At 50.2% G+C, this 55,995-nt stretch carries 63 protein-coding genes and 1 other RNA gene (2 of these 64 running past the window's edge); 15 read left to right on the forward strand and 49 right to left on the reverse strand.

Features of this window, described 5'->3' with window-relative positions; all coding sequences use genetic code 11:
• The 11 genes from treR to arcA form a co-directional block, all read right to left on the reverse strand.
• On the reverse strand, window positions 1-273 hold the start of the coding sequence (gene treR / locus EFER_RS21575) for a trehalose operon repressor TreR (RefSeq protein WP_001181293.1). It extends 675 nt beyond the left edge of the window; the window shows 273 of its 948 coding nt (coding positions 1-273); its start codon is at window positions 271-273; its stop codon lies off the left edge, out of view.
• 122 nt (window positions 274-395) lie between these two features.
• A complete protein-coding gene (locus EFER_RS21580) occupies window positions 396-851 on the reverse strand; it encodes a transposase (protein ID WP_001118335.1) in 456 nt (151 codons plus the stop codon).
• Window positions 852-916: 65 nt separating this feature from the next.
• Complete coding sequence (locus tag EFER_RS21585; protein WP_000047542.1) at window positions 917-1,303, reverse strand: enamine/imine deaminase; 387 nt, start codon at window positions 1,301-1,303, stop codon at window positions 917-919.
• Between the two features lie 71 nt (window positions 1,304-1,374).
• Complete coding sequence (gene pyrI, locus EFER_RS21590) at window positions 1,375-1,836, reverse strand: aspartate carbamoyltransferase regulatory subunit (RefSeq protein ID WP_000148581.1); 462 nt, start codon at window positions 1,834-1,836, stop codon at window positions 1,375-1,377.
• A gap of 12 nt (window positions 1,837-1,848) precedes the next feature.
• Window positions 1,849-2,784, reverse strand: coding sequence for an aspartate carbamoyltransferase (gene pyrB / locus EFER_RS21595; protein ID WP_000013065.1), 936 nt, complete (start codon window positions 2,782-2,784; stop codon window positions 1,849-1,851).
• A 35-nt stretch (window positions 2,785-2,819) separates the two neighbouring features.
• Complete coding sequence (gene pyrL / locus EFER_RS21600) at window positions 2,820-2,921, reverse strand: pyr operon leader peptide (protein WP_032243432.1); 102 nt, start codon at window positions 2,919-2,921, stop codon at window positions 2,820-2,822.
• 89 nt (window positions 2,922-3,010) lie between these two features.
• A complete protein-coding gene (locus EFER_RS21605; protein ID WP_000666045.1) occupies window positions 3,011-3,499 on the reverse strand; it encodes an arginine repressor in 489 nt (162 codons plus the stop codon).
• 125 nt (window positions 3,500-3,624) lie between these two features.
• Entirely contained in the window at window positions 3,625-5,028 is a 1,404-nt protein-coding gene (locus tag EFER_RS21610; protein ID WP_000514446.1) for a YfcC family protein, read from the reverse strand.
• Between the two features lie 56 nt (window positions 5,029-5,084).
• Entirely contained in the window at window positions 5,085-6,089 is a 1,005-nt protein-coding gene (gene argF, locus EFER_RS21615) for an ornithine carbamoyltransferase (RefSeq protein WP_000235833.1), read from the reverse strand.
• 23 nt (window positions 6,090-6,112) lie between these two features.
• Window positions 6,113-7,045 carry a carbamate kinase gene (gene arcC, locus EFER_RS21620; protein ID WP_000428633.1) on the reverse strand — a complete coding sequence of 311 codons (933 nt, stop codon included), beginning with the start codon at window positions 7,043-7,045 and terminating at the stop codon, window positions 6,113-6,115.
• 10 nt (window positions 7,046-7,055) lie between these two features.
• Window positions 7,056-8,276 (reverse strand): arginine deiminase, encoded by a 1,221-nt coding sequence (gene arcA, locus EFER_RS21625; RefSeq protein ID WP_002431717.1) that lies wholly within the window; start codon window positions 8,274-8,276, stop codon window positions 7,056-7,058.
• Window positions 8,277-8,952: 676 nt separating this feature from the next.
• Here arcA and EFER_RS21630 point away from each other — a divergent pair.
• Window positions 8,953-9,405, forward strand: coding sequence for a YhcH/YjgK/YiaL family protein (locus EFER_RS21630; RefSeq protein ID WP_000635213.1), 453 nt, complete (start codon window positions 8,953-8,955; stop codon window positions 9,403-9,405).
• 44 nt (window positions 9,406-9,449) lie between these two features.
• On the opposite strand, the gene argF (EFER_RS21635) is transcribed toward EFER_RS21630, so the two are convergent.
• Complete coding sequence (gene argF, locus EFER_RS21635) at window positions 9,450-10,454, reverse strand: ornithine carbamoyltransferase (protein WP_000094241.1); 1,005 nt, start codon at window positions 10,452-10,454, stop codon at window positions 9,450-9,452.
• A 162-nt stretch (window positions 10,455-10,616) separates the two neighbouring features.
• Between argF (EFER_RS21635) and rraB the strand changes: the two genes are divergently transcribed.
• Complete coding sequence (gene rraB / locus EFER_RS21640; RefSeq protein WP_000002942.1) at window positions 10,617-11,033, forward strand: ribonuclease E inhibitor RraB; 417 nt, start codon at window positions 10,617-10,619, stop codon at window positions 11,031-11,033.
• Between the two features lie 46 nt (window positions 11,034-11,079).
• On the opposite strand, the gene EFER_RS21645 is transcribed toward rraB, so the two are convergent.
• The gene (locus EFER_RS21645) at window positions 11,080-11,583 is read right to left on the reverse strand and encodes a GNAT family N-acetyltransferase (protein WP_000096222.1); all 504 of its coding nucleotides are present in this window, start codon (window positions 11,581-11,583) and stop codon (window positions 11,080-11,082) included.
• 172 nt (window positions 11,584-11,755) lie between these two features.
• Here EFER_RS21645 and EFER_RS21650 point away from each other — a divergent pair, with 172 nt between their 5' ends.
• Entirely contained in the window at window positions 11,756-12,931 is a 1,176-nt protein-coding gene (locus EFER_RS21650) for a YjgN family protein (protein ID WP_001286080.1), read from the forward strand.
• A gap of 58 nt (window positions 12,932-12,989) precedes the next feature.
• On the opposite strand, the gene valS is transcribed toward EFER_RS21650, so the two are convergent.
• From valS to pepA, 4 genes are all read right to left on the reverse strand, one after another.
• Window positions 12,990-15,845 carry a valine--tRNA ligase gene (gene valS, locus EFER_RS21655; protein WP_000416369.1) on the reverse strand — a complete coding sequence of 952 codons (2,856 nt, stop codon included), beginning with the start codon at window positions 15,843-15,845 and terminating at the stop codon, window positions 12,990-12,992.
• Entirely contained in the window at window positions 15,845-16,288 is a 444-nt protein-coding gene (holC, locus tag EFER_RS21660) for a DNA polymerase III subunit chi (protein ID WP_000786399.1), read from the reverse strand. Before holC ends, valS begins: the two co-directional genes overlap by 1 nt.
• Window positions 16,289-16,353: 65 nt before the next feature.
• Window positions 16,354-16,740 carry a hypothetical protein gene (locus tag EFER_RS21665; RefSeq protein ID WP_134895601.1) on the reverse strand — a complete coding sequence of 129 codons (387 nt, stop codon included), beginning with the start codon at window positions 16,738-16,740 and terminating at the stop codon, window positions 16,354-16,356.
• 50 nt (window positions 16,741-16,790) lie between these two features.
• Window positions 16,791-18,302, reverse strand: coding sequence for a leucyl aminopeptidase (gene pepA, locus EFER_RS21670; protein WP_000397164.1), 1,512 nt, complete (start codon window positions 18,300-18,302; stop codon window positions 16,791-16,793).
• A gap of 153 nt (window positions 18,303-18,455) precedes the next feature.
• On the opposite strand from pepA, the gene EFER_RS24685 reads away from it, so the two are divergent.
• From EFER_RS24685 to lptG, 3 genes are all read left to right on the forward strand, one after another.
• Window positions 18,456-18,506, forward strand: coding sequence for a hypothetical protein (locus EFER_RS24685; protein ID WP_212734113.1), 51 nt, complete (start codon window positions 18,456-18,458; stop codon window positions 18,504-18,506).
• 62 nt (window positions 18,507-18,568) lie between these two features.
• Window positions 18,569-19,669 carry an LPS export ABC transporter permease LptF gene (gene lptF, locus EFER_RS21675; RefSeq protein WP_000584139.1) on the forward strand — a complete coding sequence of 367 codons (1,101 nt, stop codon included), beginning with the start codon at window positions 18,569-18,571 and terminating at the stop codon, window positions 19,667-19,669.
• Entirely contained in the window at window positions 19,669-20,751 is a 1,083-nt protein-coding gene (lptG, locus tag EFER_RS21680) for an LPS export ABC transporter permease LptG (RefSeq protein WP_002431714.1), read from the forward strand. Before lptF ends, lptG begins: the two co-directional genes overlap by 1 nt.
• A gap of 143 nt (window positions 20,752-20,894) precedes the next feature.
• Here the strand turns inward: lptG and dolP are convergent, their stop codons facing one another.
• Genes dolP through lpoA form a run of 4 tightly spaced genes read right to left on the reverse strand, consistent with a single transcriptional unit; the run spans window position 20,895 to window position 24,479 of the window.
• Window positions 20,895-21,470, reverse strand: a complete 576-nt coding sequence (gene dolP / locus EFER_RS21685; RefSeq protein WP_000646051.1) for a division/outer membrane stress-associated lipid-binding lipoprotein — start codon at window positions 21,468-21,470, stop codon at window positions 20,895-20,897.
• A 9-nt stretch (window positions 21,471-21,479) separates the two neighbouring features.
• Window positions 21,480-22,070 carry a DnaA initiator-associating protein DiaA gene (diaA, locus tag EFER_RS21690; RefSeq protein ID WP_001158035.1) on the reverse strand — a complete coding sequence of 197 codons (591 nt, stop codon included), beginning with the start codon at window positions 22,068-22,070 and terminating at the stop codon, window positions 21,480-21,482.
• A 19-nt stretch (window positions 22,071-22,089) separates the two neighbouring features.
• Complete coding sequence (locus tag EFER_RS21695) at window positions 22,090-22,485, reverse strand: YraN family protein (protein WP_000246848.1); 396 nt, start codon at window positions 22,483-22,485, stop codon at window positions 22,090-22,092.
• Window positions 22,443-24,479, reverse strand: a complete 2,037-nt coding sequence (lpoA, locus tag EFER_RS21700; RefSeq protein ID WP_000249252.1) for a penicillin-binding protein activator LpoA — start codon at window positions 24,477-24,479, stop codon at window positions 22,443-22,445. Before lpoA ends, EFER_RS21695 begins: the two co-directional genes overlap by 43 nt.
• A gap of 64 nt (window positions 24,480-24,543) precedes the next feature.
• Between lpoA and rsmI the strand changes: the two genes are divergently transcribed.
• Window positions 24,544-25,407 (forward strand): 16S rRNA (cytidine(1402)-2'-O)-methyltransferase, encoded by an 864-nt coding sequence (gene rsmI, locus EFER_RS21705; RefSeq protein ID WP_000809247.1) that lies wholly within the window; start codon window positions 24,544-24,546, stop codon window positions 25,405-25,407.
• A gap of 49 nt (window positions 25,408-25,456) precedes the next feature.
• Here the strand turns inward: rsmI and EFER_RS21710 are convergent, their stop codons facing one another.
• The 12 genes from EFER_RS21710 to kbaZ all read right to left on the reverse strand — a co-directional run bounded on the left by EFER_RS21710 (window position 25,457) and on the right by kbaZ (window position 35,884).
• Window positions 25,457-26,224, reverse strand: a complete 768-nt coding sequence (locus EFER_RS21710; protein ID WP_002433060.1) for a galactosamine-6-phosphate isomerase — start codon at window positions 26,222-26,224, stop codon at window positions 25,457-25,459.
• The gene (agaD, locus tag EFER_RS21715) at window positions 26,225-27,016 is read right to left on the reverse strand and encodes a PTS galactosamine transporter subunit IID (RefSeq protein WP_000534360.1); all 792 of its coding nucleotides are present in this window, start codon (window positions 27,014-27,016) and stop codon (window positions 26,225-26,227) included.
• Window positions 27,006-27,809, reverse strand: a complete 804-nt coding sequence (gene agaC / locus EFER_RS21720; RefSeq protein ID WP_000544466.1) for a PTS galactosamine transporter subunit IIC — start codon at window positions 27,807-27,809, stop codon at window positions 27,006-27,008. The genes agaD and agaC overlap by 11 nt, the downstream gene beginning before the upstream one ends.
• A gap of 38 nt (window positions 27,810-27,847) precedes the next feature.
• A complete protein-coding gene (gene agaB, locus EFER_RS21725) occupies window positions 27,848-28,324 on the reverse strand; it encodes a PTS galactosamine transporter subunit IIB (protein ID WP_000098010.1) in 477 nt (158 codons plus the stop codon).
• A gap of 165 nt (window positions 28,325-28,489) precedes the next feature.
• Window positions 28,490-29,350, reverse strand: a complete 861-nt coding sequence (gene kbaY / locus EFER_RS21730; protein ID WP_000022770.1) for a tagatose-bisphosphate aldolase subunit KbaY — start codon at window positions 29,348-29,350, stop codon at window positions 28,490-28,492.
• Between the two features lie 12 nt (window positions 29,351-29,362).
• Complete coding sequence (locus EFER_RS21735; protein ID WP_001114870.1) at window positions 29,363-30,517, reverse strand: AgaS family sugar isomerase; 1,155 nt, start codon at window positions 30,515-30,517, stop codon at window positions 29,363-29,365.
• A gap of 350 nt (window positions 30,518-30,867) precedes the next feature.
• Window positions 30,868-32,001, reverse strand: coding sequence for an N-acetylglucosamine-6-phosphate deacetylase (gene nagA / locus EFER_RS21740; protein ID WP_002433061.1), 1,134 nt, complete (start codon window positions 31,999-32,001; stop codon window positions 30,868-30,870).
• The gene (gene agaF / locus EFER_RS21745; protein ID WP_000948832.1) at window positions 31,998-32,432 is read right to left on the reverse strand and encodes a PTS galactosamine/N-acetylgalactosamine transporter subunit IIA; all 435 of its coding nucleotides are present in this window, start codon (window positions 32,430-32,432) and stop codon (window positions 31,998-32,000) included. The genes nagA and agaF overlap by 4 nt, the downstream gene beginning before the upstream one ends.
• 17 nt (window positions 32,433-32,449) lie before the next feature.
• On the reverse strand, window positions 32,450-33,328 hold the full coding sequence (agaE, locus tag EFER_RS21750) for a PTS N-acetylgalactosamine transporter subunit IID (protein WP_001295548.1): 879 nt from the start codon (window positions 33,326-33,328) through the stop codon (window positions 32,450-32,452).
• The gene (gene agaW / locus EFER_RS21755) at window positions 33,318-34,097 is read right to left on the reverse strand and encodes a PTS N-acetylgalactosamine transporter subunit IIC (protein WP_000406214.1); all 780 of its coding nucleotides are present in this window, start codon (window positions 34,095-34,097) and stop codon (window positions 33,318-33,320) included. Before agaW ends, agaE begins: the two co-directional genes overlap by 11 nt.
• 10 nt (window positions 34,098-34,107) lie before the next feature.
• Window positions 34,108-34,581 carry a PTS N-acetylgalactosamine transporter subunit IIB gene (gene agaV, locus EFER_RS21760; RefSeq protein WP_001295547.1) on the reverse strand — a complete coding sequence of 158 codons (474 nt, stop codon included), beginning with the start codon at window positions 34,579-34,581 and terminating at the stop codon, window positions 34,108-34,110.
• A 22-nt stretch (window positions 34,582-34,603) separates the two neighbouring features.
• Window positions 34,604-35,884 carry a tagatose-bisphosphate aldolase subunit KbaZ gene (kbaZ, locus tag EFER_RS21765; RefSeq protein ID WP_000681964.1) on the reverse strand — a complete coding sequence of 427 codons (1,281 nt, stop codon included), beginning with the start codon at window positions 35,882-35,884 and terminating at the stop codon, window positions 34,604-34,606.
• 247 nt (window positions 35,885-36,131) lie between these two features.
• On the opposite strand from kbaZ, the gene agaR reads away from it, so the two are divergent.
• Window positions 36,132-36,941: an aga operon transcriptional regulator AgaR gene (gene agaR, locus EFER_RS21770; RefSeq protein ID WP_000072187.1), complete on the forward strand. Its 810-nt coding sequence runs from the start codon at window positions 36,132-36,134 to the stop codon at window positions 36,939-36,941.
• 54 nt (window positions 36,942-36,995) lie between these two features.
• On the opposite strand, the gene yhaV is transcribed toward agaR, so the two are convergent.
• From yhaV to garD, 3 genes are all read right to left on the reverse strand, one after another.
• Window positions 36,996-37,460 (reverse strand): type II toxin-antitoxin system ribonuclease toxin YhaV, encoded by a 465-nt coding sequence (yhaV, locus tag EFER_RS21775; protein WP_000347277.1) that lies wholly within the window; start codon window positions 37,458-37,460, stop codon window positions 36,996-36,998.
• Entirely contained in the window at window positions 37,460-37,795 is a 336-nt protein-coding gene (prlF, locus tag EFER_RS21780; protein WP_015953962.1) for a type II toxin-antitoxin system antitoxin PrlF, read from the reverse strand. The genes yhaV and prlF overlap by 1 nt, the downstream gene beginning before the upstream one ends.
• Window positions 37,796-37,943: 148 nt before the next feature.
• Entirely contained in the window at window positions 37,944-39,515 is a 1,572-nt protein-coding gene (gene garD / locus EFER_RS21785; protein WP_000247251.1) for a galactarate dehydratase, read from the reverse strand.
• 470 nt (window positions 39,516-39,985) lie between these two features.
• Between garD and garL the strand changes: the two genes are divergently transcribed.
• From garL to rnpB, 3 genes are all read left to right on the forward strand, one after another.
• Window positions 39,986-40,756, forward strand: coding sequence for a 2-dehydro-3-deoxyglucarate aldolase (gene garL / locus EFER_RS21790; RefSeq protein ID WP_001058567.1), 771 nt, complete (start codon window positions 39,986-39,988; stop codon window positions 40,754-40,756).
• Window positions 40,757-40,780: 24 nt separating this feature from the next.
• Window positions 40,781-41,671, forward strand: a complete 891-nt coding sequence (garR, locus tag EFER_RS21795) for a 2-hydroxy-3-oxopropionate reductase (RefSeq protein WP_000178101.1) — start codon at window positions 40,781-40,783, stop codon at window positions 41,669-41,671.
• A gap of 161 nt (window positions 41,672-41,832) precedes the next feature.
• Window positions 41,833-42,209: RNase P RNA component class A (gene rnpB / locus EFER_RS22550), an RNA gene on the forward strand.
• Window positions 42,210-42,386: 177 nt separating this feature from the next.
• Here rnpB and EFER_RS21800 read toward each other — a convergent pair.
• On the reverse strand, window positions 42,387-43,088 hold the full coding sequence (locus EFER_RS21800) for a pirin family protein (protein ID WP_000587607.1): 702 nt from the start codon (window positions 43,086-43,088) through the stop codon (window positions 42,387-42,389).
• Between the two features lie 104 nt (window positions 43,089-43,192).
• Between EFER_RS21800 and yhaJ the strand changes: the two genes are divergently transcribed.
• Entirely contained in the window at window positions 43,193-44,089 is an 897-nt protein-coding gene (gene yhaJ / locus EFER_RS21805; protein ID WP_001041001.1) for a DNA-binding transcriptional regulator YhaJ, read from the forward strand.
• Window positions 44,090-44,122: 33 nt separating this feature from the next.
• On the opposite strand, the gene EFER_RS21810 is transcribed toward yhaJ, so the two are convergent.
• The 11 genes from EFER_RS21810 to exuT all read right to left on the reverse strand — a co-directional run bounded on the left by EFER_RS21810 (window position 44,123) and on the right by exuT (window position 51,399).
• On the reverse strand, window positions 44,123-44,491 hold the full coding sequence (locus EFER_RS21810) for a DUF805 domain-containing protein (RefSeq protein ID WP_002431712.1): 369 nt from the start codon (window positions 44,489-44,491) through the stop codon (window positions 44,123-44,125).
• Window positions 44,492-44,614: 123 nt separating this feature from the next.
• Window positions 44,615-45,601 (reverse strand): glutathione S-transferase family protein, encoded by a 987-nt coding sequence (locus EFER_RS21815; protein ID WP_000531227.1) that lies wholly within the window; start codon window positions 45,599-45,601, stop codon window positions 44,615-44,617.
• 69 nt (window positions 45,602-45,670) lie between these two features.
• Entirely contained in the window at window positions 45,671-46,063 is a 393-nt protein-coding gene (locus EFER_RS21820) for a DoxX family protein (RefSeq protein ID WP_000732228.1), read from the reverse strand.
• Between the two features lie 186 nt (window positions 46,064-46,249).
• Window positions 46,250-46,549, reverse strand: coding sequence for a YqjK-like family protein (locus EFER_RS21825; RefSeq protein ID WP_000014522.1), 300 nt, complete (start codon window positions 46,547-46,549; stop codon window positions 46,250-46,252).
• Window positions 46,539-46,943 (reverse strand): phage holin family protein, encoded by a 405-nt coding sequence (locus EFER_RS21830; RefSeq protein ID WP_000785897.1) that lies wholly within the window; start codon window positions 46,941-46,943, stop codon window positions 46,539-46,541. The genes EFER_RS21825 and EFER_RS21830 overlap by 11 nt, the downstream gene beginning before the upstream one ends.
• A 2-nt stretch (window positions 46,944-46,945) precedes the next feature.
• Complete coding sequence (locus EFER_RS21835) at window positions 46,946-47,251, reverse strand: ElaB/YgaM/YqjD family protein (RefSeq protein ID WP_000031408.1); 306 nt, start codon at window positions 47,249-47,251, stop codon at window positions 46,946-46,948.
• Between the two features lie 37 nt (window positions 47,252-47,288).
• Entirely contained in the window at window positions 47,289-47,657 is a 369-nt protein-coding gene (locus EFER_RS21840; protein WP_000877304.1) for a DUF1090 domain-containing protein, read from the reverse strand.
• A 147-nt stretch (window positions 47,658-47,804) separates the two neighbouring features.
• A complete protein-coding gene (gene mzrA / locus EFER_RS21845) occupies window positions 47,805-48,188 on the reverse strand; it encodes an EnvZ/OmpR regulon moderator MzrA (RefSeq protein WP_001176809.1) in 384 nt (127 codons plus the stop codon).
• Between the two features lie 3 nt (window positions 48,189-48,191).
• Entirely contained in the window at window positions 48,192-48,854 is a 663-nt protein-coding gene (gene yqjA / locus EFER_RS21850; RefSeq protein ID WP_000422144.1) for a DedA family general envelope maintenance protein YqjA, read from the reverse strand.
• Window positions 48,855-49,199: 345 nt separating this feature from the next.
• Complete coding sequence (gene exuR, locus EFER_RS21855) at window positions 49,200-49,976, reverse strand: transcriptional regulator ExuR (RefSeq protein ID WP_000406500.1); 777 nt, start codon at window positions 49,974-49,976, stop codon at window positions 49,200-49,202.
• A 124-nt stretch (window positions 49,977-50,100) separates the two neighbouring features.
• A complete protein-coding gene (exuT, locus tag EFER_RS21860; protein ID WP_001226464.1) occupies window positions 50,101-51,399 on the reverse strand; it encodes a hexuronate transporter ExuT in 1,299 nt (432 codons plus the stop codon).
• Between the two features lie 471 nt (window positions 51,400-51,870).
• Between exuT and uxaC the strand changes: the two genes are divergently transcribed.
• The 3 genes from uxaC to EFER_RS21875 all read left to right on the forward strand — a co-directional run bounded on the left by uxaC (window position 51,871) and on the right by EFER_RS21875 (window position 55,428).
• On the forward strand, window positions 51,871-53,283 hold the full coding sequence (gene uxaC / locus EFER_RS21865) for a glucuronate isomerase (RefSeq protein WP_000187461.1): 1,413 nt from the start codon (window positions 51,871-51,873) through the stop codon (window positions 53,281-53,283).
• A gap of 14 nt (window positions 53,284-53,297) precedes the next feature.
• On the forward strand, window positions 53,298-54,785 hold the full coding sequence (gene uxaA / locus EFER_RS21870) for an altronate dehydratase (RefSeq protein WP_001199380.1): 1,488 nt from the start codon (window positions 53,298-53,300) through the stop codon (window positions 54,783-54,785).
• A gap of 76 nt (window positions 54,786-54,861) precedes the next feature.
• On the forward strand, window positions 54,862-55,428 hold the full coding sequence (locus tag EFER_RS21875; RefSeq protein WP_000219551.1) for a YgjV family protein: 567 nt from the start codon (window positions 54,862-54,864) through the stop codon (window positions 55,426-55,428).
• Between the two features lie 3 nt (window positions 55,429-55,431).
• Here the strand turns inward: EFER_RS21875 and sstT are convergent, their stop codons facing one another.
• Window positions 55,432-55,995: the 3' end of a serine/threonine transporter SstT gene (gene sstT / locus EFER_RS21880; RefSeq protein WP_000211670.1), read on the reverse strand. The gene runs 681 nt beyond the window's last position; only the last 564 of its 1,245 coding nucleotides appear in the window; the start codon falls outside the window, past its right edge — the gene reads right to left on this strand; the stop codon is at window positions 55,432-55,434.

The following is a 55,995-nucleotide window of genomic DNA, read 5'->3' on the forward strand; positions in this document are numbered from 1 at the left end:
TTGTTCATAGAACGCTGGCAGCATGGTTTGGACGGCGAGATTTTCTGACAACGAATCCAGACGGGTCACGATGATGGCGACGACTTTATCGCTTTGCCCACGCATCGCGCGTGCGGAGCGGGAAGGGGAAAATCCATGCTGATTCATCACTGCTTCCACGCGCTCGCGCGTGCGCTGACTCACGCCGCTTTCGTTATTCAGCACCCGGGAAACCGTAGATTTCCCCACGCCGCTTAAGCGCGCGATGTCTATGATAGTCAGCCGATTTTGCATCCTGTTATCCCGTAACGTGTTGTTTAATTATTTGAGCCTAACTTTACCCGCGCATTCAGCAATGGGCAAAGTCTGGTTTATCGTTGGTTTAGTTGCCACAGGGTATTATATCGGTATGACTGCTACGAAAATATCTGAACAAAAAAATAAATTACTGCAAAAATAAAAAAACAAATAAACGTCCAACTTAAATTATAAAGGGCGCTATGGCTTTTATTAATAGAACGAGAGAGATAGATGTCTTCTTTTTTAATGTGTCTGCCAGAGATGTTGCGATACTCGCGGATATAATAAACACAATAGATTAATAAAGGCGGAATTACCCATCCACCTGTAGGTTTGTCAAATATAAGAGTCAGTAGAATAGCGATAGCAAAGAAAACCAGAAAGACGATTTGCGCTTTGGATTCTGTTTTTTTTAATTCGCTTCTGATGCCTTCAGTGTGCTGTTCTTGCCAGCGCCGCAGCGTGCTAACGCTAAATTGATAGTGTTCACATAGCTCCTTATTAGACGCCCCCTCTTTTGACTGCTGTAAAATTTCAGCGATTTGTTCGTCAGTGAAACGGGGTTTAGCCATCTTCAACCCTCCCTGGTTGAATCAGATAACCCAGGCGCAATACCTGGATTATCTTTCAGTAGAGATTAGCGACGAACAGCGATCGCTTCGATCTCAATCTTCACGTCTTTCGGCAGACGGGCAACTTCAACGCAAGAACGTGCCGGGAAGGTGGCGTTGTGTTCGGTGAAGAAGGCTTCGTAAGTAGCGTTTACGGTTGCGAAGTCGTTCAGATCTTTCACAAACACGGTAGTTTTAACGATGTCGCCCACTTTCAGGCCAGCCGCTTCAACGATCGCTTTTACGTTATCCAGCGACTGACGTGCCTGTGCTGCGACGTCTGCCGGTACTTCGCCCGTTTTCGGGTTTACCGGGATCTGCCCGGAAGTGATGATCATGCTGCCCAGATCAACGCCCTGAACGTAAGGACCGATAGCTGCCGGTGCATTTTCCGTCGCGATAGTTTTGCTCATGATTTCTCCTGAATTCAGTGGTAAAAAGTCCCGGTTATTATAGGGAGCCAGACTTTTATTACCAACCGCAATTAATTGGCCAGTACCACATTATGGGAAAACTCTTTTTCACAGTATTTGCATTTGAGCGCGATGTCATTGGCGCGTTTTCGTACTGCAAAGCTGGAAGAAACTGGTTCTGCATGGCTGATACAGTTGCTGTTCGGGCAGACCAGCACATTGTCGATGCGCTCCGGCAGGCTGGGGCGCGATTTACCCACCACTTCATAGTTGTCGATACGGTTAACCGTGGCTTGTGGCGCATACAAAGCCAGTTGGTCTACCTGATCTTCACTCAAAAAGGTATTTTCGATTTTGATCAGATCCTTACGCCCCATCTCACCAGAAGGCAGATTGAGGCCGATGGTAATACGCTGATCAGTCTCGGTAAGTTTGAACAAGGACAATAATTTGAAACCGATCTGCGCAGGGATATGGTCAATTACCGTGCCGCGTTTAATAGCTTCAACCTGCAATTTATTATCGTGTGTCATCTCTATTTCCCCTTACAGTACCAGATCGCGATTCAGAACCAGTGCCAGTAACGCCTGGCGAGCGAAAATCCCGTTGCCTGCTTGCTGGAAGTACCAGGCGTGCGGCGTTTTATCAACATCGGTGGCAATCTCATCGACACGCGGTAGCGGATGCAGCACTTTCATATTGGTTTTGGCGTTGTGGAGATCGCTGGCGCGAAGAACAAACTGCGCTTTCACGTTGGCGTACTCGGACGGGTCCAGGCGCTCTTTTTGCACTCGGGTCATGTACAGAATGTCCACTTCCGCCATCACTTCTTCAATGGAGCTGTGCAGACTCCAGGCGATCCCTTTTTCATCGAGCATATCCAGAATGTATTGCGGCATTGCCAGCGCGTCCGGCGCGATGAAGTAAAAACGGTTGCCGTCGAACTTCGCTAACGCCTGGGTCAGGGAGTGAACGGTGCGGCCATATTTGAGGTCACCGACCATCGCAATGTGCAGATTGTCCAGACGCCCCTGGGTTTCCTGAATGGTGAACAAGTCCAGCAAGGTTTGCGTCGGGTGTTGGTTGGAGCCATCACCGGCATTCAGCACCGGTACATTGCCGGAAAACTCAGTCGCAAGGCGTGCAGCCCCTTCCTGCGGATGGCGCATAACAATCGCATCAACGTAGGTACTAATTACCGAAATGGTATCTGCCAGCGTTTCGCCCTTTTTGCCAAGCGAGGTATTCGCGCTGTCAGAGAAGCCCACCACGCTGGCACCCAGGCGGTGCATTGAGGTTTCAAAAGAGAGACGGGTACGGGTTGAGGCTTCGAAGAAGCAGCTGGCAATCACCTTATGCTTCAACAACTCTGGTTGTGGATTTGCTTTTAATTTCGCCGCTGTCGCCAGTACCAGATTAAGTTCATCTCGACTAAGGTCGTTTATGGAAATGATATGTTTTTGATATAGCGGATTAGCCATTTTTATCTCCTGACGCCTGGGCAAAAAAAAGCCCCTCAATTGAGGGGCTTTGTTTGGATGATCAACGGAAAGAAAAACGGCAGGCCTGCGCCCTTTTTCAGACGCGGTAAGACAAATTGTCGAACACACTGAGCCATATTTCCTCCCGGCAAATTGCCCGGCATTATACTCAGCTCTCAGAGAGGATCAAGAAGATGATGCAGTTATAAAGCAAGGCAAACGGTTATCATGAATAAATATTCAATTTTAATAAATAATTAATCTGCTTGTGCACCAGGGCTGTGCGCTTCACCACACGTGGTGCGACCCATACAATATTGCTGCCAGCAATCACGCCAAGAATTTCTGGCAAAGCATGGAAATCAAGGATTCGCGCTACTGCCCGACCATATCCGGCGACGGTATGGATAAGGATAAATTCACCATTATGCTCAACACTCAGGACCATTTCAGCGACGGATCGACCTGCGTCAGGTGTGGGAAGTAATTGAGGATTCACCGAATAAATTTTTTGTCCTTTTGTATTTCTAATTTTTATGACTCCCAGCAATTTCAGTAGTCGTGAAACGGTTGACTGACTGATACTGTCAAAGCCATGGTTTTGCAAATCGCGGCGGATTTCCTCCTGCGAAAGATAACTTTTTTCGGTAATCAGGCGCTGACAGACCGCCAGTTGCTTCTTTTCTTTGGCGGAGTAATCATCGTATTCCTTCATAGTGCACCTTTTATTTATTATTAATATCAATGTCCTGATGATATTTTTCACATTTTAAAATGTGAGAGTGGCTCATTTATCACTACACCAGATTTGAAGGCCGCTTTGATAAGCGGCCTGTCGCGTTAAATCATCGCGGCGATACTCAGCACAATCATATTCAACATCGTGAGAATCAGCAGTAGCGGTGCGACCCATTTCAGATAACGGACCCAGGGAACACGGGCAATCGCCAGACCGCCCATCACTACCGCAGAGGTTGGCGTAATTAAATTAACCACCCCGGAAGCGGACTGATAAGCGGTTACCACCAGATCGCGTTGTACATGAGCAAAATCAGCGAGTGGAGCCATTATTGGCATCGTTAACACTGCAAGGCCGGAAGATGAGGGAACCAGAAAAGAGAGCAATACTTCCAGCCAATAGGTCACGTTGATGAAAACAGTGGTGGAAAGCCCTGAGACCAGATTCTCCGCACTGTGCAGAATTGTGTGCGTAATCATGCCGTTATCCATCACGACCACAATACCGCGGGCGATGCCGATAATCAGTGCCACACCAAGGAGATCCCGCGCGCCGTCAATAAAGGTGCTGGTGAAGGTTTCTTCGCCCATGCGGGCAATGACACCCACGATAACCGCAGCTGCCAGAAAGACAGCAGAGATTTCCGCCATCCACCAACCCAGTACCGCTACGCCGTAAATCATAAAGGCAAAGGATGCAGCAAAAAGTATCAGGATTGCTTTGCGCGTGGAGGTAAATTCCAGCATCGTTTCTGAACGATTTCCCAGAAAATGCGCCTGGTTTTCAGCCATCTTATCCGCCACGATAGAGCTTTCCGGGCTATTGCGAACTTTGCGGGCATAACGCATAACCCAGTAAACACAAATCACGTAGCCTACTAACAGCAAAATAACACGCAGCAAAATGCCCTGAGTAAAGGGGATCCCGGCGGCGTTGGCAGCAATGACGGTAGCAAATGGGTTAATGGTTGAGCCCAGCGTGCCAATGCCCGATCCCAATAACACGGTGGCGGCAGCGACCAGAGGATCAAAGCGGGCAGCCATCATGACGGGTACCAGCAACGTGTAGAAGGGGAGTGATTCTTCCGCCATCCCATAAATTGTACCGCCAGCAGCGAAGAGCGCCATCAGGATCGGAATCATCCACTCTTCCCGACCATTAAGGTGAGTTGTCACTCGTTCGATACCGGCATCTATTGCCCCGGTTTTATTTACTACTCCCAAAAATCCACCGATGATCAGGACAAACAGCGCGACATCAATCGCTCCCGCAGTGTAGGTTTGATGGTTGTACAAGCCGTCGATGGGCGCTAACAGGACAGCAGTAATACCCTGTGGTTGTGCCTCAACAGGTGCGTAAGTGCCTGCAACAGGAACTTCCTTTCCCAGTGCGGCATTTGTCACCATCTGATATTTTCCCGCAGGTACAACCCAGGTCATTGCCGCAACTAACGCAATCAGCACGAACAAGATGGTATAAGCGGTGGGAAATTTGAATTTACCCATAATGTGATCTCCATAATCACGGGCATACGCCACTCGTCGACGTATGCCCGTCAGGGTTAGTCGCCGAGAGTTGCTACCATCACCGCTTTAATGGTGTGCATCCGGTTTTCTGCTTCATCGAAAACAATGGAGTGGGCAGATTCAAAAACCTCTTCAGTAACTTCCAGTCCTTTGAGGCCGTAGGCCATCTCGATCTCGCGCCCTACTGTGGTGTGCTCATTATGGAAGGCGGGCAGGCAGTGCATAAATTTAACTTCAGGGTTACGCGTGGCAGTAATCACCTGTTGATTGATCTGATAAGGTGTCATCAGACTCACTCGTTCTGCCCAGGCTTCTTTTGGCTCTCCCATAGAAACCCAAACATCCGTATAGAGAAAATCAACGTCGTATACGCCTTCTTCCACATCCTCTGTCAGGGTGATTCTCGCCCCAGTCACGCTGGCGATCTCACGGCATTGTGTTACCAGCGCTTCATCTGGCCAGAAAGATTTTTGTGCCACCAGACGGATATCCATCCCCATTTTTGCAGCACCAACCATCAGCGAGTTCCCCATGTTATTTCGGGCATCACCAAGATAGGCAAAGCTCAGCTCTGGCAGCGTTTTGCCTGGCGCATGCTCCAGCATGGTCATTAAATCTGCGAGGATCTGTGTCGGGTGAAATTCATTGGTCAGTCCGTTCCATACCGGAACACCAGCGAACTCACCTAATTCTTCAACGATATTCTGACCATAACCGCGATACTCAATACCGTCATACATGCGTCCGAGTACGCGAGCGGTATCTTTCATTGATTCTTTATGGCCGATTTGTGAGCCGCTGGGGCCGATGTAAGTCACCTGCGCACCTTGATCAAAGGCCGCGACTTCAAAGGCACAGCGGGTACGGGTAGAGGATTTTTCAAAAATCAACGCAATGTTTTTACCGACCAGCGTTTGTTTTTCGTTTCCAGATTTCTTGGCGGCTTTAAGATTGATAGCCAAATCAATCAGGTATTGAATCTCTGCAGGGGTGTAATCAAGCAGCTTAAGAAAATTACGGTTTTTCAGTGAAGTAGCCATGGGTATGTCCTTATAAAAATAGATCAAGCGTGGTTATGGGTGGTATCAAGGCGAATAAGAGTGCCTTTGTCTCCGGCGAGAATTTCCGGACCATCTGCAAGAGAGCCGATCCCCGCAATGCCCCGGCACTGACTAACAAACTTTGCGCAGGCGGTGACTTTGGGCCCCATAGACCCGGCATCAAATTGCATTTCGTTGAGTAATTCCGGCGTGACCTGGGCCAGCGGGCGTTGGGTTGGCTTGCCCCAGTCGAGATATACTGCTTCCGCATCAGTGAGGATCAACAAGGCGTCAGCATGGATCTGACTTGCCAGTAGCGCGGCTGAAAGGTCTTTGTCGATCACCGCTTCAATCCCATGGTATCCATCGGCTTTTTCAACCACTGGAACACCACCGCCACCATTACAGATCACCAGATGATCGTGGGCGATCAGTGTCTGGATGGCATCCTGCTCGACGATGCGTTTAGGCTGTGGAGAAGGTACGACCCGGCGGAAAGAGTGGCCATCTGCTTTGAAAATCCAGCCTTTTTCTGCCTGTAGTACCTGAGATTGAGCATGGTCATAAATTGGGCCGATGTACTTAGTTGGGTTACTGAAGGCAGGATCGTTGGCATCCACTTCAACCTGTGTCAGCAACACGCTGATCTCACGTTGTGGTAGTTGATTTTTCAGCGCCTGTTGTAGCATGTAGCCGATCATCCCCTGGCTTTCGGCCCCCAGAATGTCGAGTGGATAGGGAGCGACATGGGCATAGGCGCTGTTTTGAAGTGCCAGAAGTCCAACTTGTGGGCCATTCCCGTGAACCAGTACAACCCGCCAGTGTTGAGTCAGTTGGGCGATAGTTTTAACCGCTAGATCGATATTTTTACGTTGGATTTCTGCTTCGAGTGGTTCGCCTCGTTTAAGCAGGGCATTACCGCCGAGAGCGATAACCAGTGTTGGTTTGTTTTCCATGATGTCTTCCTTAGATACCGTCACGATGCAAAGGGCAGCTCATGCAACGTGCGCCGCCACGTCCGCGGCCTAATTCATCACCGGGGATGGGTAAAACCGTGATGCCTGCTTTGTCATATTTTTCGTTAGTCCAGATGTTGCGCTCGTAGCCCACTACCACTCCCGGCCGAAGCGTGAGCACATTGTTAGCGTCATTCCACTGTTCGCGTTCTGCCTCAAAGGCATCACCACCCGTGGTGATTAAACGTACCTGGTCAATACCGAGGGCTTTTTCGATAGCATGGAGGAGTGTGCTTTCTTGAGTACGTTTCAGGCCGCCGTGACCGTCAGGCGTTAGCGTCCAGCAATTAACATCCGGGCGCACAACTTCGGGATAAACCGAGAAGGTGTCGATATCGATATGAGTCATAACGGTGTCAAGATGCATACAGGAGCGGTGTTTAGGCAGTTCAACAGCGATCACCCTTTCAGCCTGACGATGTTTAAACAATGCCTGAGCAAGAAACTCGATTCCTTGTGGCGTGGTGCGTTCAGACATGCCGATCAACACGGCCCCCCGACCAATCACCAGCACATCACCACCTTCTAACGTGGCGTGGTCATAATTAATATTCTCGTCGCCGAAATATTTAATAAATTCGCCGCCAGCAAATTGTGGATGCCAGCGATAAATAGCGCGTAGATTATTGGTTTCACGTTGGCGAGCAGGTTTTGCCATTGGATTAATAGATACACCGTTATAAATCCAACATGAGGTATCACGCGTAAATAAATGATTCGGTAACGGCTTCATAATGAAATCATTAATATCGTGGGTATCAACCACCATATTTTTAATTGAGGCGGGAATTTCACCATAAGTCAGCCCACCACTTAAATGACGAGCAAGGTCCCGGTGTGACATCTCTGCAAGCCAGGCGCGAACGTCAGTAGCAAACGTAGGGCCGAGTCGGTAATCTGAGATTTGCGTTTCCAGTAACCAGTTTTTGGCTTCCGTGATATCTAATGTTTGTGTTAGTAAATCAGTGAGTAAAAGAACTTCTATCCCTTGCTGGCGCAGCGTGTTGGCGAAAATATCATGCTCTTCACCTGCCCGCTCAACGGACAATACATCGTCAAATAACAACTCCTGGCAATTGGATGGTGTTAGACGTTTCAGACTGAGATTTGGGCGATGCAACATAACGCTGCGTAGTTGTCCAATTTCAGAACCAACATAATGCTTTTCCATCATTATTCCTTTAACACTTTTTCAAAAATAAAGAGGAGATGGCTGCAAACAAATTAAATGCTTGTAGTCAGGTCTGTTCAGTAATTTTCAGATGCAATGATTCAGTTTATTTCTTCCAGGAAATGTGACGACTTTCACACCAGTGGTGATATTAATAATCGAAGTTAATAATATTTGATGCGGTTCGGATAAATGATAAAAAGACAAAATACGATAATGCATTAATACGCAAATATACGCAGAGTTATTCTTCGTTGTTAATTGATTGTTTTATTTTGAGGAAATGTGTTTGAGTATAACGCATTGATATTTATGTATATTTTAATATTTATTGCATATCTATGCGAAAGGATAAGGTGATTATTTTTCACAGCAAGATTTTCACGGGATAACTATGACAGCACGGACATTAAAAGCTAAGAAAATGAACTGTGATCTGACTGAGAGTTTTCTTTTAACGTATGCAATAACAAGGTATTAGGACCAAAACACATAGCTAAGTTATAAGATTTATGCAGCAAAATTGCATACAAAATTACTCATGCTTAACATCAGTACAACATCTCCAGCAATAAACATGCGCAAGGGCAAAACCTGATGATTTTGCTGTGGTGAGAGGTGGCTTTTTTTCGTATAAGGAAAGAAGTGAAACACTGTTTTAATAAAGGAAGATATTATGATTGTTGGCAACATCCATCACTTACAATCCTGGCTGCCGGAAGAACTTCGCGAAGCAATTGAGTACATCAAATCACATGTCAGCGATGAGACAGCAAAAGGTAAGCACGCTATTGACGGCGACCGTCTGTTTTATCTGATTTCTGAGGATACGACTGAACCAGGTGAACTGCGTCGTGCTGAGTATCATGCTCGTTATCTCGATATCCAGATTGTGTTGAAAGGTCAGGAAGGGATGACATTTAGCACGCAACCAGCAGGCGCACCAGAGACTGACTGGCTGGCAGATAAAGATATTGCTTTTATCGCGCAGGGAATCGATGAAAAAACAGTGATTCTTAATGAAGGGGATTTTGTCGTTTTCTATCCTGGCGAAGTTCACAAACCGCTTTGTGCGGTGGGAGCTCCCGCTCAGGTACGGAAAGCAGTAGTTAAGCTATTAAAAGCGTAAGCGATCACTGCCGGGGGCGACCAATGCCGCCGCCCGGCAAAACGTCATTTTGCTAAAGTAGCGACCATAATAGCTTTTATGGTGTGCATCCGGTTTTCTGCCTGGTCAAAGACAATACTTGCCGGAGATTCAAAGACTTCATCGGTGACTTCCATTCCACCATACAGACCAAATTCTGCGGCCATTTTTTTACCCAGCGTGGTTTGATCATCATGAAATGCAGGCAGACAGTGGAGGAACTTAACCTGCGAATTACCGGTCAGGGCCATCATTTTGCTATTCACCTGGTAGTCACGCAGCAGGGCAATACGCTCCGCCCATTTCTCTTTGGGCTCACCCATAGATACCCAGACATCGGTATAGATAAAGTCTGCGCCTTTAACCCCAGAGGCGATATCTTCCGTCAAGGTGATTTTACCCCCGTGTTTTTGTGCCAAAGCACTGCATTCGGCGACCAGCGATGCTTCCGGCCAGCAGGCTTTTGGCGCGACTAAACGCAGATCCAGCCCGGTCAACGCCGCAGCTTCCAGCATTGAGTTCCCCATGTTGTTACGAGCATCTCCGGCGTATACCAGCGTCATTTCATTGAACGCTTTACCTGGCAGATGTTCCTGCATCGTGAGGAGATCTGCCAGCAGCTGTGTCGGGTGAAACTCATCCGTCAGGCCATTCCACACAGGTACTCCCGCATATTCAGCCAGTGTTTCGACAATTTCCTGACCGTAGCCGCGATACTGAATCCCGTCGTACATCCGACCAAGAACACGAGCCGTATCTTTAATCGATTCTTTATGACCGATCTGGCTACCGCTTGAACCGAGATAAGTGACACGTGCCCCTTGATCATATGCGGCAACTTCGAAAGAGCATCGTGTACGAGTCGAGTCTTTTTCGAAGATGAGCGCGATATTTTTACCCGTTAATTTGGCTTCTTCAGTGCCGTTTTTCTTCGCGGATTTTAGTGTTGCGGCAAGTTGCAGCAGGGTAGTGAGTTCTGAAGAGGTAAAATCGAGTAACTTCAAAAAATGCTTCTGATAAAAACTGGACATACTTCCCTCCCATGGCATACGCCTTTGATGAATTAAAATTCAATCTATATGAATGATTATTCATTTGCAAGCTTGATAAATAAAACTTTGTGACAAAGGTGGAGGCATTGTCAGGGGTGTGTGACAATAAGAGTATCGGCAGGACATTAAGAGGAAAGAGCCATGGCAAACCCGGAACTACTGGAAGAGCAGCGTGAAGAGACGCGTCTGATTATTGAAGAATTACTGGAAGATGGCAGCGATCCAGATGCGCTGTACACCATTGAGCACCATCTTTCCGCAGACGACCTTGAAACGCTGGAGAAAGCAGCGGTAGAGGCGTTTAAACTCGGATATGAAGTCACCGATCCGGAAGAACTGGAAGTAGAAGATGGTGATGTGGTGATTTGCTGCGACATCCTCAGCGAATGCGCCCTGAATGCCGACCTGATTGATGCTCAGGTGGAACAACTGATGACGCTGGCGGAGAAATTTGACGTCGAGTACGACGGTTGGGGCACTTACTTTGAAGATCCAAATGGTGAAGATGGCGACGATGAAGAGTACATCGACGATGACGATGACGGTGTTCGCCACTAATTAATGGATTGAAATGCCCGATAGCTCACACTGTCGGGCATTTTTTTTAGAGATCACGTAGCATCCGTACTTCACAGTCGACATGCCCCGTGCAGCCAAGTGCGTAGTCGATATGTTGAAAGCCTAAATGCTCATACAGAGCAATTGCTTCTGTCAGAAAAGCCGTTGTCTCCAGGTAACAGCGTTTGAAGCCCATCTCCCGCGCGTGATCCATCGCCATTAAAGCAAGTTTTTTTGCCAGACCTTTGCCGCGAATAGCAGGTAGAAAATACATCTTTTGTAATTCGCAAATGTCCGCTTCACTACCTGTCAATGGCGCAATCCCGCCACCGCCGACTACTTCGCCATTGTAATCCACCACCCAGTAAGCATGGCCTGGCTGGCTGTAAACCTGATATAGCTCATCGAGATTAGGATCTGCCACGGTATAGCCTTTGTCCGCTGTCAGACCATATTCTGCAGATACCTGTCGGATAACGTGGGCGATGGCTGCGTTATCCTCAGCGGATATCCGTCGCAGGTTAATGGATTGCACAACTTTTGAACTCATGATAATTCTCAATATAAAATGCTAAACCATAATATTGATTAATATCACTCTTTTTTCCCTATCGCAATTGATTTAATTGGATTGTGATAATCGCTATTTCTGGGGTATTGTGTTCGGGCAAGGAATTGTTTTTTTATTCAGATTGTCAATTAATTTAAAGGATACAAATATAATGAGTGATGTTATTCATCACAAGGATAAATTACGCCATCCATTTACCTTTCATGGCGAGGGCGCTAGTTATTTTATTATTTGCCTGGTGAATTTATTCTTGTCAGTTATTACGTTGGGGATTTACGCACCATGGGCAATGGTTCGTTGTCGCCGTTATATTTATGAAAATACAGAGTTGCATGGGGTCAGGTTTAATTATCACGCAACGGGTGGTGCGTTAATTATTAGCTGGATATTAATGACATTGTTATATTTATTGGTGGCATTTATCGCGAGTGTTTCTTCTGAAATTGTCTCAGTGGTAATATTCATCATGTTATTAATGGTAATCCCATTTTTTATTGTAAAAAGTCTGCAATATCAAGCCATAATGACGTCACTGAATAATGTTCGATTTGCATTCCGTGGTTCCATGGGTGAGGGGTGGCGAGTAATTGCTGGATTGCCAATAGTGTTAATCATTGCACAATTTATAGTGTTGATGATTTTCGCATTTTTACCAGCAAATTCACTTGAGGGATTGATTTTCAAATTAGGTACAATAATTGTCCTTTCAATGTTAATGGGGGCGGTTATGAATGGCGTCCTGTACTCCCGTTGGATGCAGTTTATCGGAAATAATGCCAGCTTTGGTATTCATCGTTTCAATAGCGAAGCGAACAGAATGTTTTGTGTGAAGGCATTTTTGATCGCGATATGCATCATGATTCCATTCGCTGCGGTGATGTTTTATATCATGTCCTCCTCAATGTTTGGTCTTATCTTTAGCCGTTCTTTATCGAGCGGAATCTCGTCTGATGCTGTGATGGGTATTCTGACAGGGTATTTTGTTTATCTGCTGGGGGCTTTGGTTGCTGCAGCTTATATCTGGATGTCCATGCGTAACCATTTCATGAATACACTTAGCCTGGCTGATGGGAAAATTCGCTTCCAGTCGACAATCAGTTTTCATGCCATGGTGTTGCAGTTCATGGCAGTATTTTTCGTATCGTTGATAACCCTGGGGCTGGCTTATCCATGGATGAAAATGCGTTATCTGCGCTTTATGGCGAATAACTCGTTCGTGATTGGCGATCTTGATGAGATTACCCTGGCTGATCATGATGATCAGGTTGATACCGGTGCTTTTGCTGTTATCGCACGCGGTGCTTTACCTGTCACACCATTTATCTAAGTGCGTAAAAAAGCCGAAGCGTGTGCTTCGGCTTTTGTCTTTCTGACTGGCTGAGAAATTACAGCGCAGCGATCACAGCCTGCTGTTCAATCAGTTTCGCTTTCGCTTCCGCATAACCTTCAAGCTTCTCACGCTCTTTCGCGATGACCGCTTCCGGTGCACGGGCGACAAAGCCTTCATTCGCCAGTTTGTTCTCGATACGGCTAATTTCGCCTTCGATCTTCGCCACTTCTTTTGCCAGACGCGCCAGCTCATCTTCTTTGTTAATGAGGCCTGCCATCGGGATCAGCAGTTCTGCACCATCGACGATCTTAGTAACAGAAACCGGACCTTTGTCATCGGCAGGCAGCACGGTGATGCTTTCCAGACGCGCCAGCGTTTGCAGGAAGCCACGGTTTTCATTTACGCGACGTTCTGCATCCGCGCTGCAACCACGCAGCAGCAGCTCCAGCGGTTTACCCGGTGCGATGTTCATTTCTGCACGGATGTTACGTACCGCAACGATCGCCTGCTTCAGCCACTCGGTGTCGGCCAGTGCGGCTTCATCGACCTGAGACGCATCGTACTGCGGGAACGGCTGCAGCATGATGGTGTCGGCAGTGATTCCGCAAAGTACTTTCACACGCTGCCAGATGGTTTCGGTGATGAACGGAATGATCGGATGCGCGAGGCGCAGCAGACCTTCCAGTACAGTCACCAGCGTATGGCGAGTACCGCGCAGTTCGGCTTCTGTTCCACCGTTCATTACCGGCTTGGTCAGCTCCAGATACCAGTCACAGAACTGGTTCCAGGTGAATTCATACAGAATGCCGGCGGCGATATCGAAGCGGAAGCTGTCCAGCGCTTCGCGGTACGCTTTGATAGTCTGGTTGAACTCCGCCAGAATCCAGCGGTCCGCCAGCGACAGCGTCATTTCACCGCCGTTGAAGCCGCAATCCTGACCTTCTGTGTTCATCAGCACAAAGCGGCTGGCGTTCCACAGCTTGTTACAGAAGTTACGGTAACCTTCCAGACGCTTCATATCCCAGTTGATGTCACGACCGGTAGAAGCCAGCGCCGCCAGGGTGAAGCGCAGCGCATCGGTGCCGTGCGGCTCAATACCGTTCGGGAACTGCTTCTCGGTACGCTTACGGATTTTGTCCGCCAGCTGCGGTTGCATCATATTGCCGGTACGTTTTTCCAGCAGTTCTGGCAGCGAAATTCCGTCAACCATATCCAGCGGGTCGATAACGTTACCCTTGGATTTAGACATCTTCTGGCCTTCGTCATCACGAATCAGGCCGGTCATGTAAACGGTGTGGAACGGCACCTGCGGTTTGCCATTTTCATCTTTGATGAAGTGCATGGTCATCATGATCATGCGGGCAATCCAGAAGAAGATGATGTCGAAACCAGACACCATTACGCTGGTTGGGTGGAACTGACGCAGGGCGTCGGTGTTTTCCGGCCAGCCAAGGGTAGAGAAGGTCCACAGTGCGGAGGAAAACCAGGTGTCGAGAACGTCTTCGTCCTGACGCAGAGCAACGTCGGCGCCGAGGTTATTTTCCTTGCGCACTTCGTCTTCGTTACGGCCAACATAAACGTTACCCGCGTCGTCGTACCATGCCGGAATGCGGTGACCCCACCACAGCTGACGAGAGATACACCAGTCCTGAATATCGCGCATCCAGGAGAAGTACATGTTTTCGTACTGCTTCGGTACGAACTGAATGTCGCCATTCTCAACCGCTTCAACTGCCGGTTTCGCCAGTACATCGGCACGCACGTACCACTGGTCGGTCAGCATCGGTTCGATAACCACGCCGCCACGGTCGCCGTAAGGAACGGTCAGATCGTGCGGTTTAATTTCTTCCAGCAGGCCGAGTGCGTCAACCGCAGCAACGACGGCTTTACGTGCCGCAAAACGCTCGAGTTTCTGGAATTCTGCCGGGATATCGCTGGAATAAACGTCAGATTCGTTACCTTTGGTATCGAACACCTGGGCGCTTTCACGGATATCACCGTCAAAGGTCAGGATGTTGATCATCGGCAGGGCGTGACGTTTACCGACTTCATAGTCGTTAAAGTCGTGCGCCGGGGTGATCTTCACGCAGCCGGTGCCTTTTTCCATGTCGGCGTGTTCGTCGCCAACGATTGGAATACGACGGTTAACCAGCGGCAGAATGACATATTTGCCAATCAGATCTTTGTAACGCGGATCTTCCGGGTTAACGGCCACGCCGGTATCGCCCAGCAGGGTTTCCGGACGGGTAGTCGCAACCACCAGATAATCTTTACCGTCTGCGGTTTTCGCGCCATCAGCCAGCGGATAGCGGATGTGCCACATCGAACCTTTCGATTCGCGGTTTTCCACTTCCAGGTCAGAGATTGCGGTACGCAGTTTCGGGTCCCAGTTTACCAGGCGTTTACCACGGTAAATCAGGTCTTCTTTATACAGACGAACGAAAACTTCTTTCACTGCATTGGACAGGCCTTCGTCCATCGTGAAGCGTTCACGCTCCCAGTCCACGGAGTTGCCGAGACGACGCATCTGACGGGTAATGGTGCCGCCGGATTCCGCTTTCCATTCCCAGATTTTGTCGATGAAAGCTTCGCGGCCGTAGTCGTGACGGGTTTTACCTTCTTCTGCGGCAATCTTGCGCTCAACGACCATCTGGGTAGCGATCCCGGCGTGGTCAGTACCGACCTGCCACAGGGTGTTTTTGCCCTGCATGCGCTGATAGCGGATCATGGTATCCATGATGGTTTGCTGGAAGGCGTGACCCATATGCAAACTGCCGGTGACGTTCGGCGGCGGGATCATGATGCAGAAACTTTCCTGGCTTTCATCGCCATTAGGCTTAAAGTAGCCCTGCTTTTCCCAGTGCTCGTAAAGCGGCTGTTCGATATCTTGTGGGTTGTATGTCTTTTCCATTATTTCCAGGTTGCCGTATTCAGGTTGAAACCAGCCACGCGGTAGGCTTTATAGCGTTCGCGCGCCAGTTGTTTCAGAGAATCTTCATAAGGAACGAAGTCTACCACTTCTGTGAAAGCGGTGGCAAAATCTGCAAAGCTTGTTCGCAGACTAATCAATATATCGCGCGGGCTGCTGCTACGCTTTTGTGGCCAGGCGATCTCCACCGGCGCACCGCCGCGCGGTCCTTCTCCCGCTAAATTATGCGGAACAAAGCTTTCTGCCGGACGCGCCCACAGGGCTTCATCCAGCCGGTAAGCCTGCTTTTCATCTTCACAGGCGATGAGCACGCGCTTACCGCTGCGCCAACGTTCTGCGGCAATTTCACACACCAGCTGCTCAACGGCGCTTAAGCCATCGACGGTGGTGTCATTGTCCAGAAGGTAGAACGTTGCGTTTTTCATAAATTCGCTTATTTGCAGAAAAGTTGTTGGTGCAATCACGGCTGTGAAAAGCACACGTTGGTTAGTCAGATGGCTTCAATAGAGACTGATTCGGCGATGATGTTAAAAATATCATCATAGGTTGCCAGAAAATAGTGATGGCAACTCGCTGGATCAACATCACTTCGCGGTAGAAATGATGACATCAATCGGGAATCAAATAATTCACCAAAATTTCCGGTGATGCAATTCCAGTCAAACAAATAGCCATTACCTGCCGTGCGCTCAAAACTATCAAGCTCCGCACAACAAGAAAAAAGCATTCCTTTGAATATTAGACAGAATTTTGTGTCGTCATTTCGTTCCACGATGATTTCAAGACGTGATCCACGCTGTTTTGCTTCAACGAGAAATAAACTGTCCCGCGCAAATCCAGCCTGAAGACACTCATCATGCGCAACAAATCTAGCCATCGGATCCCTGATTTGCAGCCGGATGAACATAGCGCCATCCGGCTATACGATTACTCTTCGCCGTTAAACCCGGCGCGGTTGAGCAGGAACTGTGCCAGCAACGCCACCGGGCGACCGGTTGCGCCTTTCGCCTTACCAGAACGCCAGGCGGTACCGGCGATATCCAGGTGCGCCCAGTTATACTTACGGGTAAAGCGCGACAGGAAGCAACCAGCGGTAATCGCCCCGCCAGGACGACCGCCAATGTTCGCCATATCGGCAAAATTGGACTCCAGTTGTTCCTGATACTCGTCACCCAGCGGTAAACGCCATGCGCGGTCACCGGATTGTTCAGACGCGGCAATCAGCTCATGGGCCAGCGGATTGTGGTTCGCCATCAGACCGGTAATGTGATGACCCAGCGCGATCACGCAGGCACCAGTCAACGTCGCCACGTCAATAACCGCTTCCGGCTCAAAACGCTCAACGTAAGTTAACACGTCGCACAGTACCAGACGGCCTTCGGCGTCGGTGTTCAGCACTTCAACGGTTTGACCGGACATGGTGGTTAACACATCGCCCGGACGATAGGCACGTCCGCCAGGCATGTTTTCGCAGCCTGCCAGCACGCCAATAACGTTAATCGGCAGTTGCAGCTCTGCGACCATACGCATCACGCCGTAAACCGCCGCCGCACCGCACATATCGTACTTCATCTCATCCATGCCTTCTGAAGGCTTGATGGAGATACCGCCGGAGTCGAAGGTCAAACCTTTACCCACCAGCACGATTGGGCGTGCATCTTCCGACGCGTTGCCTTTGTACTCAATCACCGACATCAGCGATTCGTTTTGCGAACCCTGACCAACCGCCAGATAGGAATGCATCCCCAGCTCTTTCATCTGCTGTTCGCCGATAACGCGGGTAATGACATTCTTGCTGTAGCTGTCAGCCAACTGGCGCGCCTGAGAGGCGAGGTAAGCGGCATTACAAATATTCGGCGGCATATTGCCGAGATCTTTCGCTGCTTTAATCCCGGCGGCAATCGCCAGACCGTGCTGGATCGCGCGCTCGCCGCTGGTCAGTTCACGGCGGGTCGGCACGTTGAAGACCATCTTACGCAGCGGACGACGCGGCTCGCTCTTGTTCGTTTTCAGCTGATCGGAACTGTAGAGCGTCTCTTTTGCCGTCTCGACAGCCTGACGCACTTTCCAGTAGTTGTTGCGGCCTTTAACGTGCAGTTCGGTCAGGAAACAGACCGCTTCCATTGAGCCAGTATCATTCAGCGTGTTAATGGTTTTCTGAATGACTTGTTTGTACTGGCGCTCATCGAGTTCACGTTCTTTACCGCAACCGATGAGGAGAATTCGCTCGGAAAGTACATTTGGAACATGGTGCAGCAACAGTGTCTGCCCCGGTTTTCCTTCCAGTTCGCCCCGACGTAGCAGGGCGCTGATGTACCCATCGCTGATTTTATCGAGCTGTTCTGCAATCGGAGAAAGGCGACGTGGTTCGAAGACGCCCACGACGATGCAGGCACTCCGCTGTTTCTCCGGGCTACCGCTTTTTACACTAAACTCCATGCACTACGCTCCTGAATCTTAAAGACAACAGCAGTGGCTACGGATAGAATTGCAAGCTTTCGTAACTCATATCCGCTGTTGCGGTGACTTCGTGTTAATCTTAACGTTATTACGGTACTGGCACGTCAGAATAAATTCTGCGAGCGCAATCCGCTGAGTATAAATATCTTAGCGATGATTTCGACGACTCAAGAGAATAAATGACGTTTAAGCCATGAAACAAGCTAAATTCGTACAAAAGACGGGTTTTTACGGGCGTATTAAAAGTGATAATCATAAGATATCTGGTGCGGGAGACGCTCAAAAGCCAGCTGGCGATACTCTTCATCTTGCTTTTGATCTTCTTTTGTCAAAAGTTAGTGAGGATCCTCGGCGCGGCGGTTGATGGCGACATTCCTGCAAATCTGGTGCTTTCCCTGCTGGGATTAGGCGTGCCCGAAATGGCGCAGCTCATTTTGCCTCTCAGTCTGTTCCTTGGGCTGCTGATGACGCTGGGCAAACTTTATACCGAAAGTGAAATAACGGTAATGCATGCCTGTGGACTGAGCAAAGGCGTGCTGGTTAAAGCTGCAATGATCCTGGCGTTATTTACTGGCATCGTTGCGGCAATCAACGTGATGTGGGCTGGCCCATGGTCGTCCCGACATCAGGATGAAGTTCTCGCAGAAGCCAAAGCCAATCCCGGAATGGCAGCTCTGGCGCAAGGGCAATTCCAACAGGCGACGAACGGCAGTGCTGTTTTGTTTATTGAAAGCGTTGACGGTAGCGATTTCAAAGATGTTTTTCTGGCGCAGATTCGCCCGAAAGGCAACGCCCGCCCTTCTGTAGTCGTAGCGGATTCCGGACATTTAACTCAACTACGTGACGGCTCTCAGGTCGTTACCCTCAATCAGGGTACGCGCTTCGAAGGTACGGCATTACTGCGCGATTTCCGCATTACCGACTTCCAGGATTACCAGGCGATTATTGGTCACCAGGCAGTGGCGTTAGATCCAAACGATACTGATCAAATGGACATGACCACGCTGTGGAACACGGACAGTGATCGTGCCCGCGCGGAACTGAACTGGCGGCTTACGTTGATATTCACCGTGTTTATGATGGCGTTGATGGTTGTGCCGCTGAGTGTGGTAAACCCGCGTCAGGGGCGTGTGTTATCAATGTTGCCAGCGATGCTGTTGTATCTGCTGTTCTTCCTGATCCAAACATCGCTGAAATCTAATGGCGGCAAGGGCAAGCTGGATCCGACGCTATGGATGTGGACCGTTAACCTGATTTATCTGGCCCTGGCGATTGCTCTTAACCTTTGGGATACGGTGCCAGTACGCCGTCTGCGTGCCAGTTTTACGCGTAAAGGAGCGGTGTGATGCAACCTTTTGGTGTACTTGACCGCTATATCGGTAAAACCATTTTCACCACCATCATGATGACGCTGTTCATGCTGGTGTCGCTGTCGGGCATTATCAAGTTTGTTGATCAGCTGAAAAAGGCCGGGCAGGGGAGCTACGATGCGTTAGGCGCAGGAATGTATACCCTGCTTAGTGTGCCGAAAGATATCCAGATCTTCTTCCCTATGGCGGCCCTGCTGGGCGCATTGTTGGGGCTGGGGATGCTGGCGCAGCGCAGTGAACTGGTGGTGATGCAGGCTTCTGGCTTCACCCGTATGCAAGTCGCGTTGTCGGTAATGAAAACCGCGATACCGCTGGTATTACTGACTATGGCGATTGGTGAATGGGTCGCACCGCAAGGTGAGCAGATGGCACGTAACTACCGTGCGCAGGCGATGTACGGCGGATCGCTACTCTCTACTCAGGAAGGTCTTTGGGCGAAAGACGGCAAAAACTTTGTCTATATCGAACGTGTTAAAGGTGAAAAAGAGTTAGGCGGTATTAGCATTTATGCCTTTAACGATCAGCGTCGCCTGCAATCTATTCGTTATGCCGCTTCTGCGACGTTTGATCCTGACAACAAAGTCTGGCGTCTGTCGCAGGTTGATGAATCTGACCTGACCAATCCAAAACAGATCACCGGCTCACAGACCGTGAGCGGCACCTGGAAAACCAACCTCACGCCGGACAAACTGGGCGTGGTGGCGCTGGACCCGGATGCACTCTCCATCAGTGGTTTGCACAACTACGTGAAGTATCTGAAGTCGAGCGGTCAGGACGCCGGACGTTATCAGCTCAATATGTGGAGCAAAATCTTCCAGCCGCTTTCTGTGGCGGTGATGATGCTGATGGCATTGTCGTTTATCTTCGGCCCACTGCGTAGTGTACCGATGGGCGTGCGCGTGGTCACCGGTATCAGCTTCGGTTTTGTCTTCTATGTACTGGACCAGATCTTCGGTCCATTGACGCTGGTTTATGGCATCCCGCCGATTATCGGCGCGTTGCTGCCAAGCGCCAGCTTCTTCTTAATCAGCTTGTGGTTGTTGATGCGTAGAGCGTAACCGGACCAATAAATAAAGGGAGCGAAAGCTCCCTTTTGGATCGTTGATAAAGTGCGCTTTGTTTATGTCTGATGCGGTGTGAACGCCTTATGTTTACCCTTGCACAGGTCTGATAAGACGCGGCAAGCGTCGCATCAGGCAAGCTATTTAATAAACGTAAACGCCGTGGTTACCCGCTTCACGCCGCTCACCCGGCTGGCAATATCTGCCGCCGCTTTTGCTTCACGTTCAGTCACCAGCCCCATCAGGAACACTTCACCGTTTTCGGTGGTCACTTTCACGTTGGACGATTTCACCAGATCGCTGGTTAAGAGCTGCGAACGCACTTTGGTGGTGATCCACGTATCGTTAGACGCTTCGCCCAGACCAATCGGCTGGCCCTGACGAATCTCGTTATACACTTCGTTGGCACCGTCTACGCCCATCGCAATTTGTTTAGCGCGAGCCGAAAGTTCAGAGTTTGGTGACTGCCCTACCAGCAGCACTTTGCCCTGATACGCCGTGACATTAATACGGGTTTCTTTCTTAATCTGTTCGTCTTTCGACAATGCACTGTTTACGCGCACTTCCAGGGTACCATCGTCCACCTGGGTGCCGACACTGCGTGGGTCAGTTGCGGCTTTGGTACCCACAGCAGCGGTACCCACTACGGCAGCGGCAACGCAACCTTGCAACAGCAGCGCGGAAAGAAGGACTGCGATTGGCGATAATGCCTTCATGTATTCTCCTTAAACATCCTGGTGAGGGAAAAGCGTGTTATCGATCAGATCGCACAGGCAATTTACCGTCAGCATATGCATCTCCTGAATGCGAGCACTACGATGCGAAGGAATGCGGATTTCCACGTCCTGTGGCCCTAACAAACCTGCAAGTTCGCCGCCGTCATAACCGGTCAATGCCACAATGGTCATATCACGCGTAACGGCGGCTTCAACTGCTTTAACAATATCGCGGCTGTTGCCACGGGTGGAAATGGCTAATAACACATCTCCCGCATGACCCAGCGCCCGCACTTGTTTTGCATACACTTCATCATGCAAACGATCGTTGGCAATCGCCGTTAAGACAACATTATCAGTATTTAGTGCAATGGCAGGTAAGCTGGGCCGCTCCGTTTCGAAACGGTTGATCATGCTGGCAGCAAAATGCTGTGCATTGGCAGCGGAAGTTCCATTACCACAACAGAGGATTTTGTTGCCATTGAGCAGAGACTGAACCAGCGTCATGGCTGCACGGGAGATGGCATCCGGAAGCGCCTCTGCCGCCGCAATTTGAGTTTGAATGCTTTCAGTGAAGCAAGCTTTAATTCTTTCTTGCACGCTAATCCTTAAACCTTAATTATGAGTGGTCATTAAAGGCATCCTTAATCCACTCAACCTCATTCCCGGTGAAGGCTACCACATCGAACCGGCAATCCACAGTATCAAAACTCCCATTATGACGCGCGAGCCACAAGCGGGCAGTCTGTAATAATTTGTGTTGTTTGCTGCGGGTCACACTGGCCGCCGCACCGCCGTAAAGGGCAGATCGGCGGTAACGCACCTCGACAAAAACGGTGGTCTGGCCTTCACGCATTATCAGATCGATCTCGCCGCCACGCTCGTTCACGTTAGCGGCGACAAACCGCAGTCCTTTGCCTTCCAGCCAGCGACGCGCTTGTACTTCCCACGCATCGCCGGTTTGTTTAGTGGTTAACTGGCGGGGACTACCTGACCTTGTTGGTACTGTAGCCATGATAACTTCCTGTTAATCACGCAATCCGGGTTCGCCGTCAGGCTGCCGGTATTGCCGTTGATTTCAAAACCCTGAATCTGGCGCATTTGTGAGAAATGATTTGCCAGCGACCAGGCATCGACGCCCATCGCAAACATGCGAGCCAGTGAATAATCGTTATTCACCGCGCTGAGTGCCTGCTGCATTAACGGCAGATTACCGCCTGCCAGCATCGGGATTTCGCTGTACTGCAGACCTTCCATCTCCAGTCGGAAATCCGGGCCAGCGGTGCCTTGTGCGCTACGGGAACTGGCGTACAGCGTCGCACCGCTGTGACTGCCGTTACGCATGGCGATCATCGGTTTGATAAAGGCGATTTCGCCCGGCGTTGCCACAATGTAGACCGCATCGACACGACCGCCATTGTTAGTGAATTGAGCGTCGGTGGGTGTCGTTTGCAGGGTTGGGTTACCCGTTGCCGCGCCAGAATCGACAGTCATGCTGGTGGCTACCGGACTACCCGTTAACGCAATCCCTGAACCACCATTCACGCCCGCGCGTAATTCATTGGTGGAACCAAATTTCTGCTGTAAAACCGTGCCGCCGCCCAGTTTCTGCCACTCCTGCGCAAATGCATTGGCTACACGATCACCCAACGAACTGCGCGGGATCAGCACCAGCGGCGCTTGTTTACCCTGGTCACGAATATGACGCGCCGCATCGCGCGCTTCATCTTCTGGCGACAGCGCGAAGTAACAGATATTGGCGCGGTTTTCGATATTTTCCGGCTGATTCAGTGCCAGCACGTTCAGTGGAGTGTTGCTCTTAAGCAACTCTTCAACGTTATTTTTCAGCAGCGGACCGACCACAATGCTCGCGCCATCCTGCTGGACCTGGCTTAAGATCTGGCTAAGCGGTTGTGATGAGGTATCGTAGATTTTCAGTTCTGCGGATGGATTTGCTGGCGCGCTTACCGTTGCGGTGGTTGCTGCCGGGGTGCTTACAGGCGCTGGCTGTGCCGCAGGCTGTTCACCAGTCAGATCGCTAACTGAGGCTTGTGCCGGGCTGGCAACGCCATCCATGGTTTGCGGCTGAGGTTGTTCTACTACGTCAGCGGCAGGTGCGGCAGCTACCTGAACCGCCACTGGCTGAGTGCCGATATTTTTCGCCGCTTCAAAGCCTTGCTGAATAGTGCGACCAAATACCGCAGCCTGACCATTGAGTGGAATCAACAGGGCTATTCTATTGGTTGACGCGGGTTTAAATGCTTTTACATTTACCAACTGCGTTGGCAGCATTTTCGCGCCCGGATTGTGCGGATAACGTTTCTGCCAGTCGGCAATCCCGGCTTTCATCATGTCGGGATCGTTACGGTTATCAAACCAGACACGCTGCAGATCCAGCCAGCCTTGCAGAATATTTTCGTCGGCGTTGATCACCAGCGTATTCGCCTGATCCTGCGTCATGGAGGAGAGCGCTTGCCAGGTGGCGTCAATATTTTGCTGTTTTTCTTTTGCACCGAGCAGGGGTTCCTGAGCAATTAACGCGCGCAGTAAATCCAGGGAAGGACGCCCCTGACTGGCATCGATTTTTGCCTGCCAGTAACGCGCCTGCTGGTTTTGTTCTAAATCGGCAGGTGTCATTTTAGCCAGCAAGTTTTGCGCGCCAGCAAAATCTTTCTGCGCCAGTTTAATCTCTGCCGCCAGCAGTGTTTTCTCGCGACGCTGAGAATCGTTCAGTTCTTGCGGTAGTTGGTTAAACAGCTCCACCGCCTGCCCGGTTTTACCTTCGTTCACCAGTGCACGAATGGCGAGTAATTGCCAGTTGATCCTGGTATCATCAGAGCTTTGCTGCATCTGTTGCAGGTAAAAGGCAGAATCAGCCTGCGCCGTTCCCTGCATATAAGCAGTGGACTGATCGGGAGTATGGGTGCCACAACCGGCGAAAATCAGGGCTGCCAGAACAACAGGCAGACAACGCGCGGCTTTCAAACGAGAAGATGTTGAGGGTACCATAATGTATCCAGTGATATTTTTTTTACGCAATGCTCAATATTAAATCGGCAATACGGACGACACAATGAAACAACACCAATCGGCGGATAATTCTCAGGGCCAGCTTTACATCGTACCAACACCGATCGGCAATCTGGCGGATATCACCCAGCGTGCGCTGGAGGTGTTACAGGCTGTAGATCTGATTGCCGCCGAGGATACTCGTCACACCGGTTTATTGCTGCAACATTTTGGGATTAATGCCCGGTTATTTGCGCTTCACGACCATAATGAACAACAAAAAGCCGAAACGCTGCTGGCGAAGCTGAAAGAGGGGCAAAACATTGCGCTGGTTTCCGATGCCGGAACGCCGCTAATTAACGATCCTGGCTACCATCTGGTGCGTACCTGCCGTGAAGCGGGGATTCGCGTGGTGCCACTACCAGGGCCGTGTGCTGCCATCGCGGCATTAAGCGCCGCCGGTCTGCCTTCGGACCGTTTCTGTTATGAAGGCTTCCTGCCGGCCAAATCAAAAGGCCGCCGTGATGCGCTAAAAGCCATTGAAGCGGAGCCGCGCACGCTGATTTTTTATGAATCGACTCACCGTCTGCTAGATAGCCTGGAAGATATCGTTTCGGTATTAGGCGAATCCCGCTACGTGGTTCTGGCGCGTGAGCTGACCAAAACCTGGGAATCTATTCACGGCGCGCCGGTCGGCGAACTGCTGGCGTGGGTGAAGGAAGATGAAAACCGCCGCAAAGGTGAAATGGTGCTGATTGTTGAAGGCCATAAAGCACAGGAAGAAGACTTACCTGCCGATGCCCTGCGCACGTTGGCGCTGTTGCAGGCAGAACTGCCACTGAAAAAAGCGGCGGCGCTGGCAGCAGAAATTCACGGCGTGAAGAAGAATGCACTGTATAAGTATGCGTTGGAGCGGCAGGGCGAGTGATTACAGGCGTCGCAGCAGGAATAGCGCTACAACGCCTGTACCAGGCGAGTTAACGACGACACATCTCATCAATCATGCATGTGAAATGGTTATGCAGCCATAAAAATGAAGCCGGGATAGCGGTAGAGACTTTAGCCGTGAGAAAACGTTCTGTCGCATCCTGCTTTCCTTCGCCAGTCACCAGTAACAAAACTTCGCGGGCATTGAGAATATCCTTCAGGCCTAAAGTGATCCCACGAGTCACGGGACGACCCGCGGTTTTTAACATCTCATGTTGTTGCGTTCTGGCATCAAGCTGGCTGATATGGCTTGCTGGTTGCAGACTTTCTCCCGGTTCGTTCAGCCCAAGATGGCCGTTTTTCCCCAATCCGAGAACGCATAAATCCAGACCACCTTTGCGCGCAATCAGGTTCGTTACCCGTTCGCACTCTGTCTCATTTATCTCTTCGGAGCGAAAGCTGATGAGCTGGTCTTCACGTAGCCCCAGCGGCTGCACGAGATGCTGTTGAAGGAAAGTTTCGCAGGTGCCAGGCATCGTTAATGGCAGATCCACCCATTCGTCGAGCTTCGCGAAGGTCAGTTGGCTGACATCAACCTGCTGCTGGTGGATTTTTTCTACCAGATAATGATACGTCAGTAATGGTGTGGCTCCGGTCGCCAGGCAAATCACGGCATCCGGTTTGCTACGAATCACGGCCAATAAATATTCGCTGGCACGTTCACTTAACGCCGTATAGTTTTCAACTTGCTGAAGGGTTTGCACAGGATGAAATTCCTTTAGTAAAGAGGCACCACCAGACGCAGTGCCTCGTTCCATTTACAAAATGCCGAATGCAGAACAAACAATAGAGAGCACAAAAGTCACGCCGATTAACAGCACCGGATGCGCTTTTTTCACCCGCAGGAAGTAATACATCAGCAGGGTATAGGCCATCGGTAAAATATTTGGAAAGACTTTATCGAAGAAATCCTGCTGCAGGGCGACGCTGTGGGTACTGTCGATGGCAAACGATGTCACCACGTTAATATGTACATACGAAGCGATCAGCCCGCCGATTACCGTGATCCCGAGGATGGTTGCCGAACGGGCAATCATCTGCGAGTTCTCTCGCACTTTATCGATCGCCTTCACGCCGACTGAATAACCGACGTGGGTCCAGCCGACGCGCAGGAAAAAGATAAGCAGGTAAACGGCGAAAAATAGAATCGGCCCCAGCAAGTTTCCCTGGCTGGCAAACGATGAGCAAATCCCCGCCATAATCGGCAACAAAGTAAACCAGAAAATCGCATCACCAATCCCGGCGATTGGGCCAAACAGCGCCACTTTGAGGCCTTTAATGGTGTCGCGGTTTTCTCCTTTTTCTTCCATCGAAATTAATAACCCCATCAGGAATCCGACCAGATTCGGGTGAGTATTAATAAATTCGAGGTTATCTTTCATCGCCGCGCTTAGGCCCGGTTTGTCGTCCTTATAAATCTTTTTCAGGAGCGGCAACATCGCCCAGGTAAAACCGCCCGCCTGCATCCTTTCGTAGTTAAAGCTCGCTTGCAGGAGTGACGAACGAAAGCCCAGACGGGTGATATCTTTTTTACTGATTTCAGATCCCATTGCTGTAGTCCTCTTCTTCATTTTTACTGGCAACGGGCTGCGGTTGCGCTTGCTGCCGGGATTTCGCATTGAAAAACTCATACACCGCAAAGCCTGCACCCAGTACGGCAACTGGCAACAGGTTGCTGACCTGGATGTAGCAAACAAACAAGAAACCGGCGATCAGGTAAGGGATATATTGCGCTTTGAACATCACGCGCAGCAGCAGGCCAAAACCAACGGCAGGCAGAATGCCGCCAGCCACTTCAAAGCCGTGGGTCAGCCAGGCGGGCATCGCTTTCACCAGCGCCTGCATCGCCCCTTGCGCCAGGTAAGTACAGAGGAAAGCAATCACCGCATACGCTGAAGCGACGATGAGCATCGTTGTCCAGTTAAGCCGGGAAAACGCTGCCGTATCCGCCTCTTTCGCACAATTATCGGCTTTGGTCATGAATAATGAGAAAGCGGAATAGAAGAACAGAATGACGTACTGCATTAACAAACTAAACGGCAGCCCAAGGCCAATTGCCGTTTTGGCATCGACGCCCGTAGACCATGCAATGACGGTGGTCATCAGACCCGCCATAATTGGGTTGGGCGGCTGAACACCACCTGCGGGGGTTAATCCGGCGAAAGCCAGCTCTGTCAGGCCACCGGTAATTAAGCCAGTCTGAATATCACCGAGAATAGCACCTGTAAGGGTACAAACGATTATCGGGCGGAATAAAAATAAGGCTTCCAGCCAAAAATCAATCCCCAGAACGAAAACTAACGCCGCCAGGGATAATCCCTGAATTAGGGTTATTTCATGCATTTTTATTACCTCAAACCAGTATTAAGGCGATTTTAAATTTAGTCAGGGATTTGTTCTTTTTGATCACCGGGGACGTCCTGAATAAAAATATTCACACCGCATTGTTTAATAAAGTGTAAGTCCGCGAGATCTTGATCGTCGATATAAACTTTACTGCTGATTTGCTTTTTCCCTTCCGAGAAATGCATATTGCCGACGTTGACATCTTTCAGGTCAATGCCACCTTCTATCAATTTACGTACCGTTTGCGGCGTACGGCAAATCAGGAATATTTTCTGATGCGGTGCAGCTTTGCCGATGACGTTAATGGTTTTTTCGATAGTAAAGAAACGAATGCCAAAGCCATAGGTTTCCGCGGTAATACCCATTAATTTTTGTTGAATATCATCGTTAGCGACAACATCATCCACGACTACTAGCAGATTCGCACCGATGGTAGATGTCCAGGTCACGCCAACCTGACCGTGAACCAGACGGTTATCAATACGGGTTAAGAGAATATTTGGACTGCTCATTGTGTAATCCTCACCATAAAGTTGAATAATATAGTTTTTTTAATATATTATTGTTGTGATATTTTACTGATGTATTTATTAAGGTTTAGTTACCTCCTTTGCTATTAAGGCACTCCCCGATATTAATCGGGAAGTACATTGGGATAAATCATAAAAACTTAATGATTACGCTGAAATTTGATTAACTGAACCACAGACATTAATTTTATTTCTGACAACTTCTTTCATCGCATCCATACCGACGCGCATATAATAACGAGGGTCATTACCCTGTGGGTTTTCCGCAAACCAGGCTTTAACCGCACCGGCGAAGGCTATTTTTAATTCTGTGGCAACGTTCACTTTTGTGACGCCAAGTTCAATAGTGCGACGGACAAATTCATCTGGAACATCGCTGGCACCATGCAGCACCAGAGGAACATCCACCACTTCACGAATTTCCGCCAGTCGCTGGAAATCAATCTTCAGCGTTTTGCTGTATAAGCCGTGCGCCGTACCAATCGCTACCGCCAGGCTGTCGACGCCAGTCAGTTCGACAAAGCGTTTAGCTTCTTGTGGATCGGTCAGAAATGCACTTTCGGCGTCGACGCTCAGCTCATCTTCCACACCGCCCAGGCGGCCCAGTTCTGCTTCCACGCTGCAATCCTGCGAGTGGCAGAAGTCGACAACCGATTTCACCAGTTTCACGTTCTCAGCAAACGGGAAGTGACTGCCGTCGATCATCGCACTGCGCACGCCTGCGTGGACTTTACGGCGAATATCATCGAGTGATTCGTGGTGGTCGAGATGCAGCGCCAGTGGCATGTTGTAGGTTGTGGAATAGGCGCTACACAGGGCGTAGATCTCTTCCAGCGCGATATGTTTAAAGGTCCCCGGCGTTCCGGCGAGGATCACCGGCGATCGCATTTCACTGCACACTTCGAGGATCGCCTGGATCGTCTCGGCGTTATGAATGTTAAAAGCAGGCACCGCGTAGCCATTGGCCTGGGCGTCCTGTAACAGATATTTGGTGGAGATAATGCTCATAATGCGATCCTCTTATGCCTGCCACGGATGAATGGTTACGCCTTGCACCACGCGGTTAACGGTGCCACTGGCTGATGGGGTATCCGGCGTATTGCCCATGTGCAGCGACTGCATCAGTGCAAACGTCTGGGCGTACATCAGGAAGCAAAATGCCTGCTCAACGTCGATAAAGTGACGTGACGGCGGCAGGATGATATGTGGACCGGCAGCGACGATGTCGGTACTTTCCGCGGCGATGGCGATTACGCGCATTGCCTGGTTGTCACGGCGGAGTTCTGCCAGCAGATCAAGATCATACTGACGCGTATAGGGGTGGCTGGAGACAAACACCACCACCAGCGTTTCGTCATCGACCAGTGATTTAGGCCCATGACGGAATCCGGTCGGGGAATCATAAAAGGCCGCCAGTTTACCCGCCGTTAGTTCAAGCACTTTCAGCGCCGACTCGCGTGCTGCACCCTGTAATCCACCACTGCCGAGATAAACGATCCGTTTCCACGGTGCGTAACCAAACACACCTTCGCTGAAATCGCCCAGTGAGGTCAGGATCGCCTGGCAACGATCCGCTACGTCGCGGAAGGTCTGGCTATTGATTGTCTCAGGTGCGAAAACCGCGAGGCAGCTGGCCATCATAGTGGTAATGCTGCTTGTCATCGCAAAGCCGCGATCGTGCGTTTCTGCGGGCATCAGCAGGGCAAACGCGTTGTCGCTGTTGATCGCGTTTTGGTAAAGAGCGCCCGCTTCGTTGCAAGTGATCGGCAGGTGATAGCATTCCGGTACAAATTGATTTGCCAGTTCCACGGCAGCGACGCTTTCCGGGCTGTTGCCGGATCGACCGAAGGAGATCAACAGTAGCGGATGAGCTGGATTCAGGTAGTCCATCGGATTAGTGACCAGATCGGTGGTCGGTACGGCGCTGAAGTTTTTACCGGTATGGCTGGCGAGCCACGGCGCGATGATATCACCGATAAATGCCGAGGTTCCGGCTCCGGTCAGGATGATCCGCAGATTCTCTTTGCGCAGTAACGGTTCAAGGAAGTTATTGAGCGCGGAACGTAGCGCGTCGATGTTGGTGAGTGAACGGATCCATGCGCGAGGCTGATGGCGGATCTCTTCTTCAGTCCATGTACCGGTTGCAGCGGCAGCAGGGGTGTAATTTTCTGGCATAACTCAATCCTTAGTCTGATGAACTTGACGTCGGGCGTTGTCGCTTTCGCTTGCCTTTCGTTTCATTTCACTTGGTGATGTCTTTCGTTGATTAAAATCTATAGAAAAGAAACTGAAAGTTCAATGGAGAAAAAAGAAATAAAACGAAATTTGTGATCATTGAAAGAAAAGACAAGGGAAGATTAAAGGATTGCGTGATAACGTCGCTATGTGTACCGATTGCTGGAAGCGGCGTACCGTAGGTCGGATAAGACGCGTCAGCGTCGCATCCGACACCTCTGCTCAGCCTAAAAAGAAAGAAAAAGAAAGGCCTTACGGGGGAAGTGAAGGCCCAATAAAGGAGCAAACCATCAAAACGAAGCTAATTGACCCTGAATCCAGATTTGTTGCACATGCAGTCCGCTATTCAGCGCAACGACGCTGGCGCGTTTGCCCGGTTTAAGTGATCCCAGAACACCATCAACACCCAGCATTCGCGCCGGATGCAGCGACGCCATATGGATGGCTTCCGCAGGCGTTACGCCCGTCAGCTCGACCATATTGCGAACAGCCGCATCAACAGACAGCGTACTGCCCGCCAGTCCACCAGACACGGTACGGACAACGCCGCCGTGCATCTGCACCTCTTCACCACATAACGTATATTGACCATCCGGCATCCCGGCTGCCTGCATCGCGTCTGTGATCAGAACTATCCTTTCTTTCGCACAGCAACAACACAGCGACATCGCCGCCGGATGTACATGATGACCATCGGCTATCAGTTCCAGCCAGGCGCGCTTGTCCGTTAAACCCGCGCCAACCATTCCCGGTTCGCGGTGATGTAATCCTGTCATCCCGTTATAGCAATGCACCAGGCCGTCGGCACCAACATCAAATGCGGCGCGGGTTTGTTGCCAGGTTGCTGCGCTATGTCCCAGCATTACCCGCACGTTCTGCTGTTTAAGATGACGAATGGCCTGCAATGCCCCTTCTTTTTCCGGTGCCAGCGCCACCACGCGCAAGGTATGCCGTGAAACAGCAATCAATTGATCCAGCTCGGCAATTTCCAGCTCGCGAAACAGCTCCGGCGGATGTGCGCCTTTATTCTGCGGCGTGAAGTACGGCCCTTCGAGATAACTCCCCAGCACTTGCGCACCAGGCCCGCCGCGCTGGCAGCGTAGAGCAATACGTTCCAGCGCCGCATGAATGGTATTAAGCGGCGCGGTTACGGTAGTCGGCAACCAACTGCCGACACCTTCCCGTGCCTTGTGCATTGCCAGCTTGTCGAGCACATCCGGCGCGTCATCCATAACATCAACGCCCGCACCACCGTGTACATGGGTATCGATATAAGCGGGGCAGAGCAGTTCCGCATCGCGTTCAGCCACGCCCACTGGAATCGGTTCGATTGCTGCAATTACACCGTCAGCAATATGCAACTGATGATCATCAAGCCAGCCCTCCTCAGTCAGCAGTCTTCTGGCGCGCAGAACGTGTGTCATATTCCTTCCTCGACCGGACATTCTTCATGGCAGCGGCCTAATTCATCCACCAGACTGGTCAGCCCACGGTGTCCACACTCCAGCGCCTGTACACGGAATTCTTCACCGCTTAACCCTTCGCGCTCCAGCACCATTTCCAGCAACAGTTGCAAATTGGTGCCGGTGATCACTTCATAGCCCGTTTTTTGCATCGCCAGCGTTGAAGCCACGCGAAACGGTGTGCCGCCCAGCAAATCTGTCAGAAAAACAATGCCGTCTTCACAATCCAGTTGGGCGATGGCCTCTTCAAGCTGCGATGTAAGCAGCGCGGTGCTTGAGGTTTCCGGAAAATCGATGGCGATAAACTGCGACTGCTCGCCGAGGATTTGCTTCATTGCTTTTTCCATGCCGCTGGCAAATCCGCCATGCCCTGTCAAAATAATACTTAACATCTAATACCTCATTGTATTTAAAGGAAATGACAGAATTTACCGACGATGCCAAGAACCACGGTAACCGCAATCAGGCGCAGCGGACTCCAGCCGCGGCGTACCAGCCAGAACATGGTCAGGGTGTAGACCAGCGGTAAGAAGGCAGGCATCAGTTTGTCGATAACATCAGCTTGTAACTTAACCACTGCATCGCCCGCCGTGATTTCCAGCGTGGTGCTTAAACGAACATAGGTTGCCACCAGCGCGCCGATCACCGTCATCCCAACGATAGACGCTGCATGGCCGACTTTTTTGGTATTCGCTTTAATGAGTGGGATCGCCGCCACGCCCATGCGGTAAGCATAATGCGCCAGACCAAAACGCAGCCCCAGGTGTACCACGTTAAACAGCACAATAAACACGACTGCGCCAAGAATAGAACCTTGTAGCGCGAGGCTTGCGCCTATCCCGCCACAAATCGGCAGTAGCGTTAGCCAGAACATCGCATCGCCAATCCCGCCGAGCGGCGCACCGACGGCAATTTTGGTGCTCTGAATACTGTTAACGTCCTGCTTAGAACGCTCCATCGCAAGGATAATGCCGATAACAAACGTCACCAGAAACGGATGGGTATTGAAGAAACCCATATGCCCCTTCATGGCGCGCGCCAGGTCGCGTTTATTAGTGTGGATCTTTTTCAGAGCAGGCAGCAGACCGTACAACCAGCCGGAAGCCTGCATACGTTCGTAGTTAAAAGACGCTTGTAACAGCATGGAACGCCAGGCGACGCGGTTGATATCTTTTTTCGTCAGCTCTGCGCCAATGCTCTGATCTTCATACACGTTTTCATTGACGCCTGTCAGCAGTGTTTCTTCGTTTTCACTGACGTTCGGCAGGGTAGTTTGATTAGATGCCATCTTCAAATTCCTCTTTCTGTGCCGCAGGTTGAGTCGGTTCAGGAGATTTACGCAGCAGGTCGATCAGCGCCATCGCCAGCGCGGCGGCAGCAATAGCCAGCACCGGTAACTTGAGCCAGGCGGCGGCAACGAAGCCCAGGATGAAGTAGGGGATATAGACGTTTTTCATCATGATTTTCAGCAGCACGGCAAAACCGATTGCTGGCATGATGCCGCCCGCGACGCCAAGGCCGTCGATTAACCGTTGTGGCAGGACATCAATGATGGTTTTTGCATGTTCCGCGCCGAAGTAGATAGGCAGGAAAGCGCAGAGAAAATAGAACGTGCCGAGTGCCAGCAATGCCAGATAGTTCACGCGTTCAATGCCGCGAGTATCGGCGTTCTCCGCCATCCGGTCGCAGCGGGACATCACGCCAGACATCACCGAGAACAGGAAGGTAATCCCCATCTGTACTGCGACAGCGAAAGGTACGGCGACACCGACCGCGACATCCGGTTTCACGCCAGTAGTAATGGCAAACGCCGTGCCGACGATAGTTCCGATAATCACGTTAGGCGGCTGTGCGCCCGCCAGTGGTGCCAGCCCCATCCACACCAGTTCCAGCGTACCGCCGGTTAAAATACCGGTATGCAGATCGCCAAGCACCAACCCAACTAACGGGCCGAGGACCACCGGGCGGTGCATATGGGTCAAGCCGTTAAACATATCCAGGCCAGCGATAAAGGCGATAATGCCCAACGCAAATGCCTGCAACAGACTGATTTCCATGATGAATCCCTCAAAGTAATTTAAAGAGGTCCACAGCAGGCTCTGTCGGGACGCCCTGAACGAAGCATTCCACCCCAGCGGCTTTCAGGTCGTTAAATGCTGCGATATCGCCCGCATCCACAGAAACCGTTTTGGCGATTTGTTGCTTGCCATTGGCGTAGTGCATATTGCCAACGTTAATGCGATTCACCGGAACGCCACCTTTCACCAGCGTCAGGAAATCGGCAGGTGTTTTACAAACCAGCAGGATTTTCTGTCGATCGGCGGCGCGATGAATGTTGTCGATAACTTTTTGCAGCGTCCAGAAACGTACGGCGATCCCTTCTGCCAGCACCATTTCCATCAGGTTTTGTTGTACCGGATCTTCGGCAACCTCATCATTGGCTACCAGCACCAGATTTGCCCCCGCAAATCCGACCCACTGAACGCCGACCTGACCGTGAATCAAGCGTTCATCAATCCGGCTTAAAACAATATTTGGCATAGCGTGCTCCTCTTTGTTTTGCTTATTGGCCTTCACAGGCTGTGCGGTACTGCGCCAGGATGTCCTGAATATGGTTGATAATGAGTTCCCGTGGCGTTGGCTGCAGCTCGCCGGAGCGAACTTTCACGTACTGCAGCGGCAGATACTGACTGATGAGCGGTAGCGGAATCGGTGAATCCGCCAGATTACGAACCAGATGGGCGAAAGCGTCATCAATCTGGCTGTCCGGCCAGTAGTAGCGCACGCGATCCGAGTAGCTATAACCACGTGCCAGACGACGTGCGTTGCCGTCACCGTGGTAGTGGCTTTGCCAGTATTCCGGGCGGTCGAGCATCACGTTTTCCAGTACCTGACGCAGACCGGAACAGGCTTTCGCTGGCACCAGTTCTTCTTCAATCGCTGCCAGTGAAAACAGAGCTTCACGCAGGGCGAAGGTCAGCGCTGGGCCAACTTTCAGAATGGCAAAGTGGTCAATCACCAGCTGGCGCAGCGATTGTGGCGTTTGATAATCGGTAGAGTGCGCTTCGAAAATCAGCGTTTCGTAGTTTTCGACCATCTGGCTTAAGGCGGTCGCTTTGACGGGCTGATAATCAATAACGTTGGTGTGATCGAATTCGACGCCGGGTTGAACCACCAGAGCAATGATGCGTGGCCAGATGGCACTCAGCCCCTGCTTTTCAAAGGCGTGACGATGGGCTTCCAGCGTGGCGCGGGCGGCATCCGGCGTAGTGACCGCCAGCTCGCTTAAGGTTTCATGCGCGCCGCCAGGTACCGGCACTTCGGTACCAATGACATACACCAGATCGGCTTCGCCAAAGTGTTCACGGCAGGTTTCTTCCGCGACTTTAGCCAGTCGGGCGGCGCGTTCAGCCACGATGTCATCGGTTAAGGGAACCGGATCGTCCTGACAGGACATGCTGCAATCAAGGTGAATTTTTTTGAATCCTGCCGCCACGTAGCTTTTAATCAAATCATCGGCATTGGCCATTGCCTGAGCGGCAGGCAGATTCTGCCAGCGGTTTGGCCCCAGATGGTCGCCACCCAAAATCAACGCGTCCTGTGGGAAATTCAGCGACTCAGCAAGCTGGCAAACAAAGCCGCGAAAATCGGCGGGCGTCATTCCGGTATAACCGCCGAACTGGTCCACCTGATTGGATGTTGCTTCAATCAGTAATGGCGTTTGGTTAGCGCAGGCGTAGCGGATTGCGGCTTCCAGCACCAGCGGGTGCGCGGAACAAACGGCATAAATCCCATTTGTTTTGCCCTCTTTGTGCCGTCTCACCATTTCTGTCAGATGTTTCACTTTCCTCTCCAGTTCAGATTACTGCAACTTTAATCTTTCGTTTTGTTTCAATTGATACTGCGTCATGGTGAGATAAAAATAAAACGAAAGATAATAGTTTTCTGATCTGATTCACAAAAGAAACATAATGAAAGTATCTGAAACGAGGGTAGCTTGCGGCAGGGGCAATGTGGGCTTGCATTTACTTAATAGAAAGGCGTTAATAGGCAAAACGAAATGAAACGAAAGTTTTACGAAAGGACTTACTATGAGTAATACCGACGCTTCAGGCGAGAAGCGAGTGACAGGCACCAGTGAGCGACGAGAGCAGATCATTCAACGCCTGCGCCAGCAAGGAAGTGTGCAAGTTAATGATCTATCGGCATTGTATGGCGTATCTACTGTGACTATCCGCAACGATCTGGCGTTTCTTGAAAAACAGGGGATCGCTGTGCGTGCCTATGGTGGCGCATTGATCTGCGATAGCACGACGCCATCAGTCGAACCATCGGTGGAAGATAAAAGTGCGCTCAACACGGCGATGAAACGCAGCGTTGCGAAAGCTGCCGTTGAGCTGATTCAGCCGGGTCATCGCGTGATCCTCGACTCCGGGACCACCACCTTTGAGATTGCCCGTCTGATGCGCAAGCATACCGACGTGATTGCAATGACCAACGGTATGAACGTGGCCAATGCCTTGCTGGAAGCGGAAGGCGTTGAGCTGCTGATGACCGGCGGGCATCTGCGGCGTCAGTCACAATCTTTTTATGGCGATCAGGCTGAACAATCGCTGCAAAATTACCACTTCGACATGCTGTTTCTCGGGGTAGATGCTATTGATCTGGAGCGCGGCGTCAGCACGCATAATGAAGATGAAGCTCGTTTAAATCGCCGGATGTGCGAAGTTGCGGAACGGATCATCGTGGTCACCGATTCCAGTAAGTTCAACCGTTCCAGTTTACATAAGATCATTGATACTCAACGTATCGACATGATCATTGTTGATGAAGGCATTCCTGCGGATAGTCTGGAAGGCCTGCGAAAGGCTGGGGTTGAAGTGATTCTGGTCGGGGAGTGAGAAAGGGTGCCCGCTGGTCAACACGAATGCGTTCGGCGGGCATTGTGAATATTATCAATGGGCTTCTTCTGTCTCTCGGGTGAGGGTTTCCCAGTCGGCAGGAGGATGTCCTCTTTTTAACATTTTGCTGAATACGGTATAGGCATCTGTTTTTTTACCGTAGGTGCGCAGAGTGTTTTCATCGTTCATCCATCCCAGAATGATGACTTTCTCTTTTTCGCTGTAACGAAAGAAGAGACGATAACGACCAGCACCAAATTTTACCCGTGACCAGTCTTTATTTTTCCCAGAGCCTAACGACTTGCCATGACGGAATGCCGGTGATGATGGATTGACCGTGATATGCTCCTCAATCACTTTATGGACTACCGCCAATAACTTTGTGGCGGCTTTTCTCTGATAATTTTCAGGATCTTTTCCCTTTAATGTCTCGACTTCGGCAACTAAAGCGTCGTAGGTTTCCTGAAAACAGGGATGAGTATATAGCGCCCAACCATTAACCCTTTGTGGAAAATCCATTATTCGTCGTCGCCAATCTCATCATCAATGTTGACGTCCATGCCAGCGACAAGTTTCTTTCCTTGTTGAATGTCGAATGGACGAGTTTTTTGCGGGTTGTTCTGGATATCTGCATCCAGAAAACGCAAAAATGCATTCATAGTAGGATCCTCCTGTTCATCTCCCAATCGGCACATAAATACTTGCCCACCAGGCAGAATTTCGTAATGAATGCTGTCCAGGCCTGGCTTCAGTTTTAAGGCCTCACGCACTGGCGCGGGGATAGTTGTTTGTCCGCGTATCGTGACCTTTGATTCAGTGGTCAGTACAGCGTTAGAGCGAGCATTAGCGGGCATTATTCACTGTCCTTTTACAGCCTGTTTTCTGCTCAAATTATAAGCTTGAACTACGGTAATGCAAATGCATTATTAATGGATGTGGGGACTTTAAACAATAAAAACATGGCACTAAGGCCATGTTTTGCGAGGCGCTTTCCAGAAAAGATCAGGTCACAGGTGCCGGGTTAAACACTGCCAGTTGGTTATGCAATCCCCATTGATCTGAGAAGGTTTTCTTCTTCCCGCTGGCGACGTCGAGAATAAAGTGGAACAACTTCCAGCCCACCTCTTCAATGGTTTCTTCGCCGGTGGCGATGGTGCCTGCGTTGATATCCATTAAGTCAAACCAACGGTTTGCCAGTTCGGTGCGGGTCGCCATTTTAATGACGGGTACTGCCATCAGGCCATACGGCGTACCGCGACCGGTCGTAAACACTTGCACGGTAATCCCTGAAGCCACCTGTTGTGTGCCACAGACAAAATCGCTGGCTGGCGTCGCGGCGTAAATTAATCCGCGTTTAGTCGGGCGTTGACCGGGCGACAGCACTTCAACAATTGCACTTTTACCCGATTTAGCAATGGAGCCGAGTGCCTTCTCCACTACGTTTGCCAGACCGCCTTTCTTGTTGCCCGGAGAAGGGTTGGCGCTGCGGTCGGTTTTTCCCATATTGAGATAGTTATCGTACCACTCCATCTCTTCCAGCAGACGTTTGCCGACCTCTTCGTTCACTGCGCGCGGCGTCAGCAGATGGATCGCGTCACGCACTTCCGTTACTTCCGAGAACATCACCGTTGCACCGCAGCGCACCAGTAGATCAGATGCATAACCCACGGCCGGATTTGCCGTTACACCAGAAAACGCATCGCTACCACCGCATTGCATCCCAACCACCAGTTCCGAAGCCGGGCAAGTCTCCCGCTGACGTTGATTCAGTTTTTGCAGATGGCGTTCGGCGACCTGCAAAATATCCTCGACCATGGACTGAAAACCGACATGCTTTTCATCCTGCAAGCTGACAATGCTGGCATTCTCCAGAGGAATGCCTTGTACATCATCCGTTCCAATCAGTAAACGTTCAGGCTGTAACTTTTCACAGCCCAGGCCAATCACCATCACCTCGCCGCCAAAGTTAGGGTTCAGCGAAATATTGTGAATGGTACGTATTGGCACTACAGCCGCCGGAGCGTTAATCGCCACGCCACAACCGTACAAGTGATTCAGCCCCACTACGCCATCGACGTTCGGGTATTTTGGCAGCAGATCGCGCTCAATGATTTTCACTACGTAATCAACCACGCCCGCCACACAATGAACGCTGGTGGTGATGCCGAGCAGGTTTTTGGTGCCCACGCTGCCATCGGCATTGCGATAGCCCTCAAAGGTGTATCCTTCCAGCGGCGGTAAGGGTTCCGGCACTTTAGTTGCCAGTGGCAGCGTGTGTAACGGCGGCGCTTCCGGCAGTACAACCATAGATTCATCTATCCAGCTCCCACGCAGGATTGCGCGTGCGGCATAACCAATTACTTCACCATAACGAATAATTTCGCCATCAGCAGGTATATCTACTAATGCGACTTTATGCCCCTGAGGAATATGTTCAATTAATTCCAGTCCGTCCGGGAAACATGTTCCTGCTTTCAGACCATTGTCATTAACAATAATTGCTACATTATCTGTGTCATGCACTTTAATATAAAAGGCCGTTGGTGATTCATTTTTTATTGTGATGTTGACCATTGTCTTGTTATCTCTAACTGGTATTTGGTTTATGCTGATGGATGGGCAATATATACTCGTTATATTGAAATAAGAATGGCAGGAGATTACCTATCAGTTTGTGATCAAAATCACTGATTAATGTGCTGACAGGCCCGGCGTGACGGGCAATACATAAATATGTGCATTAGCGCGCAGGCCACCGGGCATATGCTCAAAAAAATATGGATATATTGGCGTGGATAATGAGCAATTGCACAATGCCTGTTGTTTATCGACTGATTATACTAATTAACGTAATTATAATTATTATGCATTGGCAAAAGTTTAATTATCAAGAAAATATTTAAGTGGAGGGGCGATTTATTCTCGTTAAATATATAAAAGGATACTCACTGTTTTTATTTTGAACCTATTTTAATAATTGAACCGGGATGGTGGTTGGCGACATCAACTATATGGAATTGCAGAAATAAGCAAAGGTAAAAGCGATGAATAACGAGGTTTTTCCAAACAAATTCAAGGCCGCACTGGCTGCTCATCAGGTACAGATAGGTTGCTGGTCTGCACTGGCAAATCCCATCAGCACGGAAGTGCTGGGGCTTGCAGGTTTCGACTGGTTGGTACTGGATGGCGAACATGCGCCAAATGATGTCACAACACTTATCCCACAACTGATGGCACTAAAAGGAAGTATCAGTGCTCCTGTGGTACGTGTACCCACGAATGAACCTGTGATCATCAAACGGATGCTGGATATTGGATTTTATAACTTCCTGATTCCATTTGTGGAAACGAAAGAACAGGCCATTAATGCTGTGGCAGCAACGCGCTATCCACCAGAAGGTATTCGCGGCGTCTCTGTTTCTCATCGCGCCAATATGTTTGGCACCGTGCCGGACTACTTCGTTCAGTCAAACAAAAACATCACCATTCTGGTGCAAATTGAAAGCCAGTTGGGGGTTGATAACGTCGATGCCATTGCAGCTACCGAAGGCGTCGATGGCATTTTTGTCGGGCCGAGTGATCTGGCGGCGGCGTTAGGCCATTTGGGGAACGCCTCACATCCACAGGTACAGAAAGCGATTCAACACATTTTTGCCAGAGCTAAAGCGAACGGCAAGCCGAGCGGCATCCTTGCTCCAGTGGAAGCGGATGCCCGTCGCTACCTGGAATGGGGAGCTACATTTGTTGCTGTAGGTAGCGACCTTGGGGTTTTCCGCACGGGTACTCAACGTTTGGCTGATTCCTTTAAAAAATAACCACGAGTGAAGAGAGAAAACGATATGACGATGAAAGTTGGTTTTATTGGCCTTGGGATTATGGGTAAACCAATGAGTAAAAACCTCATTAAAGCAGGTTACTCACTGGTGGTTGCTGATCGTAACCCGCAAGCCATTGCCGAAGTTATAGAAGCTGGAGCAGAAACGGCGGCTACTGCCAAAGCAATCGCTGAACAGTGTGATGTGATTATTACCATGCTGCCTAACTCCCCACATGTGAAAGAAGTTGCGCTCGGGGAAGGCGGCATAATTGAAGGTGCAAAACCGGGTACAGTCCTGATCGATATGAGTTCTATTGCACCGCTGGCAAGCCGTGAAATTAGCGAAGCACTTAAAGCGAAAGGTATCGAAATGCTGGATGCGCCGGTTAGTGGCGGAGAACCAAAAGCCATCGACGGAACGCTTTCGGTGATGGTGGGGGGCGACAAGGCGATTTTCGATAAATATTACGATCTGATGAAAGCGATGGCGGGATCTGTGGTGCATACCGGGGAAATCGGCGCGGGTAATGTCACCAAACTGGCAAATCAGGTGATTGTGGCACTGAACATTGCCGCGATGTCAGAAGCATTAACACTGGCGACCAAAGCGGGTGTTAATCCTGATTTGGTCTATCAGGCAATCCGGGGTGGTCTGGCAGGTAGCACCGTACTGGATGCGAAAGCGCCAATGGTCATGGATCGCAACTTCAAGCCAGGTTTCCGTATTGATCTGCACATTAAAGATCTGGCGAATGCTCTGGATACTTCTCATGGTGTGGGGGCACAGCTGCCATTAACGGCAGCGGTGATGGAAATGATGCAAGCGCTGCGCGCAGATGGTCTTGGAACTGCGGATCACAGTGCTCTGGCCTGCTATTACGAAAAAATGGCGAAAGTGGAAGTGGCTCGCTAATGATGTTACGCCTGGCGGCTCGCAAAAGCGGCTAAGTAAAACGCCATCGGCATTGGGTGGTAACATATTTACCGGACTTTGTGCAATATTGCCGTCACGTTGGCAACAGGAATGCGTAACGCGGGGTGACAAAGGCGCACGAACCTTCTATACTGCGCGCCGAAGCTGACCAGACAGTCGCCGCTTCGTCGTCGTCCTCTTCGGGGGAGACGGGCGGAGGGGAGGAAAGTCCGGGCTCCATAGGGCAGGGTGCCAGGTAACGCCTGGGGGGGAAACCCACGACCAGTGCAACAGAGAGCAAACCGCCGATGGCCCACGCAAGTGGGATCAGGTAAGGGTGAAAGGGTGCGGTAAGAGCGCACCGCGCGGCTGGTAACAGTCCGTGGCACGGTAAACTCCACCCGGAGCAAGGCCAAATAGGGGTTCACAAGGTACGGCCCGTACTGAACCCGGGTAGGCTGCTTGAGCCAGTGAGTGATTGCTGGCCTAGATGAATGACTGTCCACGACAGAACCCGGCTTATCGGTCAGCTTCACCTGATTTATGTAAAAACCCGCTTCGGCGGGTTTTTGCTTTTGAATACTGCCTGCTGCGCTGCACTTATCAGACTTGCATAATATCTGCAATATAATGAATTTCCATGCTTTTATAGGCGGAATAAGGCGTTCACCTGCATCCAGCATAAAGCAATATCAACACTATCTAAGTGATGACATCACACTGGCAAATCAATCAACAAAGCCCGAAGTGGCGTATCGGCAGTTAACGTCAAATTACTCTCTTCCTGAATAAATGCACCATCACCACAGGTTAATGCCACGTTATCCGTACTGGGTGCCGTTGCGTGAAACGTACCGTGAATCGATTGCAAATAAGCACGTGGGCCATGCAAGTGAACGTTAACACTTTCCCCTTGCTCCAGTTGAATATGGTGTAGCCACACCTGCTGTCTTAACTGCAAACTGCCATGTTCACCATCAGGTGACGCCAAAAGCTGCTCGTTAACGTTACGCAACTCCATTTTCTGAATCAGCGGATTTTCGCGCTCAGGGCAGGCATCCAGCCAAAGTTGCATCCGGGTTAGCGGCTTATCCTTACTGATATTTGCCTCGCTATAACTAATACCCGGCTGAGTGGCCAGAAGCACAGCTTCTCCCGCTTTAGCCAGAATATGATGACCTTCGCTGTCGCGGTATTCCGCCTCACCGTCAAGAATCAGATTGAGAATATCTACTTTCGGGTAAGTGCGTGGCTGGAAGGATGCGCCAGCTGCCAGCACTTCCTGGTTGAGCACGCGCAAAGAGGCATAGCCGAGAAGTTTCGGATCGAAATAGTGTCCAAAGGAAAAGGTGTAACGTGCCTGCAACCATCCGTAGTCGGCTTTACCGCACTGTTTGGCTGTTCGGGTAATAATCATAATAGTGAACCTCTTTTTACCTGCTTTTATGGTAAGAGACTGGACGCTGCATTGTTAGCCAGATATTCTGCCCGGTATGTTCAAATTTACTGAATGAGAACGAGATGGCCAAAGAAAGAGCGTTGACGCTTGAGGCATTACGCGTGATGGACGCAATTGACAGGCGCGGTAGTTTTGCGGCGGCGGCAGATGAGCTGGGGCGAGTACCTTCTGCGCTCAGTTACACTATGCAAAAACTGGAAGAAGAACTGGATGTGGTACTGTTTGACCGTTCAGGACATCGCACAAAATTCACTAACGTGGGGCGGATGTTACTTGAGCGCGGACGAGTGCTGCTGGAGGCTGCTGATAAACTGACCACGGACGCCGAGGCGCTGGCGCGGGGCTGGGAAACCCATTTAACCATTGTTACTGAAGCGTTGGTGCCAACCGCAGCATTTTTTCCACTCATCGATAAACTGGCAGCAAAAGCGAATACCCAACTGGCGGTAATGACGGAAGTACTGGCAGGCGCATGGGAACGGCTGGAGCAGGGGCGAGCAGATATTGTCATTGCCCCGGATATGCATTTTCGTTCGTCGTCAGAAATTAACTCCCGCAAGTTGTATACCTTATTGAACGTTTATGTTGCTGCACCGAATCATCCGATTCACCAGGAGCCAGAGCCGTTGTCAGAAGTGACACGAGTGAAATACCGTGGCATCGCCGTTGCAGACACCGCCAGAGAACGACCGGTATTAACGGTGCAGCTGCTCGACAAACAGCCGCGTTTAACGGTCAGTACTATTGAGGATAAACGGCAGGCATTATTGGCGGGGCTGGGTGTTGCCACTATGCCTTATCCTCTGGTGGAAAAAGATATTGCTGAAGGGCGATTGCGTGTCGTCAGCCCGGAATCGACCAGCGAGATCGACATTATTATGGCGTGGCGTCGTGATAGCATGGGGGAGGCGAAATCCTGGTGTCTACGGGAAATTCCTAAACTGTTTGCGTCAAAATAACCGAACAAGCACCTTTTGCAAGGTGCTTGCTAATTATTCCTGTTCCAGTTTTGGATCTGGTCCGAAACGGTTATCACCAGGTGTACCCGCCTGGCAATTAAAGATGATAATGATCAGCCAGCCGATGAACGGAATTAAAAATAACAACGCCCACCATGCTGAACGATCGGTATCGTGAAGACGGCGAAATTGCACTGCCCACCAGGGTAAGAAGACCAGAATTCCGTAAATGGTGGTCAGTATCCCCTCTCCACCAGCTCGCTGCCAGCCTAACATTTTATCCAACACCCCCAGCACAAAAGTAAAGATGATGTTGACCAGAATAAACATCCAGTACTCTTTACGCCGGGCGCGCCCTTTAAATCCAATGTAGTTTTTGATGACTTTTAAATACCAATCCATTTTCGCCTCGATTGAGTTCAATCACTTGTTTTTAAAGTAATCAAATTAATAATAGGCGTGAATGAAATTGTGGTAAATATTTATCAGTTCAATAAAAAAGGCACCATTCCTGGTGCCAGTAAACTAACCAAAACGTTCGTCGCGGCCGTGAGGTTCATCGAGGTCTTGCCAGGGGCCAATGGAGATAATTCCCGTTGGGTTAATGGTCTTATGGCTGCGGAAATAGTGGTTACGAATATGCGCAAAGTTTACGGTTTCAGCGATGCCGGGTATCTGGTAGATATCGCGCAGGAAACCATAAAGATTAAGGTAATCGCTGATGCGATGCTTATCGCATTTAAAATGCGTGACATATACCGGATCAAAACGTATCAGCGTGGTCCACAAACGAATGTCCGCTTCAGTTAATTGATTTCCGGTCAGATAACGCTGCTGGCCAAGGATTTGTTCCAGGCGAGTCAGAGATTTAAAGACGTTCTCAACCGCTTCATCATAGGCTTGCTGACTGGTCGCGAAACCTGCTTTGTAGACGCCGTTATTAACAGTGTCATAAATCCAGTCATTAAGTTCGTCGATTTTGCTTTGCAATGCAGGGGGATAATAGTCACCGGCCTTAGCGCCCAACGCATCAAAGGCAGTATTGAACATACGGATGATTTCCGCCGATTCATTGCTGACGATGGTGTGATTTTTTTTATCCCACAACACAGGCACGGTGACGCGACCGCTGTAATGAGGATCAGCATGAAGGTAAAGCTGATAGAGAAATTCGTGCTGGTAGAGTGTATCGCCTGTTGCGCCAGGGAAGTTGTCATCAAAGGTCCAACCGTTTTCCTGCATCAACGGATTCACTACGGAAACGGAAATAAACGGTTCCAGTCCTTTGAGTTTACGCATGATCAGTGTGCGGTGCGCCCACGGGCAGGCCAGCGAAACATACAGGTGATAGCGATCTTTTTCAGCGGCAAATCCGCCTTTACCGGAAGGACCAGGCGTGCCATCGGCGGTGAGCCAGTTACGAAAGGCCGATACCGAACGTTGAAATTTACCCCCGGTGGATTTGGTATCATACCAGGTGTCGTGCCAGACGCCGTTAATCAATTGCCCCATTTTTTCTCCTCCAGATAGCAAAAACGAGGAGTTTTCCCCCTCGTTTTTAGTAGTAAGTATAGCGTCTGCTTACCATTTTTTATTCAGCAGACGGTCGATGCTATATGCGCCTGGACCTGTGATACCCAACAGCAGAAAACCGCCTGCAATGGTCAGGTTTTTCATAAACATTAGTGAGTTCATACCTTCAGCAAAATTGCTATGGAACAAAAACGCAGTTAGCAGGGTAAAGCCCGCAGTAAAAAGCGCTGTGGTACGTGTCAGGAAACCAAACAGAATCGCCAGACCACCACCAAATTCAAGCAAAATAACTAGCGGCAACATAAAGCCCGGAACGCCCATTGCTTCCATGTACTGCTGGGTTCCTGCATAAGCGCTGATTTTCCCCCAACCAGCCGAAATAAATAAAATTGGCATTAAAATACGCGCTACCAATACACCAACATCTTCTAATTTTTTCATCTTTCTCTCCAGGATGCCTGTCAGGCTAATGCTTGTTTTTTTCAGCAATGACGCGGTATTCACGTCATTGCTTTCGATGGAGAGAATCATAAACTTGGTGGATAACTATTGTTAGCAAGGAAAACTGTCAAAAATTTTCAAATTTTTTGAGTAATAAGGCCGGAAGATATCCGGCCCTGGAAGAGATTAACCGTGCAGCTGCTGTTGCCTGAGCGTACTTTTCACCAGTCGCCATGCACTCCATGCACCAAAACCGCGTCTGGCCCAGCGTACAAGCATGTTCGGATGACGAATAGTCCAGATTGCCATCACACTGCTGCCCACCAGTGCCCAGGAGCGCAGACTCAACAGCATATTCCAGCGGCGATCATATGCGCCTGTGGCCTCCAGCCAGTCTCTGCGACTGGCTGAAAGATCCAGCCGTTGTTGTTGGATCTGGCTAAGCAGTTGCGCCTTACGTTTTTCTCGTTCGGCTTTACCGCTCACGGCTATCCTCCTCAAGAAGTTGCCTGTCGTTCGCCAGTTCATGCCGGGTATGGCGTAATAAAGTAGACTTACGCGCTTTGCGTAACGTCCATATGCCGCCAATCAATGCCAGAACCAGTAGCACGACTGTGGTCGCGATCATCGCATTCAGACGATATTGCGGATCAACTGCCCAGATGATCAGCACCATCAGGCTCATGAGTCCAAATGCAGCGAAAAGCATCGTGAGGCCAAGCATCAATAACAACTGAAAGAGATTTGCTTTTTCTTCTTCCAGTTCCACCACTGCCAGGCGCAGTCGTGTTTCAACCATCTCAACGATAATCGTGACAATTCGCTGCCCGATACCCAGAACGCTTTTACCGGGTCCTTGTGCGTGTTGAGTGTCCGCCATAATTAACGACGCGACAGTAGAACGCCCAGCACAAGGCCTACGGCCGCGCCAATACCTACGCCAGTCCATGGATTTTCACGGACATATTCGTCCGCTCGCGCTGCCGCTTCCCGGGTCTGTTTAGCAATGGCATCGCCAGTTTCGCCCAGGCGATAACGGCTCTCTTTTAGTGCCTGTTCAGCTTTGCTACGAATCTTACTCAACTCTTCTTTCGACTTCTCGCCAGAGGAGCTAAGCACCTCTTCCAGCGTATCGGCCAGGGATTTCAACTCAGCACGCAGATGTTCCGTAGTGTGTTCTTTCGACATAGTATTCTCCAGGTGAGTATGTAGTGATGGTTGATAATCAGTAGCTACGCGCTTCCAGTTCCTTCAGCTCTTTTTCCGCTTCGGCAAGTTTATGCTCGCGTTTCTTAATTTTATCCGCATCGCCTTTTTGTTTTGCCTCACGCAGATCACGCTGGCGTTCGGTGATCTCTTCTTTCTGCTCAGCAATTTTTTCCTGATGGTCTGCACGCAGTTTGCTGTCTGTACAATTTGCCCGCACTTCACTGAGCGCTCTTTTCAGACCATTAATGCGGTTCTGATTATTGTGCTTCTCGGCGTAGCTGATTTCCTTTTGGATATCCTGCTCTTTTTGCTGGCACAGCGTGTTGGCATAGCTGCCTGCACTGAGTGTGAAAAGGGATAAAACTAAAGCAATACGGTATTTCATTCCTGAACTTTCCATTGTGTTTCGTCCCCGGAAACGGGGTGCGATGATCCAGACCAATAAGGCGGTTAAGTTAACAACCGCCTTATTAATCATAGTCAGTAAACGGGGAATCACCAAAGCGGGTGATATGATTCGGATTTTTGGAGGTTATCCGAAGCGGTGAGACGTGTCTCGCAACAGTGAAAGCCACTGAGATGCCTGATTATCTTCATCTTGCTGAGCAATGATATAACCGTGCGGGAAGGTACGGTCTAAAACTACTTTTGCGGCGGCGCTTTGGGCGCTGGAGTCGAAGGTAATCAGGAGGGTGTCGTTTTTAGGCGTGATACTTTTGAAGCGAATACCATTGGCATCCAGATGATGCCAGACCGAAAATCCGTCTGGCATTGTCGTGCCCTGGTTAATGGCGCGAATCGCCAATGTTGACTCCTGATGGCGAAAAGCAGACCAGAGCAAAAGCGTTATACCAAGCAGTACAATCGCGGAGGTTGTCCATGTCATTTGGCGAAGCGTTACGCGTGGTAGCTGCATCCTTTATCCCCGATTTCCGTATTTCTTTTTCCATAGAACAACCAGAGAACCTGCTAACCCAAACAGCAACAACACCACGGGTAACAGCATCAGACATGACATGAGCTGGTCTTCATATTTCAGGAAGACCGGCGTTTTACCTAACAAATAACCCAGCGTCGTGAGGATCAACACCCATAACAGCCCACTCATCCAGTTAAAGAACTGGAAACGTGCGTTATTGAGGCCCGATAAACCGGCGATGGTGGGTAGCAACGTACGGACAAAAGCAATAAAACGACCGATCAGTAATGCGGAAAGCCCATGCTTATGGAAGAGATGATGCGCACGCTGGTGATAATGCGCAGGAAGATGCGACAACCAGTTCTGCACTGTTCGGGTATTCCCTAACCAGCGTCCCTGGATATAACTCAACCAACAGCCAAGGCTTGCTGCGGCGGTCAGTAACATAATGGTTTGCGGATAGCCCATTGCGCCTTTGGCAATCAACACGCCAACTAAAATAAGCAAACTGTCGCCGGGTAAAAAGGCTGCGGGGAGCAGGCCATTTTCCAGGAACAAAATAACAAATAATACAAAGTAGAGCATGCCAATCATGGAAGGATTGGCCAGGGTTTCAAAATCCTGAGCCCACAAGGCGTTCAGCAATTGAGTCAAAAGTTCCATTCAGTATTCCTGGTAAATCGGTTAACGTCATGCCGGTTTCTGTACAATGTTTAGCCGCGACATTATTGATATTGTTGTCTTTTGCGGTCCGAAACATATAAGCGGCCTGAACTAATCCTTGTTAAATGGTTAAGTAAGTAAACACTCAAAATCATCGCGTCGAATTGCATCTGATTGTAACAAAGGTCAAGGAAGTCCGTTACAGAAATTACATGTCCGTGGAGTCTGATTTTGCTCATCACAAGGGAGTGAGGCGAGAGGATTTACACAGGCTGACACTTTATACTTAACGCTTACTGAATCAGACCAACAGGCGCATTGCTACGCCTGTTCACTGCACTGTAGTTACTTGCTGGTGCTGGTGGCGGGATCGAGATGTACCACTGGGTTTTCCGCAAAAAGATAGCGGTCAGCATTGAACTCAAAATCATCGCTGGTTTCGTTAAATAACATCACTTTGGTGTTTTCAAGGTGCTGCCACATTGCCAGTTTGGCGGCGTTAGGATCTTTACGGATGAGCGCCTTGAGGATCTTGTCATGATCGTCACACCAGTTATCAACGGTGCGGGTATCGATATGCTCGTGTAATTTTTTCCAGTACGGGTTATGAGTACGCTGGATCCACATTTTTTCGACAATTGCCGCCAGTGCTGAGTTTTGTGTTGCTAATGCCACCTGGACATGAAACTTGAGATCCCACTCAGAATCACGGAAGCATTGCTCGTTACGCGCATTCTCCTGAATCGCCATCAGTTTCATGATGTCTTGCTTCGTCACCTGAGTCGCCGCGAACTCAGCAATATTGCTTTCAATTAACTGACGGGCTTGCAGTAACTCGAAGGGGCCGTAGTTAGCAAACTCAAGCGATTCATCGGTTGGTTGATGATGGCGAGGATGATTAGACACGACATGAATGCCGGAGCCTTTACGCACTTCAACGTAGCCTTCCACTTCCAGCATAATGATGGCTTCGCGCACCACTGTGCGGCTAACGTTTTTCTCTTCAGCAATAAAGCGTTCAGCGGGAAGTTTATCACCCACCAAATAAACGCCTTGCTCAATGCGCTCTTTCAGATCAGCAGCAAGTTGTTGATACAAACGACGTGGTTCGGTGATTTCCATATGCGCTCCAGGCAGGGTATGGCAGACTACATTTGTTATACCACTTTTGCCAGATAGTCTCTACATATCAGAATAAAAAGCCGCCTCTAAAAGGCGGCTTCGTCATTACAGCTTACATCTGGCGTTAATGTTGCGGTGCGGGATCGTTATGTGTTTCCTGCGCCACCTCAATCGCCGGTTTGTTCTGCAATACCGTCCAGATAACCAGTGCCCCCAGTAGGTCGAATACCGCAAGTACTGCGAACAGCGGGCTAAAGCCGATAGTGTCAGCCAGTGCACCAACCACCAGAGCAAACAGCGTACTTGCCAGCCATGCAGACATCCCGGTCAGACCATTTGCCGTTGCCACTTCGTTACGACCGAATACATCAGAAGAGAGGGTAATCAGCGCGCCAGACAGAGCCTGGTGAGCAAAACCACCGACACACAGCAGCATAATTGCTACATACGGGTTGGTGAACAGGCCGATCATACCCGGGCCAATCATCAGTACCGCACCCATGGTCACAACCAGTTTACGGGAAACAATCAGGTTCACACCAAACCAACGCTGGAACAGTGGCGGCAGGTAACCACCGAGGATACAGCCAAGGTCAGCAAACAGCATTGGCATCCAGGCGAACATCGCGATCTCTTTCAGGTTAAAGCCGTAAACTTTAAACATGAACAGCGGGATCCACGCGTTAAAAGTACCCCAGGCCGGTTCTGCCAGGAAACGCGGCAGCGCGATACCCCAGAACTGACGGTTACGCAGGATCTGACCAACGGACATTTTCTTCGCCGTGCTCACCTGGTGCTGGGCTTCCTGACCATTAATAATGTAGTCGCGTTCTTCATCAGTCAGATGCTTCTGGTCGCGCGGATGCTTGTAGAAAATCAGCCATGCCATCGCCCAGATAAAGCTCAGCGCACCGGAGAGAATGAACGCCATCTGCCAGCTGTGCATTACAATGGCCCAAACGACCAGCGGCGGAGCAATCATCGCACCAATGGAAGATCCCACGTTAAAGTAACCGACCGCGATAGAACGCTCTTTTGCCGGGAACCATTCAGAGCTGGCTTTCAGACCCGCCGGGATCATTGCTGCTTCTGCGGCACCAACGGCACCACGTGCAATTGCCAGACCACCCCAGCTGCCAGCCAGCGCCGTGGCACCACAGAAAACCGCCCACAATACCGCAAACATTGCATAACCGATCTTCGTACCAAGCACGTCCAGTACGTAGCCAGCAACAGGTTGCATGACCGTATAAGCCGCAGAATACGCTGCGATGATATAGGAATACTGTTGGGTGGAGATGTTTAACTCTTCCATCAGAGTTGGTGCAGCTGCCGCCACAGTGTTACGCGTCAGGTAGCCAAGCACGGTGCCAAGCGTCACCAGTGCAATCATGTACCAACGTAACCCTTTAATTTTACGCATGTAAAACCTCATCGTGAATTATTGCCGCCATGTGTGCGGTCATCTTCCTGCGCGAAGCAGTGGATTCTGTTACAACCGGGTAACCTAAAAAAAACCGGTACCCCCCGAACGTTGCCTTAGGTGTCAGTGCTAATTCGGCGTCCGTACCGGTGAAATTCGATTCATGAATGAATCAGCAATTTTGCATTCAGTCGGTGTATATATCGCGACGGCAGAAAGATAACTTGTCATACAACTTTAAAAGGTGAGTGCCATCACAAATGTGTGAATCTTTGTGTGGACATTGTCAGGCTGCGTCAATGCCAGAACTGGCGCGGCCTGCGGCGTGATTTACTACTTTGAGGGTAATTTTTTTGTTCAGGTTTATTGATCTAACTCACGAAAATAGCTTCGGACTATGGAAATTGGTGTGATAACTTTGTCAGCATCGCTATATAAGCAAGCTGACTCACTCGTGAGAGGAAGACGATAATGACTCCGTTTATGACTGAAGATTTCCTGTTAGATACCGAATTTGCCCGCCGCCTGTACCATGAATACGCCAAAGATCAGCCGATTTTTGACTACCACTGCCATTTGCCACCGCAGCAAATCGCGGAAGACTACCGTTTCAAAAACCTGTATGACATTTGGCTGAAAGGCGATCACTATAAATGGCGTGCAATGCGTACTAACGGTGTGGCAGAGCGTCTGTGTACTGGCGACGCATCTGACCGTGAGAAATTTGACGCATGGGCGGCAACGGTTCCTCACACTATCGGCAACCCGTTATACCACTGGACGCACCTGGAGCTGCGTCGCCCATTTGGTATTACAGGTAAACTGCTTTCTCCTTCTACTGCTGATGAAATCTGGAATCAGTGTAACGAACTGCTGGCACAGGATAACTTCTCTGCGCGCGGCATCATGCAGCAGATGAACGTGAAAATGGTCGGCACCACCGACGATCCGATCGATTCTCTGGAGCATCACGCAGAGATCGCCAAAGACGGCTCTTTCACCATTAAAGTGCTGCCGAGCTGGCGTCCGGACAAAGCCTTCAACATCGAACAGGCGACCTTTAATGACTACATGGCGAAGCTGGGTGAAGTTTCCGATACGGACATTCGCCGCTTTGCTGATCTGCAAACTGCCCTGACCAAACGTCTGGATCACTTCGCCGCTCACGGCTGTAAAGTGTCTGACCACGCGCTGGACGTGGTGATGTTTGCAGAAGCGAACGAAGCGGAGCTGGACAGCATCCTGGCGCGCCGTCTGGCTGGCGAAACCCTGAGCGAGCACGAAGTGGCACAGTTCAAAACTGCGGTGCTGGTGTTCCTTGGTGCCGAATACGCGCGTCGCGGTTGGGTGCAGCAGTACCACATTGGCGCGCTGCGTAATAACAACCTGCGTCAGTTCAAACTGCTGGGGCCGGATGTAGGCTTTGACTCCATTAATGACCGTCCGATGGCGGAAGAGTTGTCCAAGCTGCTGAGCAAACAGAACGAAGAAAACCTGCTACCGAAAACTATTCTCTACTGCCTGAACCCGCGCGATAACGAAGTGCTGGGCACCATGATCGGTAACTTCCAGGGCGAAGGTATGCCGGGCAAAATGCAGTTCGGTTCCGGCTGGTGGTTTAACGACCAGAAAGACGGTATGGAACGTCAGATGACTCAACTGGCGCAGCTCGGTCTGCTGAGCCGCTTTGTCGGTATGCTGACTGACAGCCGTAGCTTCCTGTCATACACCCGTCACGAATACTTCCGCCGTATTCTGTGCCAGATGATCGGTCGCTGGGTGGAAGCGGGCGAAGCACCGGCGGACATCAACCTGCTGGGCGAGATGGTGAAAAATATTTGCTTTAACAATGCGCGTGACTACTTCGCCATTGAACTGAACTAAGGTCTGGGGTTGATATGCAATACATCAAGATCCATGCGCTGGATAACGTCGCGGTCGCTTTAGCTGATTTGGCTGAAGGCACAGAAGTCAGTGTCGATAACCAGACTGTTACGCTGCGCCAGGATGTTGCTCGTGGACATAAATTTGCGTTAACGGATATCGCAAAAGGGGCCAACGTCATTAAATATGGCCTGCCGATTGGTTATGCATTGGCGGATATTGCGGCGGGGGAACACGTTCACGCCCACAATACGCGCACGAATCTGAGCGATCTGGATCAGTATCGCTATCAACCTGATTTTCAGGATCTGCCTGCGCAAGCGGCAGATCGTGAAGTGCAGATCTATCGTCGCGCTAACGGCGATGTCGGGGTGCGTAACGAGCTGTGGATCCTGCCAACCGTAGGCTGTGTCAACGGCATCGCACGACAGATCCAGAACCGTTTTCTGAAAGAGACCAACAACGCCGAAGGCACTGACGGCGTGTTCCTCTTCAGCCACACCTACGGCTGCTCGCAGCTGGGTGACGATCACATCAATACCCGCACCATGCTGCAAAACATGGTGCGCCACCCGAACGCAGGCGCGGTGCTGGTAATTGGTCTGGGCTGTGAAAACAACCAGGTTGCCGCATTCCGTGAAACGCTGGGTGATATCGATCCTGAACGCGTTCATTTCATGATTTGCCAACAGCAGGATGATGAGATCGAAGCCGGGATCGAGCATTTGCATCAGTTGTATAACGTGATGCGCAACGACAAGCGCGAGCCGGGCAAACTCAGCGAACTGAAGTTTGGTCTGGAATGTGGTGGTTCTGACGGTCTTTCTGGTATTACCGCTAACCCAATGCTGGGGCGTTTCTCTGACTACGTAATTGCTAACGGCGGTACTACCGTACTAACCGAAGTGCCGGAGATGTTTGGCGCAGAGCAGTTACTGATGAGTCATTGCCGCGACGAAGCAACGTTTGAAAAACTGGTCACCATGGTCAATGACTTCAAGCAGTACTTTATTGCGCATGACCAGCCGATATACGAAAACCCATCACCGGGGAACAAAGCGGGCGGTATTACCACACTGGAAGACAAATCCCTCGGCTGTACACAAAAAGCGGGTTCCAGCAAAGTGGTTGACGTGCTGCGTTACGGCGAGCGTCTGAAAACGCCGGGGCTAAACTTGTTAAGTGCGCCGGGTAACGATGCCGTAGCGACCAGCGCCCTGGCGGGTGCGGGCTGCCATATGGTGCTGTTCAGTACTGGTCGTGGTACGCCGTATGGTGGATTTGTGCCAACGGTGAAAATCGCCACCAACAGTGAACTGGCGGCGAAGAAAAAACACTGGATCGACTTTGACGCTGGTCAGCTGATCCACGGTAAAGCGATGCCGCAGTTGCTGGAAGAATTTATCGACACTATTGTTGAGTTTGCCAACGGTAAGCAAACCTGCAACGAGCGTAATGACTTCCGAGAACTGGCAATTTTTAAAAGCGGCGTAACGCTATAAACCTGATATATTTTAATAAACGGCGTTTCATTTATTGAATCGCCGTTTATTTTTCCATTACTGACAAGGATCTTCCATGACCGTCTACTGGTTGGCCCAGGGGGTTGGCGTCATAGCCTTTCTGATTGGGATCACCACCTTCTTCAACCGCGATGAGCGTCGCTTCAAAGTACAGCTTTCCATCTACAGTGTATTTATTGGCATACATTTTTTTCTGCTGGGGGTATTTCCTGCTGGAGCCAGTTCTATTCTTAATGCTATTCGTACGTTAATTACTTTACGTACGCGTAGTCTGTGGGTTATGGCGATATTTATCGTTTTGACAGGTGGCTTTGGTCTGGCGAAGTTTCAGCACCCAATGGAATTACTACCCGTAGTCGGTACTGTCATCAGTACCTGGGCATTATTTCGCTTTAAAGGCCTGACTATGCGCTGTGTGATGTGGTTCTCCACCTGTTGCTGGTTAACTCACAATATTTGGGCTGGATCGATTGGTGGCACGATGATTGAAGGAAGCTTTCTGCTGATGAACGGCCTGAACATTATTCGTTTCTGGCGTATGCAGAAGAGAGGAATTGACCCGTTTATCGTCGAGAAAAACAAGCAAGAAAAAGCCCCTTCCGCTGTAGACGAAAGGGGCTAAGATTTAGTTACGTAGCGCGTTGTTTGACAGACGTTCGTCTTCCGCCATGCAGGCCGCAGCAGTGAACAGTACGTCAGTGGAGGAGTTCAGGGCGGTTTCACAGGAGTCCTGCAATACGCCGATAATAAAGCCAACGGCAACCACTTGCATGGCAATATCGTTCGGAATACCGAACATATTGCAGGCCAGCGGAATCAGTAACAGCGAGCCGCCCGCGACGCCGGAAGCACCACAAGCACACAGCGAAGCCACTACACTCAATAATAATGCTGTCGGCAGATCCACCGGAACACCCAGAGTATGTACCGCTGCCAGTGTTAATACGGTGATGGTGATTGCCGCACCTGCCATATTGATGGTGGCGCCCAGTGGAATAGAAACGGAATAGGTATCGCGATCAAGATTCAGTTTTTCACATAACGCCATATTCACCGGAATATTGGCCGCAGAGCTGCGGGTAAAGAAGGCGTATACGCCACTTTCGCGCAGGCAGGTCAGCACCAGCGGGAACGGATTACGACGAATTTTCCACCATACCAGTAACGGGTTTATCACCAGTGCAACCAG

Source organism: Escherichia fergusonii ATCC 35469 (assembly GCF_000026225.1).
GTDB lineage: Bacteria > Pseudomonadota > Gammaproteobacteria > Enterobacterales > Enterobacteriaceae > Escherichia > Escherichia fergusonii.

Excerpts from the sequence above, each read along its gene's own strand:
- EFER_RS21580 (WP_001118335.1), bottom strand. The coding sequence starts at position 851 with ATGGCTAAACCCCGTTTCACTGACGAACAAATCGCTGAAATTTTACAG.
- EFER_RS21585 (WP_000047542.1), bottom strand. The coding sequence starts at position 1,303 with ATGAGCAAAACTATCGCGACGGAAAATGCACCGGCAGCTATCGGTCCT.
- pyrI (WP_000148581.1), bottom strand. The coding sequence starts at position 1,836 with ATGACACACGATAATAAATTGCAGGTTGAAGCTATTAAACGCGGCACG.
- pyrB (WP_000013065.1), bottom strand. The coding sequence starts at position 2,784 with ATGGCTAATCCGCTATATCAAAAACATATCATTTCCATAAACGACCTT.
- pyrL (WP_032243432.1), bottom strand. The coding sequence starts at position 2,921 with ATGGCTCAGTGTGTTCGACAATTTGTCTTACCGCGTCTGAAAAAGGGC.
- EFER_RS21605 (WP_000666045.1), bottom strand. The coding sequence starts at position 3,499 with ATGAAGGAATACGATGATTACTCCGCCAAAGAAAAGAAGCAACTGGCG.
- EFER_RS21610 (WP_000514446.1), bottom strand. The coding sequence starts at position 5,028 with ATGGGTAAATTCAAATTTCCCACCGCTTATACCATCTTGTTCGTGCTG.
- argF (WP_000235833.1), bottom strand. The coding sequence starts at position 6,089 with ATGGCTACTTCACTGAAAAACCGTAATTTTCTTAAGCTGCTTGATTAC.
- arcC (WP_000428633.1), bottom strand. The coding sequence starts at position 7,045 with ATGGAAAACAAACCAACACTGGTTATCGCTCTCGGCGGTAATGCCCTG.
- arcA (WP_002431717.1), bottom strand. The coding sequence starts at position 8,276 with ATGGAAAAGCATTATGTTGGTTCTGAAATTGGACAACTACGCAGCGTT.
- EFER_RS21630 (WP_000635213.1), top strand. The coding sequence starts at position 8,953 with ATGATTGTTGGCAACATCCATCACTTACAATCCTGGCTGCCGGAAGAA.
- argF (WP_000094241.1), bottom strand. The coding sequence starts at position 10,454 with ATGTCCAGTTTTTATCAGAAGCATTTTTTGAAGTTACTCGATTTTACC.
- rraB (WP_000002942.1), top strand. The coding sequence starts at position 10,617 with ATGGCAAACCCGGAACTACTGGAAGAGCAGCGTGAAGAGACGCGTCTG.
- EFER_RS21645 (WP_000096222.1), bottom strand. The coding sequence starts at position 11,583 with ATGAGTTCAAAAGTTGTGCAATCCATTAACCTGCGACGGATATCCGCT.
- EFER_RS21650 (WP_001286080.1), top strand. The coding sequence starts at position 11,756 with ATGAGTGATGTTATTCATCACAAGGATAAATTACGCCATCCATTTACC.
- valS (WP_000416369.1), bottom strand. The coding sequence starts at position 15,845 with ATGGAAAAGACATACAACCCACAAGATATCGAACAGCCGCTTTACGAG.
- holC (WP_000786399.1), bottom strand. The coding sequence starts at position 16,288 with ATGAAAAACGCAACGTTCTACCTTCTGGACAATGACACCACCGTCGAT.
- EFER_RS21665 (WP_134895601.1), bottom strand. The coding sequence starts at position 16,740 with ATGGCTAGATTTGTTGCGCATGATGAGTGTCTTCAGGCTGGATTTGCG.
- pepA (WP_000397164.1), bottom strand. The coding sequence starts at position 18,302 with ATGGAGTTTAGTGTAAAAAGCGGTAGCCCGGAGAAACAGCGGAGTGCC.
- lptG (WP_002431714.1), top strand. The coding sequence starts at position 19,669 with ATGCAACCTTTTGGTGTACTTGACCGCTATATCGGTAAAACCATTTTC.
- dolP (WP_000646051.1), bottom strand. The coding sequence starts at position 21,470 with ATGAAGGCATTATCGCCAATCGCAGTCCTTCTTTCCGCGCTGCTGTTG.
- EFER_RS21695 (WP_000246848.1), bottom strand. The coding sequence starts at position 22,485 with ATGGCTACAGTACCAACAAGGTCAGGTAGTCCCCGCCAGTTAACCACT.
- lpoA (WP_000249252.1), bottom strand. The coding sequence starts at position 24,479 with ATGGTACCCTCAACATCTTCTCGTTTGAAAGCCGCGCGTTGTCTGCCT.
- rsmI (WP_000809247.1), top strand. The coding sequence starts at position 24,544 with ATGAAACAACACCAATCGGCGGATAATTCTCAGGGCCAGCTTTACATC.
- EFER_RS21710 (WP_002433060.1), bottom strand. The coding sequence starts at position 26,224 with ATGGAACGAGGCACTGCGTCTGGTGGTGCCTCTTTACTAAAGGAATTT.
- agaD (WP_000534360.1), bottom strand. The coding sequence starts at position 27,016 with ATGGGATCTGAAATCAGTAAAAAAGATATCACCCGTCTGGGCTTTCGT.
- agaC (WP_000544466.1), bottom strand. The coding sequence starts at position 27,809 with ATGCATGAAATAACCCTAATTCAGGGATTATCCCTGGCGGCGTTAGTT.
- agaB (WP_000098010.1), bottom strand. The coding sequence starts at position 28,324 with ATGAGCAGTCCAAATATTCTCTTAACCCGTATTGATAACCGTCTGGTT.
- kbaY (WP_000022770.1), bottom strand. The coding sequence starts at position 29,350 with ATGAGCATTATCTCCACCAAATATCTGTTACAGGACGCCCAGGCCAAT.
- EFER_RS21735 (WP_001114870.1), bottom strand. The coding sequence starts at position 30,517 with ATGCCAGAAAATTACACCCCTGCTGCCGCTGCAACCGGTACATGGACT.
- nagA (WP_002433061.1), bottom strand. The coding sequence starts at position 32,001 with ATGACACACGTTCTGCGCGCCAGAAGACTGCTGACTGAGGAGGGCTGG.
- agaF (WP_000948832.1), bottom strand. The coding sequence starts at position 32,432 with ATGTTAAGTATTATTTTGACAGGGCATGGCGGATTTGCCAGCGGCATG.
- agaE (WP_001295548.1), bottom strand. The coding sequence starts at position 33,328 with ATGGCATCTAATCAAACTACCCTGCCGAACGTCAGTGAAAACGAAGAA.
- agaW (WP_000406214.1), bottom strand. The coding sequence starts at position 34,097 with ATGGAAATCAGTCTGTTGCAGGCATTTGCGTTGGGCATTATCGCCTTT.
- agaV (WP_001295547.1), bottom strand. The coding sequence starts at position 34,581 with ATGCCAAATATTGTTTTAAGCCGGATTGATGAACGCTTGATTCACGGT.
- agaR (WP_000072187.1), top strand. The coding sequence starts at position 36,132 with ATGAGTAATACCGACGCTTCAGGCGAGAAGCGAGTGACAGGCACCAGT.
- yhaV (WP_000347277.1), bottom strand. The coding sequence starts at position 37,460 with ATGGATTTTCCACAAAGGGTTAATGGTTGGGCGCTATATACTCATCCC.
- prlF (WP_015953962.1), bottom strand. The coding sequence starts at position 37,795 with ATGCCCGCTAATGCTCGCTCTAACGCTGTACTGACCACTGAATCAAAG.
- garD (WP_000247251.1), bottom strand. The coding sequence starts at position 39,515 with ATGGTCAACATCACAATAAAAAATGAATCACCAACGGCCTTTTATATT.
- garL (WP_001058567.1), top strand. The coding sequence starts at position 39,986 with ATGAATAACGAGGTTTTTCCAAACAAATTCAAGGCCGCACTGGCTGCT.
- garR (WP_000178101.1), top strand. The coding sequence starts at position 40,781 with ATGACGATGAAAGTTGGTTTTATTGGCCTTGGGATTATGGGTAAACCA.
- EFER_RS21800 (WP_000587607.1), bottom strand. The coding sequence starts at position 43,088 with ATGATTATTACCCGAACAGCCAAACAGTGCGGTAAAGCCGACTACGGA.
- yhaJ (WP_001041001.1), top strand. The coding sequence starts at position 43,193 with ATGGCCAAAGAAAGAGCGTTGACGCTTGAGGCATTACGCGTGATGGAC.
- EFER_RS21810 (WP_002431712.1), bottom strand. The coding sequence starts at position 44,491 with ATGGATTGGTATTTAAAAGTCATCAAAAACTACATTGGATTTAAAGGG.
- EFER_RS21815 (WP_000531227.1), bottom strand. The coding sequence starts at position 45,601 with ATGGGGCAATTGATTAACGGCGTCTGGCACGACACCTGGTATGATACC.
- EFER_RS21820 (WP_000732228.1), bottom strand. The coding sequence starts at position 46,063 with ATGAAAAAATTAGAAGATGTTGGTGTATTGGTAGCGCGTATTTTAATG.
- EFER_RS21830 (WP_000785897.1), bottom strand. The coding sequence starts at position 46,943 with ATGGCGGACACTCAACACGCACAAGGACCCGGTAAAAGCGTTCTGGGT.
- EFER_RS21835 (WP_000031408.1), bottom strand. The coding sequence starts at position 47,251 with ATGTCGAAAGAACACACTACGGAACATCTGCGTGCTGAGTTGAAATCC.
- EFER_RS21840 (WP_000877304.1), bottom strand. The coding sequence starts at position 47,657 with ATGAAATACCGTATTGCTTTAGTTTTATCCCTTTTCACACTCAGTGCA.
- mzrA (WP_001176809.1), bottom strand. The coding sequence starts at position 48,188 with ATGCAGCTACCACGCGTAACGCTTCGCCAAATGACATGGACAACCTCC.
- yqjA (WP_000422144.1), bottom strand. The coding sequence starts at position 48,854 with ATGGAACTTTTGACTCAATTGCTGAACGCCTTGTGGGCTCAGGATTTT.
- exuR (WP_000406500.1), bottom strand. The coding sequence starts at position 49,976 with ATGGAAATCACCGAACCACGTCGTTTGTATCAACAACTTGCTGCTGAT.
- exuT (WP_001226464.1), bottom strand. The coding sequence starts at position 51,399 with ATGCGTAAAATTAAAGGGTTACGTTGGTACATGATTGCACTGGTGACG.
- uxaC (WP_000187461.1), top strand. The coding sequence starts at position 51,871 with ATGACTCCGTTTATGACTGAAGATTTCCTGTTAGATACCGAATTTGCC.
- uxaA (WP_001199380.1), top strand. The coding sequence starts at position 53,298 with ATGCAATACATCAAGATCCATGCGCTGGATAACGTCGCGGTCGCTTTA.
- EFER_RS21875 (WP_000219551.1), top strand. The coding sequence starts at position 54,862 with ATGACCGTCTACTGGTTGGCCCAGGGGGTTGGCGTCATAGCCTTTCTG.